The organism is Streptomyces sp. NPDC006551, from assembly GCF_040611675.1.
Classification (GTDB): domain Bacteria; phylum Actinomycetota; class Actinomycetes; order Streptomycetales; family Streptomycetaceae; genus Streptomyces.
Genome location: NZ_JBEXOT010000002.1, coordinates 55,521 through 111,704 on the forward strand (window position 1 = coordinate 55,521; position 56,184 = coordinate 111,704).

The following is a 56,184-nucleotide window of genomic DNA, read 5'->3' on the forward strand; positions in this document are numbered from 1 at the left end:
GTCGGGGCATCGGTTACGGCGTGGCCGAGGCGCTGGTCGCCCGCGGCGACCGGGTCGTCATCACCGGACGCGGCGAGGAGGCCCTCAAGGAGGCCGTGGAGCGCCTCGGCGCCGACCGGGTGGTAGGCGTGCCGGGCAAGGCCCATGACGAGGCCCACCAGGCCGCCGCGGTCGCGGCGGCGATGGACGCCTTCGGCCGGGTCGACTTCCTGGTCAACAACGCCGGCACGAATCCGGTCTTCGGGCCGATCGCCGAGCTCGATCTGAATGTGGCCCGCAAGGTCTACGAGACCAATGTGATCTCCGCGCTCGGATTCGCCCAGCAGACCTGGCGCGCCTGGCAGAAGGACCACGGCGGGGCGATCGTGAACATCGCCTCCGTCGCCGCCATCTCCGCCTCGCCGTTCATCGGCGCGTACGGAATGAGCAAGGCGGCCATGGTCAATCTGACCCTCCAGCTGGCACACGAATTCGCGCCGGTCGTGCGGGTCAACGCGATCGCCCCGGCCGTCGTGAAGACCAAGTTCGCCCAGGCCCTCTACGAGGGCAGGGAGGCGGAGGCGGCGGCGGCGTACCCGCTCGGCCGGCTCGGCGTCCCCGAGGACATCGGCGGGGCTGCCGCCTTCCTCACCTCCGGCCAGTCGGACTGGATCACTGGCCAGACCCTCGTGGTCGACGGCGGGATTTTCCTGAACGCCGGAGTCGGGTGACCGATATCCGGACACTTTCCGGAATGACTGTCCGGATTGGCCCCGGTTGCACGTCGAATGCCTCAAGTGCCCCGCCCGGGTCGAACATTGACCTGGCGGGGTGCTGCGGTAAGGTCGGCCGACCCATGGCTGAACGAGGAGCGTGCACGTGTTCAACCGGACCAGTCTGCAGGCCGCTGCAGCCCTTGCGTCCATATCCCTGGTATCCGGATGCAGCCTGTTTTCGGACGGTGAATCCGCCGGGGAGCAGAGAATCGTCGTCGGTACGACGAGTTCTCCCACCACGCTTGATCCAGCCGCTGCCTGGGACAATTCCTGGGAGTTGTTCCGGAATGTCTTCCAGACGCTGGTGAGCTTCCCGACCGGCAGCACGACTCCGCAGCCCGACGCCGCCAACTGCGAATTCAAGGACACGGCCAGCCGTATCTTCGAGTGCAAGCTCGTCGAAGGCCTCACATTCTCGAACGGGCACAAACTGGACGCCAAGGCCGTCCAGTACTCCATCGAACGCATCCGGAAGATCGACGTCGACGGCGGCCCCAGCGGCATGCTCGGCTCCCTCGACAAGATCGAGGTCGCGGACGACCGCACGGTGGTCTTCCGGCTGAACAAGCCCGACGCGACCTTCCCCTTCATCCTCGCCACGCCCGCCATGTCGCTCGTGGACCCGGCCGAGTACCCCGCCGACAAGCTCCGCGAGGACGGCAAGCTGGTGGGCTCCGGCCCCTACGTCCTCGACGAGTACGAGGAGGGCGAGAAGGCGGAGCTGACGAAGAACCCCACCTACAAGGGCTTCGCCGACTCCAAGAACGGCGGCGTGACCATCCGGTACTTCAAGGAGTCCGAGCCGATGGTCGCCGCGCTGAAGGCGAAGGAGATCGACGCCACCTACCGCGGTCTGACCGCGGCGGAGGTCGTCGACCTGCAGGCCAACAAGGACGAGAACAAGGGCCTCCAGCTGATCGAGTCGACCGGCGCCGACATCCGCTACCTCGTCTTCAACGCCCAGGACCCGTCGGTCGCCAAGGCCCCCGTCCGCAAGGCGATCGCCCAGCTCGTGGACCGCGACGAACTCGTCGCGAAGGTGTACCAGGGCACGGCCGAGCCGCTGTACTCCATGGTCCCCAAGGGCATCGCCGGCCACACCACCGAGTTCTTCGACCGCTTCGGCGAGCCCAGCGTCAGCAAGGCCCGCGCCATCCTGAAGGACGCCGGGATCACCGAGCCCGTGGCCCTGGACTTCTGGTTCACCACCGACCGGTACGGCTCCTCCACGGCGCCGGAGTTCGCCGAGCTCAAGCGGCAGCTGGAGGCGTCCGGCCTCTTCAAGGTCACCCTGCACAGCAAGCCCTGGAAGGAGTTCCAGACGGGCTACCAGAAGGGCCAGTACCCGGTCTTCGGTCGCGGCTGGTTCCCCGACTTCCCGGACCCGGACAACTTCGTCGCCCCGTTCGTGGGCAAGCAGAACGTGCTGGGAACGCCGTACGTGCGTCCCGAGATCACCGACCAGCTGCTCCCGAAGTCCCGTCGCGAGAGCGACCGCGGGGCGGCCACGGACGAGTTCAAGAAGGCCCAGGAACTCATGGTGGAGGACGTCCGGCTGCTGCCCCTGTGGCAGGGCAAGCTCTACATCGCGGCCAGCGAGGACATCGGCGGCGCGGAGCGCGCGCTCGACCCGCAGACCGTCATGCAGATGTGGGAGCTCAGCCGCAGGGCGAGCTGGTAGGAGGCCGTCCCGCCGGGAGCCGGCGGGGCGCCCGCCCGTGGGCGTTGTCAGTGGCCCCCGGTAGGTTCTGTGATCGTAGAGATACCGGCCTACCGGAGGTTGTTGAACGTGACCGACACCGACATGCTGCCCGAGTCCTGGCGCGACGTCCTCGGTGAGGAGCTGCAGAAGCCCTACTTCAAGCAGCTCACCGAGTTCGTCGAGGAGGAGCGGGCCAAGGGGCCGGTCTATCCGCCGCGCGAGGAGGTCTTCGCCGCCCTGGCGGCGACGCCGTACGACAAGGTCAAGGTCCTGATCCTCGGCCAGGACCCGTACCACGGCGAGGGGCAGGGGCACGGCCTCTGCTTCTCCGTACGGCCGGGTGTGAAGACCCCGCCCTCGCTGCGCAACATCTACAAGGAGATGAAGGAGGAGCTCGGACACCCCGTGCCGGACAACGGCTATCTGATGCCGTGGGCCGAGCAGGGCGTCCTGCTGCTCAACGCGGTCCTCACCGTCCGGGCCGGCGAGGCCAACTCGCACAAGGGCCAGGGCTGGGAGAAGTTCACGGACGCGGTGATCAGCGCGGTGGCCTCGCGGAAGGACCCGGCGGTCTTCGTCCTGTGGGGGAACTACGCGCAGAAGAAGCTCCCGCTGATCGACGACGAGCGTCATGTGGTGGTGAAGGGCGCGCACCCCTCGCCGCTGTCGGCGAAGAAGTTCTTCGGTTCCCGCCCCTTCACCCAGATCGACGCGGCGATCGCGGCCCAGGGCCACGAGCCGATCGACTGGCGGATCCCGGACCTGGGCTGAGCCCGCCCGGCTGACAGGCTCGGGGCCCCGCCCGAGCCTGTGCCGGATCGGTGGCGGCTGCGGCTAGCGTCGGGTTCTCGGGACCGAGAGTGCGCGGAGGCCGCAGTGACGGAGCAGCAGCAGGTGTCGGACGACGGCGTCATGACCAGGATCGGGCAGACGATGATGCTGCTCCACGGCGGGGACCGCGAGGAGGCGCGGAACCGTTTCGGGCAGCTGTGGGAACAGATCGGCCCGGACGGCGACCCCCTGCACCGCTGCACCCTCGCGCACTACATGGCCGATGCGCAGGACGACCCCGACGCCGAACTGGCCTGGGATCTGCGGGCCCTGCTGGCGGCCGAGGGGCTGGGGGAGGAACGGCCGGCGCATGACTCGGCGGCCGCGCTGCGAGCCCTGTACCCCTCGCTCCATCTCAATCTCGCCGCCGACTATGTGAAGCTGCGGCGGCCCGACGCGGCGCGGGTCCATCTGGACCGGGCCCGCGCGGCATCGGCCGCCCTCGACGACGACGGTTACGGCAACGGGGTGCGCGCCGCGATCGCACGCCTGGAGACGCGGCTCGGTTCGGGATGAGGGCAGCGTGCGGCCGGCGGAGGGTCGGAGGCCGCACGTCGGGGGCGGGGTGAGGGAGCGACCGTACGTTCGCGGGGTCAGTGACCGTGCGTACCCCTGCAGATCTTCGCCTCGTGGCTGTCGGGCCGCCAGCCGCCGTACCGCTCGCCCAGGTCGCAGACGTCACCGCGGGAGTGGGGCGGCTCCGGCCGCTTGGGCGGCTTCGGCGGCTTGGGCGGTTTGATGCCCTTGTCTCTCTTCTGCTTCGGTACGGACGAGGGACGTTCGCCGTCCTTCCGCGCGTCGGACCCCGTCTCCTGCCTCCGCTCCCCGGAACCGGCGCGCGGCGCCGGCGGTTGGGGGGCGGGGAGCGCCGCTTCGAGGGCCTCACGGGCCGGCCCCTGGACGATCTGCGGCGCCACGTCCTGGGTGGGGCGGCTGATCTCCGGGGGTCGTTCGGGGGCCGGTGGCGGCGACTCCACCGAGACACAGCCGGAGAGGGCGGCGACCGCCATCCCGACCAGGACCTTCGCTGTGGTTCTCGTTCCATGCACCCGCGCAACTCTGCTGGCCGGGCGGTGATCTTCGCGCCCCTACTCGCCAGGAATGCCCCGCACGGGTGACGCGTGACCCGGGGCGAACGTCCGAGGGCGGTCGAACGCCCGCCGACCTGGGTCAGTCGCCGGTAGACCTCCTGCCGGGCTCAGTCGCCGGTCAGCCGCCCGCCGCCCGGGCTCAGTCGCCGGTCGCTCCGTCGATCCGCTCGCGCAGCAGATCGGCGTGGCCGTTGTGACGGGCGTACTCCTCGATCATGTGGGTGTAGATCCAGCGCAGGTTGAACCGCTCGCCGCCGCGGGACTTCCGGGCGCTCAGGTCGTCGAGGCCGTGGGCCGCCGCGATCGCGCGGGCACGCTCGATCTCCTCCCGCCAGGTGGTGTGCGCCTCCTGCCAGGTGTCGGCCTCGGTGACGTGGATGTCACCGTCCGGGTCCTCCTTCGTGCTGTAGATCCGGGTGGTCTCCTCCCCGGCCAGCGTCCGGCGGAACCAGCCGCGTTCGACCTCGGCCATGTGACGGACGAGGCCGAGCAGACTGAGGTCCGAGGGAGGTGCCGAGGCCGTGCGCAGCCGGGCGTCGTCGAGTCCCTCGCACTTCATGGCGAGCGTCCCGCGGTGGTACTCCAGCCAGCCCTCCAGCATCTCGCGTTCGCCCGCGGTGGTCGACGGCACGCTGCGTTCGGTGGTCCGGATGCGTTCGGTGGTCTCGGCGCTGTCGTCGCTCTCGGCGACTTCGGTGCTTCCGGTGCGGTCCACAGTGGTCATGCGGGCATCGTCGCCGACGATCGTGCGCGGTGTCAGGGACTTCGGCCCGGTTCACCCGCCGAGCATGCCGCGGAGCAACTCCTTGAATCCCCTCCGCAGTTCCTCGCGGCTCGGTACGGAGGAGTGGAACGACCCGGCGGCGCAGGAGAACATCAGCCCCTCGCACCAGGCGATCAGGGACAGCGCGTGCCGCTCGGGTTCGGGCGAGCCGGCGTTCCCCATCATCGCGATCAGCGGGCCGTGGAACACCGAGCCCGCCGAGTCGAAGAAGCGGCGCAGCTCAGGGCGGCGCGTGGCCTCCAGGGCGAGTTCGTAACGGGAGACGAGCAGCGCCCGGTGGTCGGTGAGATAGCGGTGCAGGGCCAGGGAGAGAGCGTCGACCAGGGCGTCCGCGTCGGCCCCGGCGGCCGGCATCTCGTGCGGGGTGAGGACTCCCGCCTCCAGCTGGACCTGGCGCCGTACGGCCGTTTCGAGCAACGCCTGACGGGTCCGGGCATGGTTCGAGGTGGACCCCTGGGGGAGTCCCGCCTTCTCGTCCACGGCGCGATGGGTGAGCCCGCGCATCCCCCGTTCGACGAGCAGCTCGAGCGCGGCGTCGCCGATCAGCGCCGCGCGGGAGGACGTCGGGGAGGTCGCTTCGGGAGTGCGTGCGGTCATGTGCACAACTTATCCACCACGCTCACTACAGCTGTAGTACGGTGAGAGGTGTCACTACAGATGTAGTAGCGAGGGGAGAAGCCATGGAACAGCACCGTGCCGTCGTCGTGGGAGCCGGCATCGGCGGACTCACCGCCGCCGTCGCCCTCCACCAGCGGGGCTGGGACGTCACCGTCCTGGAACGCGCCGCCGCCCTCACCCCCGTCGGGGCCGGCATCGGCCTCGCCCCCAACGCCCAGCGCGCCCTGGACGTCATCGGCCTGGGCGACCGGGTCCGCGAACTGTCCGCCTGGCAGGGCGACGGAGGCATGCGCGCCCCCGACGGCCGCTGGCTCGCCCGCACCAGCGCCAAGGCCGCCGCGGAACGCTTCGGCGGACCGCTCGTCCTGCTCCACCGCGCCACCCTCGTCGAGATCCTCACCTCCGCCCTCCCCGACGGCGTCGTACGCACCGGGGTCACCGCGTCCCTCGCCGACCCGGGGGACGACCGGCGGCCCGCCGTCGTCCGCACCCCCGAGGGGGACGTCGAGGCCGAACTGGTCCTCGGCGCCGACGGCATCCACTCCGGCGTCCGCCGCGCCCTCTTCCCCGATCACCGCGGCCTCACGTACTCCGGCTTCACCACCTGGCGGGTCGTCGTACCCGCCCCAGGCCGCCCGTTCGCCCCGCACGAGACCTGGGGAGCCGGCCGACTCTGGGGCACCCAGCCCCTCAAGGACGGCCGGATCTACGCGTACGCCATGGCCGCCGCGCCCGCCGGCGCCCACGCCCCCGACGACGAGAAGGCCGAACTCCTCCGGCTCTTCGGCGACTGGCACCACCCGGTCCCCGACATCCTCGCCGCCACCGAACCCGACGGTGTCCTGCGCCACGACGTGCACCACATGGCACAGCCGCTGCCCGCGTTCCACCACGGCCGGGTCGCGCTCCTCGGCGACGCCGCCCACGCCATGCAGCCCACCCTCGGCCAGGGTGGCAACCAGGCCATCGAGGACGCCGTCGTCCTCGCCCACCACGCCGGACGGACACTCCCGCCGAGCCGCGCCCTCGCCGCGTACACCGCCGACCGGCTGCCCCGCACCACGGCGATCGTCCGCAAGGCCGCGCGCACCGGCCGGCTCACCCTGCTCTCCGCCCGGCCCGCCGTCGCCGTGCGCGACGCGCTCATCAGCGCCGTCTCCCACTTCGGACCCGGTCTCGTCCTGCGCGGTTTCGACGGCATCGCCGACTGGAGGCCGCCGGATCACTTGGACGGGCCCCGCGTATGCTGACCTGCGCGAACGGCACATCCCTCACCGTCAGCGGCACGACGACAACGGCCAACGGAACACCGGGGCCCGTCGGACCGCGCCTCACCCAGCGCTAGGAGATCCCGTGAAGGTCGGCTGCATCGGACTCGGCGACATCGCGCAGAAGGCCTATCTCCCCGTCCTCGCCGCCCTTCCCGGGGTCGAGCTCCATCTGCAGACGCGTACCTCTGCGACCCTGGCGCGGGTCGCCGACGCCCACCACGTGCCCGCCGCCCGCCGTCACGGCGACCTCGACTCGCTGCTCGCCGCGGGCATCGACGCCGCCTTCGTCCACGCCCCGACCGCCGTCCACGCCGAGATCGCCACCCGGCTCCTCGAAGCCGGCGTGGCGACCTATGTCGACAAGCCGCTGGCCTACGAGTACGCGGACTCCGAAGCGATCGTGGAGCTGGCCGAGAAGCGGGGCGTCAGCCTGGCCGTCGGCTTCAACCGCCGTCTGGCACCGGCGTACGCGCAGTGCCTCGATCACCCGCGGGACCTGATCCTCATGCAGAAGAACCGGATCGGGCTGCCCGAGGACCCGCGCACCCTCGTCCTCGACGACTTCATCCACGTCGTCGACACCCTGCGCTTCCTGCTGCCCGGAGAGGTGGAGCACACGGACGTACGGGCTCGCGTCCGCGACGGACTGATGCACCACGTCGTGCTCCAGCTCTCCGGCGACGGTTTCACCGCCATCGGCATGATGAACCGGATGAACGGTTCCACCGAGGAGATCCTGGAGGTCTCCGGGCAGGACACCAAGCGCCAGGTCCTCAACATCTCCGACGTCGTGGACCACAAGGGGCAGCCGACGATCCGCCGACGCGGGGACTGGGTCCCGGTCGCCCGCCAGCGCGGCATCGAACAGGCCGTGGTCGCCTTCCTCGACGCCGTACGGGCGGGCAGGCGGCTCAGCGCACGGGACGCGCTGCTGACCCACGCGCTGTGCGAGCGCGTGGTACGAGAGTCCCTGACGCAGGCTTCCTGAGCGAGCCCATGCCCTCGGCGGCACAGAGCACGGCGAGGACCGCGAGCGCGCCCCACAACGGCCAGTCGCCGTGGCGCGCGTACCCGGTGGTGGTCCGGGACAGCGGCAACTCGTGGACGACGGCGGCGCTCCGGTCGGTCGACAGGGGCGCGCCGATGCGCCGGCCGTCGGGGCCGTAGACCGCGCTGACGCCGGTCAGTGTCGCGTGCACCACCGGACGGCCGGTCTCCGCCGCCCGCAGCGCCGCCAGCGACGCGTGCTGGGCGGGCGCCCAGCTGTCCTGGAAGGTCGAGGTCGCCGACTGCGCGATCAGCAGCTCGGATCCCTCGCGGGTCAGCCGACGGCTCATGTCGGGGAACGCCGACTCGAAGCAGACGAGGGGGCCGATCCGCAGAGCCGGACGGCCGTCGTCGGCCGGCAGGGTCATCACCACCGGGGCGGTGCCCCGTCGGCGGTCCTCGCCCGCCGCCTTGCCGACCGACGTCACCCAGCCGAGCACCGACCGGGCCGGGATGTACTCACCGAACGGCACGAGCCGCATCTTGTCGTAGCGGTCTCCGGTCGGACCGTTCTCCCCGATCAGGACACCGCTCTTGAAGATGCCCGGCCGGTCCGAGCGGCGGGCGTCCACATTGACCAGGATCGGTGCGTCCACCGCGCGGGCGAGCGCGGTCAGCCGGGCGGCGAGGTCGGGGCGGGCGGTCAGATCGGCGCCTACACTGCTCTCGCCCCAGACGACCAGGTCGAGGCCCCGGCCCGCGAGCCCTCGCGTGAGCTCCTCACCACGGGCGAATCTCCGCTCGGCGCCACCGGAGCCGTCGAACACCCCGGGCTGGACGACGGCGACCCGCACCGTCCCCTGCTCGTGTGGTGGGCCGACGCCCCACCACACCACACCCAGGGTGAGGGCACACACGACGAGCCCGACGAGGGCGGTCAGACGTGTGGACGCGGCCGACACCAGAAGGACCACCGCTGTGTTCACCGCCACCACCAGCAGGGTCACCAGCCAGACACCGCCGACGGAGGCGAGCCGCAGGGCGGGTGCCACCTGCCACTGGCTGGCGCCGAGCAGCCCCCAGGGCCCGCCCAACCCCTCCCAGGACCGGACGAGTTCGATCAGCAGCCAGCCGGAGGGCAGGACGAGGAGAGCGGCGGCGCGCGGACCCGGGGGGCCGTCCCCGAGCATCGCACGCGCCAGCCACCCCCAGGGCACCCACAACAGCCCGAGCAGAGCGGCCAGTACGAGAATGAAGACGTGCAGGCTCGGCATCAGCCAGTGGTGCACGGCCAGCGTGAAGCCGATGCCGCCCAGCCAGCCCTCCAGGCCGGCCCGGCGCGCGGTCGGAGCCGTACGGAGCAGCAGCAGCCACGGGACGAGTGCGACGTAGGCGAGCCACCAGAGGGCGGGCGCGGGGAAGGCGAGCGCGGGCACGGCCCCGAAGACGACGGCGAGCGCGGCGCGTGCGGCGGAACGGCGGGACGCCCGCGGGGGGCGGGGCGGGGCACCGGAGGCGGTCCCCCACCCGTTGGGGTCGGGTTCCCCCATCCCGGGTTCCCGGGCCGCGCCGTCGGCGCCGTATGGGCCGGGTTCCCGCCGGCCGGAGTCGCGGACCTGCGGACGGGGGCCGGGTCCTGACCCGGCCCCGGCCCCTTCGGGGCGGCGCCGGCCGAACGGAATCCGCATCCCACGCCTCCAGGTCCCGCGCCTTCGGGTGTCGCCTCCAGTGTGCGCGTGCGGCGCTACGGCCGGCGCCATTTCTCGCGTACGACCACCGAACGGAGTCGCCAGCCCGCGTCCGTACGCAGCAGGCCGAAGGTGTACCGGCCGCCGCACACGAAGTCCTCGCCGGACTCGAACCGCATCGGGTTCACATAGTCGGCGCGCACGTCCGCGCTGTCGCCCGGATACCCGCCGAGGTCCTGGATGCGGACGCGCCGGTTCACGATGAGGTGCTGGCGTACGGGAAAGAGCCGCATCGTCTCGGCGAGCCAGTCGGCGACCTCGGCGGCGGGGCCCTCGACGCCGCCCGACCCGCGGTAGTCGGCGCGGCCGTCACGGGTGAACAACGCCCGGTAGCCCGCCCAGTCGGAGTCGTCCACGGCCACCGCGTACCCGGTGACGAGGTCGTCGATGGCCAGCCGGTCCATCACGGTCGCGAGATCCACGCGCTGTGTCATCGGCTCAGTGTCGGGCAGGGAGTGCCGCGGGGCCAGGGGCCGTGCGGCGGGGCATGGCCGGATCGCGGTCATACTTTCGGGATGCGCATCGACATCGACCCCGGCCTCAGCGACCGGAACACCTTCTACCGGCTCCTCACCGCCACCGTCGTGCCCCGGCCGATCGCCTGGGTCTCGACGACCTCCGCGGACGGCGTCGACAACCTCGCCCCGCACTCCTTCTTCACCATCTCGTCGGTGACGCCGCCGGTCGTCCAGTTCACCTCGGTGGGGCGCAAGGACTCGCTGCGCAATGTCGAGGACACCGGCGCGTTCGTGGTGAACCTGGCGCCCGAACCGCTCTTCGAGCGGATCAACGCCACGGCGACCGACTTTCCACGTGGAACGAGCGAGTTCGACGTGTGCGGGGTGGAGCGCGAGCCGAGCCTGCGGGTGAAGCCTCCCCGGGTGGCGCAGGCGCCGGTGGCCCTGGAGTGCGAGCTGCACAGCACGCTGCGGATCGGCGACTCGACGGTCGTCTTCGGCCGGGTGGTGCACGCGGCGGTGGACGAGGCGGTGATGGTCGACGGCCACCCCGAGATCACCCTGATGCGGCCGCTGACCCGGCTCGGCAAGAACGAATGGGGGACGCTGGGCGGCATCCGCGAGATCGCCCGCGTGCCGTACACCCCGTAGATCCGCCGTGGGCCCGCCGTCGAAGGGACAGGCTTCAGGCGGCTTCCCAGCGGTGCGGGCGGCCGCCGCGCCACTCCACCAGGTGCGGGTCGTCCAGGATCATGTCGGCGTCCTCGAGCCCCGCGCGGCGCAGGAACTCGACGAGGTCGGTGTCGTTGTCCGCGAGGCCCACGATCTGCCCGCGCACGGTGACGCGCCGGCCGCCGCCGGGGGAGGGGCGGTGCACGACGATGGGTGGTTGCCAGGCCATGGTTCCAGGGTGCGACGGGCGCCCGGAGACCGCCTGGTGGCGCGGTGCGTTCCGTTCGCACCGGGTGTGAAAGGAACGCGTCGAACGGTGTCGCGCACACCCTCGCCGCCACGGGTGCCCGGCGGGAGGATCGTCAGGTCCGTTCGGGCGGGGCGCGCGCACCTGAAACAGAGCCGCCGGGAAGTCCCCCGAGTCCGGCGACCCGTCCCGATCCGGCGCGCGGCCCGGCTCCCGCCCGAACGGACCCCGACCGCTCTTCGTAGGGGCGGAAGGGGCTGAGCACGCGGCGCGGTCGGAGTGGCCGGAGCGGGTGTCAGCCCGCCGACTCGCCCGCGTGGGGGCTGAGGACGTCCGTGCCCACGAGGATGAAGAGCAGGATGCCGAGCAGGATCCGGTAGACCACGAACGGCATGAAGCTCTTGGTCGTGATGAACTTCATGAACCACGCGATGACGGCGTAGCCGACGACGAACGCGATGACCGTCGCGAAGATCGTCGGGCCCCAGGAGACGTGGCCCTCGCCCGCGTCCTTCAGCTCGAAGACGCCGGAGGCGAGTACGGCGGGGATGGCGAGCAGGAACGAGTACCGGGCCGCCGCCTCGCGGGTGTAGCCCATGAGCAGACCGCCGGAGATCGTCGCGCCCGAGCGGGAGACGCCCGGGATCAGCGCCATCGCCTGGCAGAGGCCGTAGATCAGGCCGTCCCGCACGCCGAGGTCCTGGAGCGTCTTGCGCTCGCGGATCGCGCGGTGGCGTCCGCCGATCTCGTCGCGGGCCGCCAGCCGGTCCGCCACGCCGAGGACGATGCCCATCACGATGAGGGTCGTGGCGATCAGCCGCAGATCACGGAACGGGCCCTCGATCTGGTCCTTGAACGTGACGCCCAGAACGCCGATGGGGATGGAGCCGACGATGACGAGCCAGCCCATCTGGGCGTCGTGGTCGCGGCGCATCGACTTGTCGCGCAGCGAGCGGAACCAGGCCGAGACGATCCGCGCGATGTCCTTGCGGAAGTAGATCAGGACGGCGGTCTCCGTGCCGATCTGGGTGATCGCGGTGAAGGCCGCGCCCGGGTCGTGCCAGCCCGCGAACGCCGCGGTGAGGCGGAGATGCGCGCTGGAGGAGATGGGAAGGAACTCCGTCAGCCCCTGGACGAGTCCGAGGATGAATGATTCGAACCAACTCATGGGGCTAGGGCCGTCCCGAATGTGCTCGTGCGGTCAGAAGAGATCGGGCCGAGGCCGCCACGCGGGTGACGCCACGAGCCCGCGGCGGTCGGATCGGAGATCCACCGCCGGTCGCTGCGCAGCGTACCGCCCTCAGGTGACGGGGCCGATCTCAGGTCTCCGAGGCGCTGTGCGGGGCCCTGTCCGCGGAGGTCCGCGCGGGGTCGTCCGACGGGCCCGTCGTCGTCCAGCCCGGAGCCCGCACGTGTGGGGTCAGACTCGCGGTGTCCGCCTCGCCGCCGCAGCAGGCGCAGACGACCCGGGGGCTGAGAACCTCACCGCAGCTGTGCTCCAGGAGCACCGGCCGGTGCTCCTTGTTCAGGTGCCGGTCGCCCCAGGCCATCAGAGTCAGCAGCACGGGCTGCAGCTCCTCACCGGCCGGTGTGGCCCGGTACTCGAAGCGTCGAGGGCGGTCGCTGTACGGCACCCTCTCCAGGATTCCGGCCTCCACCAGGCGCTTCAGACGGCTGGTCAGGATGTCGCGCGGGGCCCCGGTGTTGCGGGCGATCCGGTCGAAGCGGCGCACGCCGAGCGAGATCTCGCGCAGCACCAGCAGGGAGTACTTCTCGCCGACGAGGGCGAGGGCGTCGGCGATCGAGCAGGGGCGGGGGGCGGCCTTCATGCGCCCCAGCCTAAGGCAGGAAAGAGAGAGGGTTTGATATTCCAACCCACTGGGCTATGTTACTGACAAGTGTTGGTTCGGTTTTCCAACTCATCTGGTGATCGAGGAGCCGTCATCATGCGCGACGCCGTCATCGTCGAAGCAGTCCGCACGCCCATAGGGAAGGGAAAGGCCACCGGCGCGCTGTCCCAGGTCCATCCCGTCGCCCTGCTCTCCCACACCCTCACGGCGCTGATCGAGCGCGCGGGCATCGACCCGGGCCTCGTCGACGACGTCATCGGCGGCACCGTCGACCAGGTCGGCGAGCAGGCCATGAACACCACCCGGTACGCCTGGCTGGGCGCCGGCTTCCCCGACTCGGTGCCCGCCACCACCGTCGACCGGCAGTGCGGCTCGTCCCAGCAGGCCGTGCACTTCGCCGCCCAGGGCGTGATCTCGGGCGCGTACGACATCGCGATCGCCTGCGGGGTCGAGTCGATGAGCCGGGTCCCGATGTGGTCGAACGTGCCGGCGGGCGCGGACCCGTTCGGCCCGGGGGTCGCCGAGCGCTACCCGGAGGGGCTGGTCCCGCAGGGGATCAGCGCCGAGCTGATCGCCGCGAAGTGGTCCATCGGACGCGAGGCCATGGACGAGTTCGCCGCCGCCTCGCACGCCAAGGCGGCGCGAAGCTGGGAGGGCGGGCTCTTCGACGCGGAGGTCGCCCCGTACGGCGACGTCCACCGCGACGAGTCCGTGCGGCCCTCGACCACGACCGAGGTCCTGGCCGGACTGCGGCCCGCCTTCCAGGACCCGGTCTTCGCCGAGCGCTTCCCGCAGATCGACTGGTCGGTGACGGCGGGGAACAGCAGCCCCACGAACGACGGCGCCTCGGCGGTGCTCGTCATGGCGGCGGAGACCGCGCGGCGGCTCGGGCTGCGCCCGCTCGCCCGGCTGCACAGCTTCGCCGTGACCGGCTCCGACCCGCTGCTCATGCTGACCGGAGTCGTCCCCGCGACGGAGAAGGTGCTGAGGCGGGCGGGCCTCGGCCTGGACGACATCGATCTCTTCGAGGTCAACGAGGCCTTCGCGAGCGTGGTGCTCGCGTGGCAGCAGGAGACCGGCGCGGACCCGGCCAAGGTCAACGTCCACGGCGGCGCGATCGCGCTCGGCCATCCGCTCGGCGCCAGCGGCACCCGCCTGACCACCACACTCGTCCACGCCCTGCGCGCCCGCGGTGCGCGCTACGGCCTCCAGACGATGTGCGAGGCGGGGGGCCTGGCCAACGCGATGATCGTCGAGGCGCTCTGAGCCCACGGGCCCGGCGGGTGGTGGTGGGCGACTCCCGGCAGCCCAGGGGCGATTACCGGTGCTCCGCCGCGCCCGCCCCCGCGAGAGCGCGCTCCGGCGCGGGTCCGGAAGGAGCTTCGCCCGTCGCGCGCAGGCCATGGCGCTTGCGCCAGGCGACGACCGCCGCTACCAGGCCGGAGACGACGATGAACCCCATCGAGATCAGGAAGGCGGGCGAGGTCGGGGAGCCGGCCTCGCTGCCCGCCACCACGTACGCCGCCGTGTTCGGGATCGACCCGAGCCCGGTGGCGAGGAGGAACGGCGCGTAGCCCATACGGGAGACCGCCGCGCAGTAGTTGGCGGCGGCGAACGGCACTCCGGGGAAGAGGCGGATCGCCAGCATCGAGCGGAACCCGTGCCGGCTCAACTGCCCGTCCGCCGCCTTCAGCCAGCGGCCCCGCACCAACGGCCGCAACGCGTCCTGCCCCAGCACCCGCCCGAGCGTGAACGAGATCCCGGCCCCCAGGACCGTCCCCGCCACCGCCGCCATCAGCCCCGCCTGGGTGCCGAAGAGCGCGCCCGCCGCCAGGTTCAGGATCGGCCGGGGTACGAACGCGGCCGTGCACAGCCCGTACGCGAGACCGAACAGCACCACCGCCCCCGCGCCGCTCACCTGCGGCGGCCAGCCCGTGGCGAGCAGGCGCTGTGGCTCGTACAGCACCACCGTCGTGGCCGCGCTCAGCAGCAGAACGGCGAGCAGGGAGAGCCGCGACCAGGGCGAGAGCAGGGCCCGGGAGCAGCGAAGAGCGAGAGAGCCCGGCGGCCGGGTGACGGGGTCGAGCATCCGGGGAGACTAACCGACAAGCACATGTGATCGCCGTAATGCGCGTCATCCGCCGTAGTGTGAAACGCATGACGTCCGCCGTCCCCGACAGCGCTCTCGCCGACACCCTGCTGGCCCGCCTCACGGAGACCTACCCGACCGCCGGCGATCCCGTCCGGGCGCGGCAGGCGAGCGCGTACATGAAGGGCGTCGCGCCGTTCCTCGGCATCCCCACCCCGGAACGGCGCGCGCTGTCCCGTACGGTCCTGGACGGCACCCCACGCCCCGACGAGGACGACTGCGCGGCCGTCGCGCTGCGCTGCTTCGCCCTCCCCGAGCGCGAGTACCATTACTTCGCCGTCGACTATCTGCGGCGGTACGTGAGGCGCTGCTCCTCCGGATTCCTGCCCGTCGCCCGGCGGCTCGTCACCACCACCTCCTGGTGGGACACGGTCGACCACCTCGCCGCACACGTCGTCGGCGGACTCGTCGCGGCCGATCCGGCGCTCGCGGCCCGCATGGACGCGTGGATCGAGGACGACGACCTGTGGGTGGCGCGCACCGCGCTCCTGCACCAACTCAGGTTCAAGGACGCGACCGACACCGAGCGGCTCTTCGCCCACTGCCTGCGCCAGGCCGGCCACCCCGACTTCTTCATCCGCAAGGCGATCGGCTGGTCCCTGCGGGAGTACGCCAAGACCGACCCCGACGGGGTGCGCGCCTTCGTGACACAGCACCGGACCCGCCTCTCACCCCTCTCCGTCCGCGAGGCCCTCAAGAACCTCTGACACCCTCCGACGCCACGAAAATCGTTCGACGCCGGCGGCCCGCCACGACATGATCGTGTGCATGTTCCGGTACGCCTTCCTCGCAGCACGGCCCGCAGACGCGGCCGCGCCGAAGGCTGCCGTCGGCTACTGCGCGGCTTCTGTCGCGGCTTCCCTCGCGGCCCTTGACGGCGCCCGAAGCTGACCCTCCCCGGATCGTCCGGCGGACCCCGTAGGGGGAGGGTCGGTCAGGCCCCGGGGTCCCCTCACGCTTCGAGATCGAGGAACGAGCGAACCATGCCCAAGACGGCATACGTGCGCACCAAGCCGCACCTGAACATCGGCACCATGGGCCATGTCGACCACGGCAAGACCACATTGACCGCCGCCATCACCAAGGTCCTCAGCGAGCGCGGGACCGGCACGTTCGTGCCGTTCGACCGCATCGACCGCGCGCCCGAGGAGGCCCAGCGCGGCATCACCATCAACATCGCGCACGTCGAGTACGAGACCGACACCCGGCACTACGCCCATGTCGACATGCCCGGCCACGCCGACTACGTCAAGAACATGGTCACGGGCGCGGCCCAGCTCGACGGGGCGATCCTCGTCGTCTCCGCGCTCGACGGGATCATGCCGCAGACCGCCGAGCACGTCCTGCTGGCCCGTCAGGTCGGCGTCGACCACATCGTCGTCGCCCTCAACAAGGCCGACGCCGGGGACGACGAGCTGACCGACCTGGTCGAGCTGGAGGTGCGGGAGCTGCTGACCGCGCACGGCTACGGCGGCGACTCCGTCCCCGTCGTACGCGTCTCCGGCCTGCGCGCCCTGGAGGGCGACCCGCGCTGGACCGGCGCGATCGAGGCGCTGCTCGACGCGGTGGACACCTATGTGCCCATGCCCGTGCGGTATGTCGAGGCGCCGTTCCTGATGTCCGTCGAGAACGTCCTCACGATCACCGGCCGCGGCACGGTCGTCACGGGCGCGATCGAGCGGGGCACGGTGCGCGTCGGCGACCGCGTGGAGGTGCTCGGCGCGGACACCGAGACGGTCGTCACCGGCGTCGAGACCTTCGGCAAGCCCATGGAGTCGGCCGAGGCGGGGGACAACGTGGCGCTGCTGCTGCGCGGTGTCCCACGGGACGCGGTCCGTCGCGGGCATGTGGTGGCGGCGCCCGGCAGCGTCGTGCCGAACCGGCGGTTCACCGCCCAGGTGTACGTCCTGTCGGGCAAGGAGGGCGGTCGTACCACCCCGGTCTCCACCGGCTACCGGCCGCAGTTCTACATCCGGACCGCGGACGTCGTGGGCGACGTCGACCTCGGTGAGACGGCGGTGGCGCGTCCCGGCGACACGGTCACCATGACCGTCGAACTCGGCCGTGACGTACCGCTGGAGCCCGGTCTCGGCTTCGCGATCCGCGAGGGCGGCCGCACGGTCGGCGCCGGCACGGTCACCTCCGTCGGCTGAGCCGGCACCGCCCGACGACGGGAGGCCCGTATTCCGTAGCACGCGGGATACGGGCCTCGCCGGCCGCGCCGGATTCTGATCAGGCCGCGGACAGCGGAGTGGCCCGAGCGGCGGCTCCTCGTCACCGCGGTCGACGCCCTGACCGGCGAGCGCGGGCACAATGGGAGCGTGAACGAGCAGATTCCCGTCATCCGGGACGTCGACCAGGGCACCGCCCGGCTCATGCCCGATGTCGACCGGGAGCGGGCCTGGCTGCTCACCGTCGACGACGCGCCCCAGTCGTACATCGACCTGGACGAGCCGACGCATCTCGAGTTCGAGTACGCGCGCCGGCTCGCCCATGTGCTCGACAGCGCCGCCGACGAAGGAGTGCCCCTCGACGTCCTGCACCTCGGCGGCGGGGCGCTCACCCTGCCCCGCTACGTCGCCGCGACCCGTCCCGGCTCCCGCCAGGACGTGGTCGAGGCGGACCGGGGACTGCTCGACCTGGTCACCGAGCACCTTCCGCTGCCGGCCGGCTCGGGTGTCACCGTGCACGGGGCGGACGCCCGCGCCTGGTTGGAGAACGCCCCGGCAGCGTCGGCCGACGTGCTGATCGCCGACGTCTTCGGCGGCTCCCGGGTGCCCGCGCATCTGACCTCCGCCGAGTACGCGCGCGCTGCCCGGCGGGTGCTGAGGCCGGGCGGAACCTACGTCGCCAACCTGGCCGACGGCGCGCCCTTCGCCTTCCTCCGCTCCCAACTGGCCACCTTCGCCGCCGTCTTCGGCGAACTGGCGTTGATCGCCGAACCCGCCGTGCTGCGCGGGCGCCGCTTCGGCAACGCCGTCCTCGTCGCCTCCGACGCGGAGATCGACACCGCCCGTCTGGCCCGCCGCGCGGCCGCGGACGCGTTTCCGGCCCGGGTGGAGTACGGCGCCTCGCTCGCCCGCTTCACCGGCGACGCCCGGCCGGTGCACGACGAGGACGCCGTGCCCTCTCCCGTACCGCCGGACGGCGCTTTCAGCGTCGGCTGAGGCCCGGCGGCAGCGGCTCGCAGCTCGCGGGGAGGGACCCGGAGGTCCGGCCGTCCGTCGGGGCCGGCGCCCTCAGGTGCCGGAGCGGTCCGGTCGGCCGTCGGTGACCGCCGTGGGACGCATCGCGGCGGCGGTGTCCGGGAGGGCGGCGCCGCCGTCGACCGGGCCGGCGACCCGCTTCGTACGACGCGTCAGGTTCCGTACGTCCGGCACAAGCAGCACCAGCGCCGTCACGATCACGATCAGCGTCGCCGAGCCCCACAACGCCTCCCGGCGGCCGAACAGGCTCTCCGCCGGACCCGCGAGCGCCGTGGACAGCGGCAGCATGGCCGTCGAGCCGAACCAGTCGTAGGCGGAGACCCGCGACAGCTTGTCCTCCGGGATCTCCTGGTGCAGCGTCGTCATCCAGGCCACGCCGAACACCTCGATGGCCACACCGCTGACGAACATCGCCGCCGACAGCCCCACCACGTCCAGCGGCACCGCGAGCGCCGCCGAAGGCAGTGCGATCGGGAAGACGCCCAAGGTGCCGACCAGCAGCATCCGCCGCGGCTTCCAGCGCATCATCAGGAAGGCCCCCGCGAGCGTGCCGACACCGAACGCGGCCAGGGCGAGTCCCCAGGGCCGCGCCCCGCCCAGATGGTCCTGGGCGACCAGCGGTCCGTACACCGACTCGGCCGCGCCGACCAGCGCCACCACGATGGAGAACTGGGCCACGATCGACCAGAGCCACGGGCGGCCGATGAACTCCTGCCAGCCCTCCCGCAGATCGGAGAGCAGACCGCCGCCCCCCGCGCGTTCGGCGATATGACTGACGTCGAGGAACGCGCGCAGCGCGCCCGCGAGGGCGAAGGCGGCGGCGTCGATGGCGAGGACCCAGCCGGGGCCGACGGCGGCGATCATCGCGCCGCCGAGGGCGGCACCGCCGATCCCGGCGCCGTGCATGGCCATCCGGAAGAGGGCGAAGGCACGGCTGGCCTGCTCGCCGCTGACGCTGGACAGCAGCATGCCCTCGGCGGCCGGGCTGAAGAAGGCCTGGCCGGTGCCGCACAGCGCGGTGAGGACCATCATCTGCCAGAGCTGAGGGTCGCCCGCCAGGACGAGGAGGGCGAACGCGCCTTGCGAGACGCAGTTGAGGGCGTTGGCGGCGACCATCACGCGGTGCCGGGGTATGCGGTCGGCCACCGCGCCGCCGATGAGCAGGAAGAGGACGAGCGGGAGGGTGCGGGCCGCCGCCACCAGGCCCACGTCGCCACCGTCCCCGCCGGACTGGAGAACGGCGAACGCCGCCGCGATCAGGGCCCCGTGGGTACCGAGGTTGGTGATGATCGCGGCGGCGGTCAGGAGCAGATAGTTGCGGCCCGCCCACTCGGGACGGCGGGAGCGCAGCGGCGTGCGGGCGGAGGCGGCGGGAGTTCTCACTCCGGGACTATCCCTGGCGCCGCCGCCTCCTGCCAAACCGTTAAGCGGACGCCGCCGCCCGGGCGGCGGCGTCCGTGCGGCGGCGTGCGGTCAGGAGGAGGGCGCCAGGCGCACGGTGGAGAGGATCTGCTGGATCGTGGCGTCCGGCAGCTCCTCCTTCACCCCGTCCGCCGCGTAGAGCACCCAGGAGGAGAAGTCGCCCTGGGCGTTCTTGAAGGAGAACGCGATGGACTTGCCGTCCGACTCGCACTTGTTCCGCTTCTTGATGCCGGGGGCGGTCGCCGTCGAGACACTGCCCACGAGTCCGGACTTCGTGGTGTACGGCACGGCCTTGCTGATCTTGATGGTGCCCTTGGGCATGTGCTGGGCGTAGCCGGCCCACACCCAGTTGCCGGCCTCGTTGAACGCCGCTTCCTCGGTGTTCTTGGCGCCCTGGCCGCCCTTGGTGCCCACGCTGCTCAGGCCCCAGGTCTCCTCGGTGCCGTTCTTGTCGGAGTCGAAGGTGCACCACTTGCTCTTGTAGCGGGCGGGCGCGGACATCGTGACGACGGGGGTGCCGTCGTTCTTCTTCTCGTCCTCGAAGAACGTGATCGAGCCGGGCTTCAGCAGCTCCCACTCGGGCGGTACGTCGAACAGCGTCCCGTACTTCGGGTTGTGCACGACCTTCCAGCCCGGGATCGTCGGCTGCTGCCCGGCGTCGTCGCGCGGGTTGTCGAGCGGGGGCGCGGACGGCGGGGTGGACGGGGTGGCCGAACCGGACTGCTTGGGGTCGGTGGCGGTGGTGTTCTTGTCGTCGTCGTTGCCGAGGACGAGGTAGCCGGTGACGCCCGCGGCGACGATCACGGCGGTCGCGGCGATGATCGCGATGAGCGTCGTCTGCTTGTTCCTGCCGCCGCCGGAGCCGTCACCGGGCTGGACGGGGCCGGGGACCGCGTACTGGGGCACGGTCGGCTGCTGGTACGGGTTGGGCTGCGGGTATCCGGGCTGGGCCGGCTGCTGGGGATAGCCCTGCGGCGGCTGCTGCGGATACCCGGGCTGTCCCTGCGGCTGCGTGGGCGGCAGCTGAGGCTGCCCCTGCGGCTGCGTCGGCGGCTGCCCCTGCGGCGGCTGCTGGTACGGGTTCGGCTGCTGGTAACCCGGCTGCTGGTACGGGTTCTGGTTCTGGTCCTGCGGGTTCTGCTCGCCCCCGGGCGGCTGCTGTCCTGGCCACATGGCCAGTAACCATAGAGGTGCGGCGGGAACCCGGCTACGCCCGCCCCCGCGCCGACCGGGGCGCGAGGGGATGGCCATCCCTGCTACTCGCGGGTAACCTCGGCGCATGAGCGCAGACCAGATGTCCGTCGGCGAGATGCTCGCCGCCACGGTTCCCATGGCCAGGACCCTCAACCTGGAGTTCCTGGAGACCAGTTCCGAGCGTGCCGTCGTCCGCATGCCGGACCAGGCCGACTACCACAACCACGTCGGCGGACCGCACGCCGGAGCCATGTTCACGCTGGCCGAGTCCGCCAGCGGGGCGATCGTCCTCGCCGCCTTCGGCGAGCAGCTGAACCGCGCCGTGCCGCTCGCCGTCAAGGCGGAGATCGGCTACAAGAAGCTCGCCATGGGTGTCGTCACCGCCACGGCCACGCTGGGCCGCCCCGCCGCCGAGGTCGTCGCCGAACTCGACGCCGGTGAACGCCCCGAGTTCCCCGTCCACATCGCGATCACCCGTGAGGACGGGGCCGTGACGGGCGAGATGACCGTCGTCTGGACCCTGCGCCCGAACTCCTGACCGCTCGGCCTCGAGGCCCACCGCCTCCCGGCCTCCGTACGGTCGTCACGTCCGCCCCCGCACTCGAAGAGACGCGGGGGCGGACGCGTCCGGTCCGCTCCGCGGACACCGCCGGCACCCGGTGCGCGGAGCGGCCGGGAAGCGGCGCCCGACGGTCCGTCCGGCTGCCCGTCCGGCCGCCTCCCACCGGGACGAGGGGCCCACCGTCGATGTCGAGGTCCGTACCCCCTGAGCAGGTAGGCTGCCCCGGCGTGCGCGACGCCGCGCACGCCGCGACCCCGGGCCGACAAGACGGGCCCGGCGTCGACGGTCGATACGGGAGGAACTCGCGTTGCACGTCCAGGAGTGGCTGGAGACGATCCCCGCGGTCGCCATCTACGCGCTGGTGGGAGTGGTGATCGGGCTGGAGAGCCTGGGCATCCCCCTGCCCGGCGAGATCGTCCTCGTCAGCTCGGCCCTGCTGGCCTCGCAGCACGGCGACATCAATCCGTACGTCCTCGGCGCCTGCGCCACGGCCGGCGCGATCATCGGCGACTCCATCGGTTACGCGATCGGCCGCAAGGGCGGGCGACCGCTGCTCGCCTGGCTGGGCAAGAAGTTCCCCAAGCACTTCAGCGAGGCCAACATCGCACTGGCCGAGCGGTCCTTCGAGAAGTGGGGCGTGTGGGCGGTCTTCTTCGGCCGCTTCGTCGCCCTGCTGCGGATCTTCGCCGGACCGCTCGCGGGCGTGCTGCGCATGCCGTACTGGAAGTTCCTCCTCGCCAACGTCTTCGGCGGCATCCTCTGGGCCGGCGGGACCACGGCCGTCGTCTACTCGGTCGGTGTGGTCGCCGAGGCGTGGCTGAAGCGTTTCTCGTGGCTGGGACTGGTGCTCGCGGTGGCGATCGGACTCACCTCGATGCTCGTCCTGAAGAACCGAGCGAAGAAGGCGGCGGCCCGGGCGGAGACGCAGGCTCCGGCGTCCGCCGTGCCGGTGGCGAAGGAGCCCGTGCCGGTCGCCGACTGAGCGACGGTGGTACGGCGAAGGGCGCGGTGCCGGTGAGGCACCGCGCCCTCGGTCGTCGCGGTCGCGCCGGTGGTCGCGTCGCTTCAGCCGCTTCAGCCGATCCGGTCCTCGGGTCCGTCGTCGAAGACCTCCGCGTGCGCCTTCGCCAGGTGCAGGTACATCTCCGCGTTGAGGCGGATGCCCGCCCGCTCCTCCTCGGTCAGCTCGCGCCGTACCTTCGCCGGGACCCCGGCGACGAGCGAACCCGGCGGGATCTCCATCCCCTGGGGCACGAGCGCCTGCGCGGCGACGAGCGAACCGGCGCCGATGCGAGCGCCGTTGAGGACCGTGGCGCCCATTCCGACCAGGACGTCGTCCTCGACCGTACAGCCGTGGATCGTCGCGTTGTGGCCGACCGTGACCCGGTCGCCGATCGTCACCGGGAAACCCGGGTCGACGTGCACGGTGCAGTTGTCCTGGATGTTCGAGTCCTCGCCGATCGCGATCGGGCCGCAGTCGGCCCGTAGCACGGCGTGGTACCAGACACTGGCGCGGGCGCCGAGCGTGACGTCGCCGAGCACCACGGAGGTGGGGGCCGTGAAGGCCGTGGGATCGACCCGCGGCTCCTTGCCGCCCACGGCCTTGATCAACGCCTGCTCGGTCATCGTCCGCTCCTGCTCGCTCGCTCTTGGGCCGCGCCTGGGGGAACCCTACGAGATGCCCTGCGCCCGCCCGCCGTCGACCGCCCGAGTCACGATCGCCGCCGAGATCGACACCCGTGACGGACACTCGTAACGGACATCACAGCGCACCGCGCGGATCAGGTGTGACGGCGGCGACTACCGTGGGCGGGTGCCCAGGAACAGAAACACGTTCTCGTCTCTCGCCGGCTTGCGGCGCCGCGTCGTCGCCCGCGCCGTGCAGGCCGGCTGGCGCTGGGTGCAGGAGGCCGGTGCGGTGACCGCCGGGTCCCCCGGGCGGCTGCGTTTCCGCCGTCTCGGCGCGGGCACCCGGCTCGCCTTCCCGCAGGGCACCGTCTTCGGTGAGCCCTGGATCGAGATCGGCGAGCACTGCATCATCGCCGAACAGGTCACGCTCACCGCCGGAATGATGCCCGGCCTCGACCTCGGCCCGGAGACGGTCCTGACGCTCGGCGACGGGGTGGTCCTGGGGCGCGGCAGCCACGTCATCGCGGACACGACGGTGACCATCGGCTCCGACACGTACTGCGGGCCGTACGTCTACATCACCTCGACGAACCACAGTTACGACGATCCGCACGAGCCCGTCGGCCGGCAGTGGCCGCGCTCGGAACCGGTGGCGATCGGGCCCGGCTGCTGGCTGGGCACCGGCGCGGTGATCCTGCCGGGGGCGCGGCTGGGCCGCAATGTGGTGGTCGCGGCGGGCGCGATCGTACGGGGAGAGGTGCCGGACCACTCGGTGGTGGCCGGCGCCCCGGCGCGGGTGGTGCGCAGCTGGGACCCGGAGAAGGGCTGGCAGCCGCCGCTGCGGACCCCGGCGCCGGTGCCGATACCGGACAGTGTGACGCCCGAACAGCTCGCCGCGCTCGCGGAACTCGTGCTCGCCGACGAGATCGAAGGCGACGTGAAGGACGTCCTGAAGGACGCCTGAGCCGATGGCCGCCCGCGCCTTGGGCGGCCGCCCCCGGGTGGACGGGCGGTCAGCCCGTGGCGAGCAGGACCGTGCCGACCAGGGCGAGACCCGCGCCCGCAGCCTGGACGGCGCGCAGGCGTTCCTTGAGGACCCCGCGTGCCGCGAGTGCCGTCACGACGGGGTAGAGGTTGGCGAGGACGGCGGCGACGGTGACGGGACCGTTCTGCGCCGCGATCGAGTACGTGCCGTTGGCGGCGACGTCCGCCAGGCCGACGAAGGCGAGGGCCGGGGCCGCGGCCCAGACGACCCGCATCCCGCCGCCGCCCTCGGGCAGCGCCCGCCCGCCCCGCTTCACGGAGACGTAGAGCGCGCCGCCGCCCACCAGGACGTTGGTGACCCGCTGGACGAACAGTGCCAGGAAGAGCCCGGTGAGCGTCGACGACGCCTCCGCGATCAACGCCATCACCGAGCCGAAGCCGAAGGCGGCGACGAGGGTGAGCAGCACCGCCTGGCGCTGGACGGGCGCACCGCGCAGCTCGGGCCCGCCGGCGAGGACGATGCCGACGACGGCCACGCCGATCCCGGCGAACTGGAGCAGCCCGGGGCGGTCGCCGATCAGCAGGCCCACCGAGACGGGGACCACGACACCGAGCGAGCCGAGCGGGGAGACCACGCCCATGGGGCCGAGGGCGAGTGCCTTGTAGAAGCAGAGCATCGCCACGGGGCCGACGACGCCGGCCGCGACCGCGTACCAGAGGTCCGGGCCGATCTCGCTCCAGCCGCCGGTGGCGATCACGATCGCGCCGAGGACGACGACCGCGATCGCCTGGGAGGCGACGACGACGGTCAGAGCCGGTATGCGCCGGGTGAGCAGTCCGCCGCCGAAGTCGGCCAGCCCCCAGAGCAGGGCGGTGGCCAGGGCGAACAGGGCAGTCATGGGATCCTCGCAGGGGGTGGTCTCGCAGTACAGTGCGGTGGACAGCTGGGTACAGCGTGGTACACCACACCGTAGTTCAGTCTGTTGAACTCTGTCATCCAGAATATTGGACGGAATGTGTCGGACCTCGATCAGCTCACGCAGTCGCTCGCGCGGAACCTGAAGCGGTGGCGCCATGAACGCGGGTTCACGCTGGACGCGCTGGCCGCGCGCGCGGGGGTCAGCCGCGGCATGATCATCCAGATCGAGCAGGCCCGTACCAACCCCAGCGTCGGCACCACGGTGAAACTCGCCGACGCCCTCGGGGTCTCGATCACCACCCTCCTCGACTACGACCAGGGACCCCAGGTCCGCCTCGTGCCGCCCGACCAGGCGGTGCGCATGTGGTCCACCTCCACCGGCAGCCACACCACGCTCCTCGCCGGCACCGAGGCCCGCGGTCCGCTGGAGCTCTGGTCCTGGACGCTGATGCCCGGTGACGGCAGCGCCTCCGACCCGCACCCCGAGGGGACGACCGAGCTGCTGCACGTCACCCAGGGCGTGCTCACCCTCGTGGTCGAGGGCGCGGAGCACACCCTTCCGGCCGGCACCTCGGCCGTCTTCGAGGGCAATGTGCCGCATGCCTACCGCAACGACGGCGACGAGCGGGTGGAGATGACGATGGCCGTCTCCATCCCGCCCGTACGCTGAGACGCCCAACCTCCGCCCGGGACCGGCTTGTTAGCCTGACCGGCATGCGCGCCCCCATCGGAGACTTCGACAACGCCCGCCCCGCCCCCGACTGCCTGGAGCTGCTGACCGAGCCGGTCGCCGCCGCCGTCCGCGCCTGGCAGGGAGCCGTACCGGCCGACCAGCTGCTGTACGTCGACACCGACCCGGAGATCGCCGACACGGCCGTCTTCGTGGCGCACCACGGCTCCCGGCTGCTCGACGAATCGGCGAACTGCGTGATCGTCGCCGGGAAGCGCGGCGAGGCGACGACGCTCGCCGCCTGTGTGGTGCGCTCGGCGACCCGCGTGGACGTCAACGGGGTCGTCCGCAGGCATCTGGGCTCGCGCAAGGTGCGGTTCGCGCCGATGGACACGGCGATCGGCGCGACCGGCATGGAGTACGGCGGCGTCACACCGATCGGCCTCCCGGGCGACTGGCCGGTCCTCGTCGACGCCACCGTCGTCGACACCCCGTGGGTCCTGATCGGCAGCGGCCGGCGCCGCGGCAAGCTCATCGTGCCGGGCAAGGCCTTCGCCGAGCTGCCCGGCGCCGTCGTCCTGGAGGGCCTGGGCGTCCCCGTCAGCTGAGGAGCGGGATCTCGATCGCGGGGCAGCGGTCCATGACCATGTCGAGGCCCGCCTCGCGGGTCCGGGCGTACGCCGCCTCGTCGATCACGCCGAGCTGGAACCAGACCGCCTTCGCACCCACGGCCACCGCCTCGTCCGCGACCTGCCCGGCGTGCTCACTGTTGACGAAGACATCGACCACGTCCACCGGGAACGGGATGTCGGAGAGCGTGGCATAGCCCCGCTCCCCGTGCACCGTCTCCGCCTTCGGGTGGACGGGCACGATCCGCTTGCCGTAGCGCTGCAGCACGGCCGCCACGCCGTACGCCGCGCGCGCCTGGTTCGACGACAGACCCACGACGGCCCAGGTGTCGCCCGTGTCCGTCAGGATCTTCCGTACGGTGTCCGGCTCGGTGGTCGCCGTCTCGCCGCTCATGCGCTGCCTCCCATGGATCGCTGGTCCCTCGGCTGAACGAGCCCGGCCCCCGGAGGATTCCCGGACGCCGCACCGGGACGTCACGCCCAGGACATGCGTCGGAGGTCCCGGGGGTGGAGCCGTCCGGCGGACGCATAGGGTGGCGGGATGCACGAGCAGTACCGCACGCTCGCCCGAGAGGGCGTGCACGAGACCGAGATCAACCGCTCGCGCTTCATCTGCGCGCTGGCGCCCGTCGCGACCGAGCAGGAGGCGCAGGACTTCGTCGCCCGCGTCCGCAAGGAGCACCCGACCGCCACGCACAACTGCTTCGCGTACGTCATCGGCGCCGACGCGTCCGTCCAGAAGGCGAGTGACGACGGTGAGCCCGGCGGCACCGCCGGCACCCCCATGCTCCAGATGCTGATGCGACGCGAGATGCGGTACGTCGCGGCCGTCGTCACCCGTTACTACGGCGGCGTCAAGCTCGGCGCGGGCGGGCTGATCAGGGCGTACGGCGGTGTGGTCGGGGAGGCCCTGGACGCCCTCGGCACCCTCACCCGCCAGCGTTTCCGTCTCGCCACCGTCACCGTGGACCACCAGCGGGCGGGCAAGCTGGAGAACGATCTGCGGGCGACCGGGCGTGGGGTGCGCGAGGTGCGGTACGGCGAGGCGGTCACCATCGAGATCGGTCTGCCGGACGCCGACGTGGAGGCGTTCCGGGCGTGGCTCGCCGATGTGACGGCAGGCGCGGCGACCCTGGAGCTCGGCGGCGAGGCGTACGGCGACGCGTGAGGGGTGCGTCACGGCGTCTCGGCCGCGCCGGGCCCCAGCGCGCGGGGTGAAGGGCCCGAGATGAAGGACACGAGGCGATGGGCCCGGGGCGTCGGACGCGCCGGAAGCGAGGGGTGCGACCGGCCGTGATCCGGCGTCCGTGCCGGATCAGGTCCTCAGGCGCGCTAGCGTGGTCGCTGCTGTCCGCGAGGCCCGTGCGCCCGCCGTGACGGCCGGGGCGGAAGAACGGAACACGTGCGGGGCGGACAGGCAGGGGCCGGAGACATGCGGGGCGGCGGAGACATGCGGCGCGGAGCGGCACGTTGAGACTTCTGCACACGTCGGACTGGCACCTGGGCCGTTCCTTCCACCGGGTCGGCCTCCTCGATGCTCAGGCCGCCTTCCTCGACCACCTGGTGAGGACGGTGCGCGAGCGCGAGGTGGACGCGGTCCTCGTGGCCGGTGACGTCTACGACCGGGCCGTCCCCCCGCTGCCCGCCGTGGAGCTCTTCGACACCGCCCTGCACCGGCTCGCCGACGCCGGGGTGCCGACCGTGATGATCTCCGGCAACCACGACTCGGCCCGCCGCCTCGGCGTCGGCGCCGGGCTCATCGAGCGCGCCGGAATCCACCTCCGTACCGACCCGGCGGGGATCGGCACCCCCGTCGTCCTCGCCGACGACCATGGCGACGTCGCCCTCTACGGCCTGCCGTACCTCGAACCCGCCCTCGTCCGTGAGCGGTTCGGCGCCCCGAAGGCGGGACACGAGGCGGTTCTCGGTGCCGCCATGGAACGGGTCCGGGCCGACCTCGCCGAACGGCCCGCCGGAACACGTTCCGTGGTCCTCGCACACGCCTTCGTCGCGGGAGGCGAGCCCAGCGACAGCGAACGCGACATCACCGTCGGCGGGGTCGCGGCCGTGCCCGCCGGAGTCTTCGACGGCGTCGACTACGTCGCCCTCGGCCATCTGCACGGCAGCCAGACCGTCACCCCGCGCGTGCGCTACTCCGGCTCCCCGCTCGCGTACTCCTTCTCCGAGGCCGAGCACCGCAAGACGATGTGGCTGATCGACCTCGGACCGCAAGGCGAGATCGCGGCCGCCGAACGGATCGACTGCCCCGTGCCCAGAGCGCTCGCCCGCATCAGGGGCCGCCTCGACGACCTGCTGGCCGACCCCGCTCTCGTACGCCACGAGGACTCCTGGATCGAGGCGACGCTCACCGACTCCGTACGGCCGGCCGAGCCGATGGCCCGGCTCTCCGAGCGCTTCCCGCACACCCTCAACCTCGTCTTCGAGCCGGAACGCACCGAGGGCGATCCGCTCGCCTCGTACGCCCAGCGGCTCCGGGACCGCACCGACCAGCAGATCGCGGAGGACTTCGTGGCCCATGTGCGCGGCGGCGCCGGACCGGACGGATCGGAGCGAGCGGTCCTGTACGGCGCCCTCGACGACGTACGCGTCGACGCGGAGCGCCGCGAGGTGGGCCGGTGAGACTCCACCGCCTCGCGATCACCGCCTTCGGGCCCTTCGGCACCACCCAGGAGATCGACTTCGACGCCCTGTCGTCCGCCGGGCTCTTCCTCCTCCACGGGCCGACCGGCGCCGGCAAGACATCCGTACTCGACGCCGTCTGCTACGCCCTGTACGGCTCCGTCCCCGGCGCCCGGCAGACCCCCGGCGCCTCGCTGCGCAGCGACCACGCGCCGGCCGGGACGTTCACCGAGGTCACCCTCGATCTGACCGTGGGCGACCGACGACTCGAGATCACCCGCCGCCCGGCCCAGGCGCGCCCCAAGAAGCGGGGCGGCGGGTTCACGACCGAGAAGGCTCAGAGCCGGCTGCGCGAGTACGACCCCGAGACGGGTGAATGGGCCGGGCTCAGCCGCTCCCACCAGGAGATCGGCGAGGAGATCGTCCAGCTCGTCGGTATGAGCCGGGAGCAGTTCTGCCAGGTCGTGCTGCTGCCGCAGGGCGACTTCGCGCGCTTCCTGCGCGCCGACGCGGAGTCCCGGGGCAAGCTCCTCGGGAGGCTCTTCGACACCCGGCGGTTCGCCGCCGTCGAGGAGCGGCTCGCGGATCTGCGGCGCGCGGCCGAACAACAGGTACGGGAGGGTGACGAGCGGCTCCTCGCGCTCGCCCACCGGATGGCGCAGGAGGCGGGCGGCACCGTCGTCGACGAGCGGCCCGGCGAGCCGGGGCTCGCCGAAGCCGTCCAGACGCGGGCGGCCGAGGCGCGCTCGGAGGCGCGCGAACACCTCGACATCGCGCGCGTGGCGGTCTCCGCCGCGGAGGAGCGGCAGGCCGCCGCCCGCCGAGCGCTCGACGCCGAGCGGGAACTGGCGACCCGTCAGGCGCGGTACGCCGAGGCCCGGCGCCGGCACGAGGAACTGGAGGCGAGCAGGCCCGAGCGGGACCGCTGGGAGACCACGCTCGATCGCGCGCGCAAGGCCGGCCTGGTGGCGCCGGCGCTGAACCTGCGTGCCGACGCCGAGCGCGAGCACGGCTCGGCGAGCGCGGCACGCGAGCGGTCGCGCGGACTGCTGCCGGACGACCTGGCCGACGCCGGCGCGGAACAGCTCTCCGCGCTGGAGCGGCGGTTGCGCGAGGAGCTCGGCGGCCTCGAATCCGCGCGGCGCGCCGAGCGGCGCGGCGCCGAGATCGCGAGGGAACGCGAGGTACTGGAACGGCAGGCCCGCGCGGACGAGGAGATCTTGCAGGACTCGGCCGGCTGGCTGGCCGGATGGGGGGCCCGCCGCGCGGAGCTCACGGCCCGCATCGAGTCCGCGCAGGAGGCGGCCGCCCGGGCCGAGCACCTCGCCGGCCGCCTGGAGCCCGCCCGCCGCCGTCTGGCGGCGGCCCGCCGCCGGGACGACCTGGCGCTGCGGGCGGCCGATGCGGAGGCCCGGCTGACGTCCGCCCGCGAGCGCCGCAACGAAGCCCACGAGACCTGGCTGGACGTCAAGTCCCGCCGCCTGCGGGGCATCGCCGCCGAACTGGCCGCCGCCCTCACCCCCGGCGACCCCTGCCAGGTCTGCGGCTCGGCCGACCACCCGGCCCCCGCCCGCACCGGCGCCGACCACGTCGACCGTACGACGGAGGACGCGGCCTACGCCGCCTTCACCCACGCGGAGGAGACCCGCACCGCCGCGGAACGCGACCTCGCGGTCACCCGAGAAGCCTGGGCCTCCGCCCGCGCCGAGGTCCTGACGAGCCCGGCGACGACGGTTGCCGCCCGGACGGAGGGAGTCGGCGCCGACGCCAGGGTCGCGGCCGTGGCGGGCGTCTCCGGCGGGCCGGTGTCCGGCCCGGCCGGGCGGGCATGGCCGGGCGGGCGGGCCACGGCGCCCGATTCCGGGGACGCGGCCGACGCCGACACCAGCGCGGAGGAGGGCGTTCCGGCCCGGGCTCTGCCCAGTGCCAGGGGCGAGGAGCTCCCCGCCGACGCTGCGGCCGACCGCCACCCGAAGCGCTGTACGGTCCCGGGACAGGGCACGGGCGCCCCGTCGCGTGCCGACTCCCGCGCACGAACCGTCGGTGCGGACTCGGACGTACGTGCCGGGTTCGGCGCGGACGGCGAGGGTGCCGAGTCCGGCGTGCGTGCCGGCCGTACCGAATCCGCCATGCCCGCCGACGGCCCCGACTCCGGCGTACGTGAGCCCACCGTCGACGAGCTCGCCCGCGAGGTCGAGGAGCTGGCCCGGCAGCACGCCGAGGCGCACGCGCTCGCCGGGCAGACCCACGCCGCGCGGGAGGGTCTCGCGCGGGCCGAGCGGGAGTACGAGGACAGGGCCGCCGCGCAGCGGGAGGCCGAGCGGCGGGTCGCCGCGCGGACCTCGCAGCGGGAGGCGCTCGACCGGGAGCAGACCGCCCTGGAGGCCGAGGTGGCCCGGGGCAGGGGCGAGTCCGGCTCCGTCGCCGAGCACGCCTCACGCCTGGAGCGCCGGATCGCCATCCTGCTCGACGCCGCCGAGACCGTACGCACCGTCGAACTCACCGCCCAGCGCCTGAAGGAGGCCGACGACCGTCTCGCCGACGCCGCCTTCCGCGCCGGCTTCGACACCCCTGCCGCGGCCGCCGCCGCGCTCCTCGACGACGGCGAGCACCGGGCCCTCCAGCACCGCCTGGACACGTGGCACGCGGAGGCCGCCGCCGTCGCCGACCGGCTCGCGGAGCCCGAGACCGAGGCCGCCGCCCACCGGCCGCCCGCCGACGTGGCCGCAGCCGAGTCGGCGCACGCCGCCGCCGAACGGGCCCTGCGCGACGCGGCGTCGGCCCTCGACGCCGTACGGGACCGGTGCGCCGAACTCGCCCGGCTCTCCCGCGAGGCCGACGCCGAGGTCCGCCGGCTCGGTCCGCTCCGCGAGGAGTACGAACGGGTCGCCCGGCTCGCCGGGCTCACCGCCGGCACCTCCGCCGAGAACGAGCGCAAGATGCGCCTGGAGTCGTACGTCCTGGCCGCACGCCTCGAACAGGTCGCGGCCGCCGCCACGGCCCGTCTCCAGCGGATGTCCTCCGGCCGCTACACCCTCGTCCATTCCGACGCGCGCTCCGGCGGCAAGCGCGCCGGGCTCGGTCTCCATGTGGTCGACGCCTGGACCGGCAACGAACGCGACACCGCGACCCTCTCCGGAGGAGAGACCTTCTTCGCCTCCCTGGCGCTCGCGCTCGGTCTCGCCGACGTCGTCACCGACGAGGCGGGCGGCGTCCGGCTCGACACCCTCTTCATCGACGAGGGCTTCGGCAGCCTCGACGACCAGACCCTCGACGAGGTCCTCGACGTCCTGGACTCCCTGCGGGAACGGGACCGCAGCGTCGGCATCGTGAGCCACGTCGCCGACCTGCGCCGCCGGATTCCGGTCCAGCTGGAGGTGGTCAAGGAGCGGCACGGCTCGGCCGTGCGGCTCCGCACGCACGGGTAGCGCGGGGAGCGGGGGCGGTCATTCGATGACCGTGAGCGGTGGCGCCCGGGACGTCCCGGTGTCAGCGGCTGATCGCGCGCCGGGGGAGTGGCGAGGAGTAGACGACGCTGGTCGTCACCGAGCCCAGCGTCATGACCTTCCCGGAGATCTCCTCCAGGTGCCGCATGGACCGCGCGGCCACCTTCATGACGAAACAGTCGTCGCCGGTCACGTGGTGCGCCTCCAGGATCTCCGGCATCGCGTCGATCAGGTCGTGGAACGGCTTGTAGTTGCCGTGCGGATAGCGCAACCTGACGAAGGCCAGTATCGGCAGCCCGAGCCGCTCCTGATCGACCACGGCCGTGTACCCGGCGATCACCCCGGTCTCCTCCAGTCGGCGCACCCGCTCCGTCACGGCGGACGCGGACATGGAGACGGTCCGCGCCAGCTCGGCGAAGCTGGCGCGGCCCTGGCTCTGCAGGGCTTCGATGATCCGCCAGTCGGTGGCGTCCGGTGCGTATCCGCTCATGCGGGAGAGATAGCAGGGCGATCCCCGGCCGATCAAGCGATGACCGGGGAGTTCTCGCGGTCCGGACACGCCGGGGCGGTGGAATCCCTGTTCGGGGGCGGCCCGCCGCCCGGCGCCGCCGCTCCTGTCCGTCTCCAGCGTCAGAGACGCGAGATCTCGTCCACCAGGTCGTCCAGACCCAGCGGCCCCTGCGACAGCGCCGCCATGTGCCACGCCTTCGCGTCGAACGCGTCGCCGTGTGCGGCCATCGCGTTGGCCCGGCCCAGCAGCCACGCCCGCTCGCCCAGCTTGTAGCCGATCGCCTGGCCCGGCATCGACAGATAGCGCGTCATCTCGCTCTCGACGAACGACGGCGGGCGGCTGCTGTGCTGCTGGAAGAACTCCTGCGCGAGCTCCGGCGTCCACCGCTCGCCCGGGTGGAACGGCGAGTCCGCCGGGATCTCCAGCCGCAGGTGCATGCCGATGTCGACGATCACCCGGCAGGCCCGCATCATCTGGGCGTCCAGGTAGCCCAGCCGACGCTCGGCGTCCGGCAGGAAGCCCAGCTCGTCCATGAGCCGCTCCGCGTAGAGCGCCCAGCCCTCCGCGTTGGCGCTGACCCCGCCGATCGTCGCCTGGTAGCGGGAGAGCTGGTCGGCGACGTGCACCCACTGGGCGATCTGCAGATGATGGCCGGGGACGCCCTCGTGGTACCAGGTCGACACCAGGTCGTAGACGGGGAAGCGGGTCTCGCCGTCGACCGGCAGCCAGGTGCGGCCGGGGCGCGAGAAGTCCTCCGAGGGGCCGGTGTAGTACGGGGCGGCGGCGCTGCCCGGCGGGGCGATCCGGGACTCCACCTTCCGTACTCTCTCCGCGAGTTCGAAATGGGTGCCGTCGAGCGCCTCGATCGCCTCGTCCATCAGGTTCTGCAGCCAGACGCGGACCTCCTCGACGCCCTCGATGTGGGTGCCGTGGACATCCAGGTGCGCGAGCGCCTCCCACGGGCCGGAGCCGGGAAGGATGCGCTCCGCCTCGGACCTCATCTCGGCCAGGAGACGGTGGTATTCGGACCAGCCGTACGCGTACGCCTGATCCAGGTCCAGGTCGGTGCCGTTGAAATACCGCGACCAGCGCTGGTAGCGCTCGCGGCCCACCGTGTCGGGAGCGCCGGCGACCGCGGGGGCGTAGACGTCGCGCATCCAGTCCCGCAGGGACACGACGGCCTCGTTGGCGATCCGGCCGGCGGCGGCGAGTTCGGTACGCAGCTCCGGATCGAGGGAATCGGGCCTGGAGGCGGCGAACTCCTCGAACCAGCCGGGGCTCGCGGAGTCCGCCCCCGACCACTCGGTCAACTGGTCGACGAAGGTGGCGGTCGGCCGCGGGCCGCCCAGGAGCTTGCGCTCCAGGCCCAGTTGGAGCGAGGCGCGGTAGCCCTCCAGCGCCGCCGGCACCGCGCGCAGTCGCTGGGCGACGGCCTTCCAGTCCTCCGCGGTCTCCGTCGGCATCACGGTGAAGACCATGCGCACACTGTGCGCGGGCGAGCGCATGTTGCTGACCGTGCACAGACCCTCGTCGGCGTCGTGGACGGCGAGTTCGGCCGTCAGACGCTCCCGCAGCAGCCGTCCGCAGCGGCGCTCGGCATCGGTGTCCGCGCCCGGCCGCCGCTCGGCCTCGTCGAGCAGTTCCAGGGTGCGGCGGGCGAGTCGGGCCACCGCCTCCTGTCCCGCGGGCGAGAAGTCGGGCAGGAGGCCGGCACTCTCTTTGACTCCCAGGTATGTACCGGTGATCGGGTCGAGTGCGATGAGTGCGTCGACGTAGGTGTCGGCGACCTGGCGGGGCAGCGCGGTGCTGGAAGTCTCTGGCATGAGGCTCATCCTCGTCTCTCCACGGGCCTCGCGTCATCCTCAATCGATCTCAGTCGGCTGACAAATGAGCGCTCGGGGACGGCGGCAGGAGCGGTCCGCACTCCCACTGCTGGAAGATCAGCCGGGTCTCGACACGGGCCACCTCGCGGCGCGACGTGAACTCGTCCAGGACGAGTCGTTGCAGGTCGGCGGGGTCGGCGACGGCCACGTGCACCAGATAGTCGTCGGGTCCGGTGAGATGGAACAGCGCCCGGGACTCCGGTAGCGCGCGAATCCGGTCGACGAACGGACCGATCAGTTCCCGCCGGTGCGGACGTACCTGGACGAGGAGAAGCGCTTCGAGGCCGCGGCCGAGTTTGGCCGGATCCAATCGGAGCTGGTGCCCCAGGATCACTCCGGTGCGGCGCAGCCTGGCGACCCGGTCCAGGCAGGTGGAGGGTGCCACCCCGACCTCGGCGGCGAGCTCGCGGTAGGTGGTCCGTGCGTCGTTCTGCAGGAGGCGAAGAATGTGCAGATCGACCGCGTCCAGTACGACAGAATCGGCCATGCGGCGAACGTAACACGGTGTTTCTCCCCTACCCTCCGGTATCCGTTCACAGTTCCGCCCATGGACTACGACGCCTCGACCACCCCCAGGGCTCTGGCCACCGAAGCCGTGCACGCCGGCCGCGAGGACCTCGCCGGGCTCGGCCTGCATGCCCCGCCGCTCGATCTGTCGACCACCTACCCGTCGTACGACACCCGGGCCGAGGCCGCGCGGATCGACGACTTCGCGACCACCGGGGCCCGGCTGGACGGCCCGCCCGTCTACGCGCGCCTCGACAACCCCACCACCGCGCGCTTCGAGGAGGCCCTCGCCCGCCTGGAGGGGACCGACTCCGCGGTGGCCTTCGCCAGTGGCATGGCGGCCCTCACCGCCGTCCTGCTGGTCCGGGCGAGCCTCGGTCTGCGCCATGTGGTCGCCGTCCGGCCGTTGTACGGCTGCAGCGACCATCTGCTGAACGCGGGCCTGCTCGGCACGGAGGTGACCTGGACCGACCCGGCGGGCATCGCGGAGGCGATCCGTCCGGACACCGGTCTGGTGATGGTGGAGACGCCGGCCAATCCGACGCTGGCCGAGGTGGACATCCGGGCCGTCGCCCACGCCTGCGGCTCGGTGCCGCTGCTGGTGGACAACACCTTCGCCACCCCGGTGCTCCAGCGGCCGGCCGAGCACGGGGCGCGGATCGTGCTGCACAGCGCGACCAAGTACCTGGGCGGACACGGCGACGTCATGGGCGGCGTCGTGGCCTGCGACGAGGAGTTCGCCCGCGCGCTGCGCCAGGTGCGATTCGCGACCGGCGGTGTGCTCCACCCGCTGGCCGGCTATCTGCTGCTGCGCGGGCTCTCCACCCTTCCGGTACGGGTGCGGGCGGCATCGGCGACGGCCGCGGAGCTGGTCCGGCGGCTCGCCGCCGACCCGCGCGTCGCCCGTGTCCACTATCCGAAGGTGGGCGGCGCGATGGTCTCCTTCGAGGTGTACGGAGACCCGCACGACGTGATCGCCGGGGTACGGCTGATCACGCCGGCCGTCAGTCTCGGCAGCGTCGACACCCTGATCCAGCACCCGGCCTCCATCAGCCACCGGATCGTGGCCGAGGGAGACCGGCGCTCGGCGGGCGTCAGCGACCGGCTGCTGCGGATGTCGGTCGGTCTGGAGGACGTCGAGGACCTGTGGCGGGACCTGACCCAGGCCCTCAGCGCTCCGCCTGCCGATACGTCCCGCCCTGGAGCTCCTCGTGCGGCGGGCGGCTCCGTTCCGGAGTCGCGGCCAGCCGGGCGGTGATGACGAGCGTCCCCTCCTCGATCTGATAGTCGAGGGGCAGGTTCAGCGCCCGCATGGCGGCGACCATCCCGGTGTTGGAGGACTGCGTGACGGCGTAGACGCTCTCGCAGCCCGCCTCGACGGCCATCGCGACCAGTCGGCCGAGCAGTTCGGAGCCGATACCGCGACGCTGCCAGTCGTCCTCGACCATCAGGGCGACCTCCGTCTCGTCGCCGTCCCAGAGCAGATGGCCGAGGGCGACGAGACGGCCCGAGGCCGTCTGCACGGCGAGCGTACGGCCGAAGCGGGGGCTGAGGAGATGGGTGAGATAGCGGTCGGCGTCGCTCACCGGACCGTGGTAGCGCAGGCTCAGGGTGCGCTCGGAGCAGCGGTCGTGCATCGCGCGCGCCGCGACCAGGTCGCGCTGGTCGGCGCGGCGGACGGTGATCTCGTTGCCCTCGGGCAGGGTGAGCACGTCCTGGCTGCGCGGCACGCGCGGGCCGAGCCGGGCGTCGAGCTCCACGAGCGCGCGGGCGCGGGCGAACTCGGTCGGGGTGAACGGCAGATACGGCCGCTCGATGGTGATCGCCCCGCCGCCCGGGTCGCGCAGCCGCATCACCGTCTCTTCGAGGACGCCCTCGACAGGGGCGCTCTCACCGGTGGGGCGGCCGGTCAGGGAGACGGCCGGCAGTGAGTGGATGGTGCAGCGGCCGAGGAGCTGTCGGAGCGCCAGGGGCAGTTCGGCCGCGTCCAGGGCGGTACGGGTCGCGAGGCCGAGCAGCCGGGTGGGGGTGTCCACCAGGTCGTGGGCGTCGGCTCGTTCGATCCAGGTGCCGCTGCCACCCGCCGCGGCGATCTCGCGCGTGAGGTGGCCGGCCTGGAGCGTGGCCGGTGCGCGCAGCAGGAACTCGTCGACCGTGCCCTCGGCGAGCGGGTGGGTCTGCAGGGTCAGGATGTCCACTCCGTGCCGGGCCAGCGCCGTGCACAGCGCGGCGAGGCTGCCGGGGGTGTCGCGGACCGTGGTCCGCATCCGCCACAGCACGGTCGCGACGGGCTCGGCGGCCTCGTCGCGTTCCGGAGTTCCACCGTCGGCCCGTGACGGCGGCGCGGACCCGCCGCCGGGATCGGTGGCGGGCGGCGCATGGCTGTGACGCCGTGCCCACCATGTGTGGAACGTGGCGGTGGCGATCAGCGCGATCGCCGAGAACACCAGCATGTACGGACCCTCGGCGCCGCGGACGACGGTCTTGGCGACGGTGTCCGCCACCACCACGGCCGTGAAGAGGGCGGCCAGTTCGATGAGGTCCCGCCGCCAGTGGTGCGGACGGCGGGCGCTCTTCGCGGAAGTCACATCAGTCATGACCTCACTGTGACCCAGCGGTGTTGCGTGATCACGAACGCTTTGTGACTGACGGGTTAAGCGCTGATCTGGGGGTTTAGTGACTGTTTTCAACCACTTGTGGGCGGAACTGATCGGCCCGTGGTGAGGTCCTGTCACCGAGTCACCGAGTCACCGAGTCACCGAGTCACTGGAGCGCCTTCCGCAGACGCTTCGCCTGGACGACGAGCTGCGAGGAACCGCGCCGCGCCGCCACGGTGTCGAGCCCCGGTATCTCCGCCTTCGCGCCGCAGCGTTCCGCACACTCGGCGGCCACGTCCAGGAGCTCGCCGAGACCGCGCACCGGCTTCTCCGCCGCGAGCAGCGTCGGCAGCGCGCCCGCGAGGACACTCCACGTCGTGGCGTACGCGCCCGTGGCGGCGGCCGTACGGCACGCGTCCGCGAGCCGGTTGGGCTTGAGCGTCCCCTCGGCGACGAGCCCGGCCAGGGTGGCGCCCAGGCGCGGCTGGTCCAGATCACCCCGCGCGGCGAGCACGAGGAACGTGTCCACGGCGGTCAGCCGGTCCTCCGCGTGCCGCGCCCCCAGGGCGATGGCGAGCGCGAGATGAACGGCCGGACCCACCGGGCCCTCGCACTCGGCGAGCGCGGTCAGCCCCCAGTTCGCCCCGCGCTGGTCCCACTGGGCACCGCCCGCCAGCGACGGCAGCAGCCAGGCCGCCAGGGTCTCTCGGTCGTCGGGAAGGACGCTCGTCCAGTTCTGACGTTCCCCGGTCCAGTAGTGACATCGCTCCGAGGTCTCGGTGAGCGGAGCACCCAGCCACTGGAAGGCGGGCGGAAAGTCCTGCCGCAGGGCCCGCCGCTCGCGGATCTCGAGCACGATGCGGTCGGCCATCCACCACCTCCCGCTCGTCGCGCCGGACCTCCGGGTGAGGAAGCGGACGCCGGGGGCCAGCGACTCGTCCGTCGCCAGCCAGTCCTTCAGCCGCGCACCGGCGCGGGTGCCGAGGGCCGCCGCCTCGGCGGCCGCCCGCGGAGCCGAAGGGTCGCCCTTCCGGACGCGAAGCAGCGCCTGCGCGAGGTCAACGGGCGCCGGTTCGACACCCGAGTCCCGGTAGCCACGCAGCCGCTCGACCAGGACCACCGGGTCGATCGCGCCGGTGTGCCAGGTGGGCGCGGCGAGCAGGAACGGCAGCCGGGAGCTGCCGATCCGATGGGCCGTCTCCCACAGCCGGGCGTCGACGACCCCGGCGAGCGTGTGGTGCACACAGGACGTGGAGCCATGCCGGCGCACCAGGCCGTCGCGGATGAACGACTGCCGCACCCTGCCCAGCAGGGCGGCGAGCACCACCTCGATGCCGTGCGTGGTGTGCGCGAAGTGGTTCGTCCGGAGGCCTTTGTCGTGCCTGCCCATCCAGTGGGCGTCGGCGAAGGCCGTCGCCACCGCCTCCACCAGAGCCGCCCGGTCCCGGTGTGCGTGCCGGACCAGGCCGTCCAACGCCCGTTCGAACTCCTCCGGCGCGCTCGTGCGCCCCTTGGACAGGGCCACCAGATCCTCGACCAGCTCGGCCACCGTCTCCGCCGGGGGCGCCACCGGGCGCAGTGCGGGGACGGGCGGCAGGATCTCCTCGTACGGAGTGTCGTCGACGCCGCCGACCAGAAAGCCACCGAACAGCTCCTCGGCCACCTGCCGGTGCCCGGGGCCCAACAGCTCGGCCGCCCCCGCCAGTTCCAGCCGCACCCGCTCGTCGACCGAGTGGAGGTGGCGGCCCACCAGCTTCAGCGCCCGCTCCTGGACGGTGTTGTCCGCGTGCCCGAACGCGTCCGCCACGACCGGCAGGAGGGCGGCCGCCGCGCCCGGGTCCCGCTTCAGGACCTTGCCGAGGAGCGTCAACTGCGCCCGCACCAGCTTCTTCTCGGTACGGAAGAGCACCGGGCCCGACATCTCGGCCAGACCCTCGACGGACAGCACGCCCTCCGTCGCGAGCTCCGCGAGGATCTCCTGTGCATAGCCCGCGACCGGTGACGGCGCGTCGGCCGCCATCCCGGTCCAATCGGCGATCCGGCCGATCCGCTCCTTCCTCGTCGGCCCGAGGGTCTGGAGCAGGGCGAGCGGAAAGCGGAGATCGCGGAGCCGGCCACCGCGCAGGAGCCGCGCGACGCAGCCCTCGATCATGGCGTCCCGATCCAGCAGCCCCTCACGGGTGAGTGTGGCGAGCGCCGTGGGCCAGTGGCCGGAACTCTTCGGCTCGGTCCACCAGGTGAGCGGATCCGGAGTCTCGGCGATCTCGAAGAAGCGGGGGACCAGCACCGGTGTCCGCGGGTCCGTGCGCAGCCGGTCGAGGAGGCCCGAGCCGACCACCTGCCGCGTCCAGCCGACGACATAGGAGTCCGTCCTGGGCACCGGACAGCCGGAGAGCACGACGAGATCGTGGACGAGGCCGTAATCGCTCTCCACCACGGCGGGCCGCTCGGCCAGCCGCTGCGCCACATCGGCGAGCCAGGCCGGATCCCGGTCGCCGAGCACCCCGATGACCAGGGAACCGTCGCGCGACCCCCAGTCCATCAGGTCGCGGCCCCCGATCCAGGCGGCGGCCGCCGCCGCTCCCGTGTGACACCCGGCGCCCGCGACCCGCAACGTCCGCTGGATCCGGCCCGCCTCGGACCAGCGGTCCCATCCCCAGCCGCGCACCTCGGTCCGCAGGGCCTTCAGCTCCACCAGCGCGGCCTTGCGCGCGGCCGCGTCCAGGGGATTCAGCAGTCCGGGAACGTCCTCGGCCCGCCCCTCGCGGACCGCGTCCAACAGCCGCGTGATCTCCACGCCCACTCCCGTGATCCCCGTCATCGCACGCCTCCGGCGACGCCGCCGCCCCGCCTGACCATCCGCACCGCCAGCGCGTGTTTGCACGGCCCGCGCCGGCCCCGGTAGTCCGCCCACCACTGGCAGGTGCAGCTCAGCGCGCCACCCGACTCGCGCACCTGATACCGCCGCTCGCCCGAGGTGACCGTCGCGAGCGCGCCGTCGAGCACCACCGCGTCCTCGGCGACCAGGGCGCGGGCGGTCACCAGCCGGGGATTGTGCCGCTCGGCGCGGTCGGCGTCGTACGGCAGCTCCCGGTGGAAGTAGGCCGCGTCCGCCACGTCGTACCCCACGCGCCCCGCCGTGCCGAGGCGGGTCAGGGCGGCGCGCACCCGGTCCACCGTGAGTCCCGACTCCGCGGCCAGCTCGGCCGGATCGATGCGCGGCTCCCAGGCCAGCAGGACCGACACCAGCTCCGCGTCCCGCTCCGCCTCCGGTGTGGCGAGCGCCTCCAGGACGCCGCCCTCGCCGGAGAAGCCCCGCGCGGCGTCCGGCGAGAGGGTGAGCGTCAGCCGCATCCCCGGGAGCGTGAGCTCCCAGGCGCTCGCCGTCGCGGCCCCGTCCGGCACCGGCCCGTACACCCGCAGCGCCGTCGCGTGCCGCAGCACCCGCTCCAGGGCCACCAGCCGGTCGGGCCCGGGCAGACAGACCGCGCCCGCGACCGGCCGGGTCGTCGGCCGCAGCGTCCTGCCGGACTGGACGACCCACAAGGGGCCCCGGCCCCGCCCCTGCGAACGGGGCAGCGAGCGGAGGAACCGGACGGCCTCCGCGCCGGTGAGCTCGGCCCGCAGGTCGAACCCGGCGGAGGCGACCTGCGCCTCGGCGAAACCCCGCAGCCAGCGGTCCGGCAGCGGCACCTTCTTCTCCACGACCGCGCCCTCGAGCGTGGTCACCGCCAGCTCCTCGGGACCCACACGGAGATGGAGCGGATCGTCCCCCGTCATCCGGGACAGCGCCTCGCGCAGCGGGTTGTTGACGTCGACGTTGGTGGTGCCGTGACCGGTCTCGGCGCCGTCGAGACCCTCGCTCAGCACGTCCAGCCGGGCGTACACCCCGCCGCACCCGGAGAACGACTCGAACCGCAGCCGGTCGCCGTTCCCCGTCACGACCGGGTCGAGCGAGCCCGGCCGTATCCGCTGGTGATAGCGGGCCGCCGCCACGTCCGCGACCGCGAGCAGACCGCGCGCCGCGACCTGAGGAAACGTCAGGAAACCGGAGAAGAAGCGGGGATGGGCCTCGGCACCGGCGGGCGTCAGCCCTCCGGAGGTCTCGAGACCGAGCCGCCGGCCGGCTCCCGAGGAACCCAGGGCGGAGGGGCGTGCGTAGGCGAGCGCCTGTACGGATCGCGTCATGCGAAAGACGTTAGGACCCACCACTGACAATCGGCCTCGACGCCGTCGTCCCCGCCCGCCCGCCGCACCTCCTCGGCCGTCACCCGGGCGTCACTGCCCCACGCGGCCCGGCTGCAGCACCTTGCTGAACAGCACCGTCCCGCCCTCCGCACGGAGCCTGACCGTCAGTTCACCGCTGCCACCGTCGATGTCGACCTCGCCGAAGTACTGCGGGCTCTCCATCGGCGAGACGTTCGCCCGCTCCGGCGCCCGGACGAAGACCCGTTCCGGGCCGAAGGTGGCGTCCAGCTTGTTGGCCGGGAAGCCGCCCGCCGCCAGCGGCCCGGAGACGAACTCCCAGAACGGCGCGAAGTCCTGGAAGGCCGCCCGCTCCGGCGCGTAGTGCTGCGCCGAGGTGTAGTGCACATCGGCGGTCAGCCACAGCGTGCCGGTGATCCTCCGGTGCTTGACGAACCGCAGCAACTCCGCGATCTGCAGCTCCCGGCCGAGCGGGGCGCCCGGGTCCCCCTGGGCGATCGCCTCGATGTTCGCCGCGCCGTCCGGGACGACCAGGCCGAGCGGCATGTCCGCCGCGAGGACCTTCCACACGGCCCGCGAACGGCTCAGCTCCCGCTTGAGCCAGGCGAGCTGGGCCTCGCCCAGGATGCCGGTCGTGTCGTCCGCCTGCCGGCCGGGCGAGTTGGCGTTGCGGTACGAGCGCATGTCGAGCACGAACACGTCGAGCAGCGGCCCGTACCGCACCACGCGGTGCATCCGGCCGTCCGCGTCGCCACCGCGCGCGTGGAGCGTGGAGACCGGGAAGTACTCGCCGAACGCGCGCGAGGCACGGGCCGCGAGCACGTCCACGTCCTTCTCCGTGTAGCGCGGGTCGTCCAGGATCTGGCCGGGATACCAGTTGTTGCGGACCTCGTGGTCGTCCCACTGCACGATCGACGGCACCTGCGCGTTGAAGGCGCGCACGTTGTGGTCGAGGAGGTTGTAGCGGAAGTTGCCGCGGTACTCGTCCAGCGTCTCGGCGACCTTCGACTTCTCCGGTGTGGTGACGTTCCGCCAGATCCGGCCGTCCGGCAGCGTCACGCTCGGCTGGAGGGGCCCGTCGGCGTAGATGGTGTCCCCGCTGCACAGGAAGAAGTCCGGGTCCAGCCGGCGCATCTCCTCGTACGCCCGGAAGCCGCCGATCTCGGGGTTGATCCCCCATCCCTGCCCGGCGATGTCCCCCGACCACACGAAGCGCACGCCGTCGCGTCGGCGGGCCGGAGCCGTACGGAAGGTGCCGACGACCGGCTCGCCCGTACGCCGCGGGTCGTCCGGGTCCTCGAGGGTGACGCGGTAGTGGATCTGCTCACCGGCGGGCAGGCCGCGCAGCGCGGTCGTCCCGGTGAAGTCGCTGCCCGCACCCAGGAGGGGCCCGTAGTGGCGGTGGCCGCGGCGGAACGATTCGCTCGCCGCGGTCTCCACGATCACGCGGGCGGGCCGGTCCGACCGGACCCACACCAGACCGGAGGAGGCGGTGACGTCCCCGGTCTGCACGCCCCACGCGGCCCGGGGCCGCCCCGACAGGGCCAGTGCCGGGGCCGACGCGGCCCCGCCCAGGGTGAGCGCCGCGGAGGCGGCCAGCGAGCCGCGCAGCACACTGCGGCGGGCGGGGGACGGACCGGGGGTGCGGTGTGACATCGAGGGGCCTCCAAAGCCTGGGCCGGGTGGGTGCGTTGTGCCGCCCCATGCCTAAGCGACGGGTGCGGCGCGGACACGAACCCCGCGTGAACAAACCGAAGCCGGCCCTCTCCCCGGCCGGCCCCCCGGCTCAGCCGGCGCCCGCCGCTCCCGTCGCCCCCACCGCCTCACGGGCCCGCGCGGCCAGGCCGACCCCGCGCGCGATCTCGGACGGCGCCAGATGGGCGTATCCGATGACGAGCCGGACGGCGCCGTCAGCCGGGCGGGCCGTTCCGTACTCCTCCAGCGGCCGCAGGACCACCCCGGCGGACGCCGCACGCTCCAGGAAGAGCGAGGTCGGCCCGTAACGCCCCGGCACGCGCGCGATGATGTGCAGTCCGGCGGCGATCCCGCTCACCCGGGTGCCGGGGAAGTGCTCCTCAAGGGCCGCCACCAGGGCGTCCCGCCGCTCCCGGTACGCCCGCTGGCAGCGGCGCAGCTGCCGGTCGTAGGCGCCGCTCGTCACGAACTCGGCCAGCAGCGCCTGGTCCAGGGCGGGGTTGCCGAGGTCCATCGTCCGCTTGCGCTCCACGATGTCCGCCACCATGCCCTCCGGCACCAGCATCCAGCCGAGCCGCAGCCCCGGAGCGAGGGACTTGCTCACCGAGCCGGTGTACACGACGCGTTCCGGGTCGAGGCCCTGGAGCGCGCCGACCGGCGCCCGGTCGTAGCGGAAGTCCCCGTCGTAGTCGTCCTCCAGGATCCAGCCGTCCACGGTCCGCGCCCAGTCGAGCAGTTCCGCCCTGCGGGCCGGCGAGTACGCGATCCCGGAGGGGAACTGGTGCGAGGGCGTCGTCACCACCGCACGCAGCCCCGACGCGGCGAGCGGACCGGGCATCAGCCCCTCCTCGTCCATCGGCAGCCACACCGTGTCCATACCGGTGGAGGCGAACAGCCGCCCGTGCTCCGGGCTGCCCGGGTCCTCGATGCCGACCGTCCGCTGTCCGCGCGCCCGCAGGACGAAGCCGAGCAGCGTCGACGCCTGCGCCACCCCCGAGCAGACGACCAGACGCTCCGGATCGGCCACCACCCCGCGCCGCCGCGCCAGCATCCCGGCCAGCGCGGTCCGCAACTCCGGCAGCCCTCGCGGGTCGGGATACCCGAGCGACCGGTGGGGCAGCCGGGACAGTACGGAGCGGTGCGCCGCCGCCCACGCGGACCGGGGGAAGAGCGAGAGGTCCGGCGTTCCCGGGCGGAAGTCGACCGTGCCGGCCCCGACGCCCGGCGCGCGCGGCGCGAGGTCCCGCGCTCCCTGCGCGGCGGCCGCCCGCACCGCCTCGCCCACCCATGTGCCCGAGCCCCGGTCGCTGCGGAGGTAGCCCTCGGCGGTGAGCTGTTCGTACGCCTCGGTCACCAGGCCCCGCGAGACACCGAGGTCGGCCGCCAGGTCACGGCTGGACGGCAGCCGGGTCCCCGGCGTCAGCCGGCCGGCGCGCACCGCCTCGCGCAGGGCCTCCCGCAGCGCCCGGCCGCGCCGCCGGGCCGGGGCGGCCACCGCGGGAAGCAGCAGCTCCCAGGCGGGATGCGCGCCCTCCGTGGGGGAGCCGGGGTCCGGCGCGGTACGGGAAGTGGTCCCCGATGTCGTCATGGAAGTGGACCTTAAACCGGACCGCGCCGCTTCCTAACGTCGGGACCATGAACGCGAACTCCCTGCGCGGGGCGCTCCTCGTGACCCTCGCCTACGCCCTCGTCGGCGCCTCCTTCACCGCCAACAGCCTCCTCGGCGACTATCCGTACGCGGGTGGCCAGGCCCTGCGCTACGGCGCCGCCTGTCTGCTCCTGCTGCCCCTCCTCGGCTCCGGCGGTCTCGCCCCGCTCCGTGGGCTGACCGGCCGCCACTGGGTCCGTCTCGCCCTGCTCGCGGCCGTCGGCATGGTCGGCTTCAACCTCGCGGTCCTCGCGGCGGAACGCACCGCCGAACCGGCCGTCCCCGGTGTCCTGGTGGGCTGCGCCCCGGTCGTGGTGGCCGTGCTCGTCCCGCTCCTCGACGGGCGCAGGCCCACCCGCCCGGTTCTCCTCGGGGCGCTGCTCGTGGCCGCCGGGGCCTTCACCGTGCAGGGCTGGGGCCGTACCGACCTGGCCGGCCTCCTCTACTCCGTGGGAGCCCTGGCGGGCGAGGTCGGCTTCACCGTCCTCGCCGTGCCGGTGCTGCGGCCGCTCGGCCCGAAGCTGCTCACGGCCGTCGTCTGCGCGATCGCGGCCGCGGAATCGGCCCTGCTCGGTCTCGTCGTGGACGGCGGCGCGTTCCTGCGGATGCCGACGGCCGTGGAGACGGGGGCCCTGGTGTGGCAGGCCGTCCTGGCCACGGTCGTCGGTTTCGTCCTGTTCTACATGGGGGCCCAGCGGATCGGTATGGAGCGGGCCACCCTCTACACCGGTGCCATTCCGGTGGCCGCCGCCCTGACCGCCGTCCTGGTCTCGACCGGTGGCTTCGGCCTTCCGCAGGCCGTCGGCAGCGTGCTGGTGGGCGCCGGAGCGGTCCTCGGGACGGGGCTGTTCACGCGCGCGGGGCGGTCAGCGGCTGCCGTCCAGGATCACCCGCGCGACAAGAGCCGGGTCGTCGTTCATGGGCACATGACCGCAGCCCGGAAGCCGGACGAGCCGGGCGCCGGGCACGGTGCGCTTGGCCCGGACGCCCTGCCGGCGCAGCAGCAGCCGGTCGCGGGTTCCCCACGCGATGGTGACGGGCACGGCGGGCACGTCGTCGTCGAACACCACGGCCCGGCCGGCCTCCAGTGTGCGGCGGAATCCGGTGGCCTCGCGCAGGGCGAGCGTCTCGGCGACCACCGCCTGCGGTGAACGGCGCCCGGGTCGTGCGTAGATGGTGCTGGTGAGGGCGGTCCGCCCGGCCGCGGTGCGGGAGAGGCGCTCGATCACCGGCACCGGCATCGCCAGCGCGGCGACCCGCATCGCGCGCAGTGTCCCGAACGCGTACAGCCGCTCGCGCTCCGACCAGAAACCGGCCGGGGAGAGGGCGGTCACCGAACGCACCAGCTTCTCCCGGCCGAGCCGCAGCGACAGGAGCCCGCCCAGCGAGTTCCCCGCGACGTGCGGCCGATCGATGCCGAGAGCCTCACAGAACGCGCCGAGGACCGGCACGACGGTCGACAGGTCGTACGCGCATCCCTCCGGAAGCGCGGGGGAGGCGCCGAAACCCGGCAGGTCGACGGCGACGACATCGCGCTCGGCCGCGAGGACGTCGAGGACCGGCTCCCACGCCTGCCAGTGGTGACCGATGCCGTGGAGCAGCAGCAACGGCTCGCCCGCACCCCTGCGTTCGTACGTCATAGAGACCGTGCGGGGACCCCCGGGAGACGGAATCGTGAACGAGATCTGTGCGGACATGCGCCTGCTCCCTGTCGTCGGCACCTTTTAGACGCCCTGTCAGCAAGAATTACCGACGGGTAGCGCGGAGTTCAAGGGCGCGGACGGAACTGGACAGGACCGGCCCGGTCGGCTGGGATGGGGGAGTGGCGACCGAGACGACGACCGACGTTTTCCAAGAGCACCGGCCGATGCTCACCGGCGTGGCCTACCGCATGCTCGGCCGCGTCGCCGACGCCGAGGACGTGGTCCAGGAGGCGTGGCTGCGCTGGTCGGCCGCGGACCGCTCGGACGTCCGCGAACCGCGCGCCTATCTCGTACGCGTCACCACCCGGCTCGCCCTCGACCGGCTCCGCCAGGTGCGGGCGCGCCGCGAGTCCTACGTAGGACCCTGGCTGCCCGAACCCGTGGTCACCGACTTCGGCCCGGCCGTTCCCGACACCGCCGAGCGCGCCATGCTCGCCGACTCCGTCTCCCTCGCCGTGCTCGTCGTCCTGGAATCCCTCTCGCCCCTGGAGCGCGCGGTCTTCGTGCTGCGCGAGGCCTTCGGCTTCCCCTTCGCGGAGATCGCGACCACGCTCGACCGTTCCGAGGCCGCCGTCCGACAGCTCGCGGCGCGGGCCCGCCGCCATGTCGACGAGCGCAGGCCGCGGTACGACGTCGATCCGGCCGAGCGGCGCGACCTCACCGAACGCTTCCTCGCGGCCGCGGCCGGCGGCGACCTCGAACAGCTCCTCACGCTCCTCGCCCCGGACGTACGCCTGGTCGGCGACAGCGGCGGCAAGGCCAAGGCGCCGCTGCGGATCATGGAGAGCGCCGACAAGGTCGGCCGCTTCCTCTCCGCCGTGGCGCAGGGCACCGAGGAGCTCTACGAGTTCCGCTTCGTGGAGGTCAACGGTGCGCCCGCCCTGCTCAGCCTGGCCGACGGCACGCCGGACTCTCTCTTCCAGATCGAGGTACGTGACGGACGCGTCCAGTGCGTCTACATCGTCCGCAACCCCGACAAGCTGGGCGGCCTGACCGTCGACTGACCGGCCGCCGACATCCAGTGCCCCGCCTCGGCGCCCCGAGGCGGGGCACTGTGCTGTGCGCGGCTCCCCGAGACAGTGGCTTCCCGAGGCGGCGGCTCACGGAGGCGGCGGCTCACGGGGGCGCGAACGTCGTGTGAACGATCCATGCCGGAGGCTCCGATTCCTGAGCATCCGACGCAGGATTGGTCTTGACCAAGGGGGTGTGCCGCTTTATGGTCGCAGAGTTAGTGCAGGAACCTTTAATAAACAAGGGCGCGGAAAACCGCCGCGGGACACGGCGAATGTGCGGAGGATCAGGGTGGGGACCACGCAGCTGGAATCGGTGCCGGAGCCCAAGTACTGGCACCTGAAGACCGTGATCAGCGAAGCGCTCGACTCCGACTTCGCGGTCGGGGAGATCCTGCCCAACGAGCGGGATCTGGCCGCGCGCTTCGGCGTCGCCCGTGCCACGCTCCGGCAGGCCCTGGAACAGCTGGAGCTGGAGGGCCGCCTGCAGCGCCGCCGCGGTGTCGGTACGACCGTCGCCCCGCCCCGCGTGGGCGTGGACGTCTCCACCACCCAGCACACCTGGCCCGGCGTCACCGAGGAGACCTGGCAGTCCGTCGACTGCGCCGTCGCCGCGGCGCCCCCGGCCGTGGCACGACTCCTGGACATCGAGCCCGACGAGCAGGTGCACGTCGTGCGCCGGCTGCGCGCCACGCACGGGCAGCCCGTCGCGGCCGAGTTGTTGTACGTGCCGTCCGGCTCGGTCCCCGGACTCGGCGCGACCGGTGCCGCCGCGACCGGTCCCGCCCGCGCCCGCGGTGTGCTGCGCGAACTCCAGCGCCTCGCCCTGGACGGCCAGGACCGCGCCGTGGAGCTGGGCTCCGCCCGCGCCGACGACGCCAAGGAGCTGGACCGCCTGCCCGGCGCCCCCGTCCTCGTCGTGACGACCCGCTATCTCTCCGAGGGCCGCACCGCCGCCGTCTCCGTCGCCACCTACCGCGCCGACACCTGCCGGCTCACCTTCGGCGATTCGGGCGACCTGGTGATGGCCTCCTGACGGGCCCCGCCCCTTCGACGATCCGAGCCCGTGAGGAACGCCGCACCGACGGCGCGTCTCACGGGCTCGCCGCCGTTCAGGCCCGGCGCGGTCCCTTCCGCTCAGCCCCGGCCTCGACCGCGCACGGTCGTCCGGCCGCTCAGCGGCGGGCCGTCACCGTCCGCTCCACCGCGAACAGCTGTTCCTCCACGTGGTCGAGGGCCAGCCGCAGCGCCCCGGTGCCGACCGCCGAGTCGCCCAGCATCGACAGGACCACCCGTGGCGGCCGCAGACAGAAACGCGCGAGTTCGTCCCGCAGCGGCTGCAGGACACCGTCCAGGCCCGCCGCCCAGCCGCCGATCACCACCAGCTCCGGATCGAGGGCCAGGACCAGCGCCGCCACGTCGTGGACCAGGCGCTGCGTGAAGCGTTCCACCGCGGCCCGCGCGCGGGCGTCGCCGCCGCGCGCCAGGGTGAAGACCTCGGCGACCGCCTGCTCGTCCAGGGGATGCAGCGGCTCGTCCGTGGTCGAGAGCAGATGCTCGGGCGTGACCCCCCGGCCCAGCAGATGCAGCGCCCCGATCTCCCCGGCCGCCCCGCCGTACCCGCGGTGCAGCCGCCCGCCGATCAGCGAACCCGCCCCCGGGCTCAGCCCCGCCAGGACGAAGACGATGTCGTCGGAGTCGGTCGCCGCGCCCTTCCAGTGCTCCGCCACCGCGGCCGCGTTCGCGTCGTTCTCCACCAGCACCGGGCAGCGGAAGGAACGCCGCAGCCGCTCGCCGAGCGCGAGACCGGTCCAGCCCGGCAGCGCGGTGCCGAGCCGCACCGTGCCGTCCGCCTCCACGATCCCGGGCGTCCCGACACCGACAGCCCGCAGACTGGACCGGGGAACCCCGGCCCTGCGCAGGACGTCGGCGACGACCGTACGGACCCGCTCCAGGCGCTCGTCCTCCGGTGCCGTCTCCGAGACCTCCCGGGCCCCGGCGCCGATGATCCGGCCGTCCAGGCCGGAGAGCAGCGCCGCCACCCGGTGCGGGCCGATCTCGATGCCGAGCAGATGCCCCGCCTCCGCACGGAAGCGGAACCTCCGGGCCGGCCGCCCCTGGCGCCTCGCCTCACCCTCCTCGGGCGCCACCTCGACGACGAGCCCGCCCACGATGAGCCCTTCGACCACACCCTCGACCGTCGGCCGCGACAGGCCCGTGACCCGGGTGAGATCGGTCAGCGTGAGCGCGTCGGCGCCCCGCAGAGCATGGAGTACCACCGCGGAATTGATCCGCCGCAGCAGCGACGGATCCCCGCCGGTCAGCCGCCCCACCGTGTGTCCTTCCAGCTCGTGCGCATGTCTGCCGGATGTTACTCAATGGACCGGAGGGCGGCGAGCGCCGCCCGCGCCCGCCGGGGCGGCCACGGAAGCCTGACGGAGTACCAGCTGTCAGACCCCGGAACTTTACTGGACCCATGACGCTCGCACAGCACCTCGCCGTCCTCGACCTGCTGCGCGCCCGCGCGTTCCCCCAGGAGGGTTACCACCTCGCGGAGTTAGCCGTCGGCGGCCCGTCCGAGGAGCAGGCGGAGGCCGAACGTGAGGCGCTCGCCCTGGCCCTCGCCGGCCGCTGGGGACCGCCGGCGCTCGTCGGCCTCTCCTCGATGCTCGCCCGGCACGGCGAGGGAGAGGCGATACCCCGCCCCTGGGACCTGCTCTGCACCTCCGTGGCCGACATCCAGCTCTGGCGGGTCGGGGACCGATGGGTCGCGCTGGGGCTCGCGCGGTGGGGCGAGGCCGAGTTCCGGCTCGTCGCCTGCCACACCGAGGTGGACCCGCCCTGAGCCGGAGACCTGCACCCGGGCACGGTCCTGCGCATCCTCCGTGCGCCGACCCCGGGCATGGTCCCTACGCATCCTCCGTACGCCGGTCGGGCACCCCCGCGGCCACCCGCAGCCGGGCGAACTCCTCCGCCATCGACTCCGCCGTCCAGTGGGCGTTGAGTCCGCTCGGATTGGGCAGCGCCCAGACCCGGGTGTCACCGATCATCCGCTCCTGCGGCCCGATGAGCGCCTTGCGCTCCCCGAAAGCCGTCCGGTACGCGGTGATGCCGACGACCGCCAGCCAGCGCGGACGCAGCCGCTCCACCCGCTCGGTCAGCAGTCGGCCGCCCTCCCGGAACTCCTCCTCGGTCAGCTCGTCGGCCCGCGCGCTCGCCCGTGCCACCACGTTCGTGATCCCGAGGCCGTACGACAGCAGTTCCTCCTGCTCCGACGGCTTCAACTGGCGCGGGGTGAAGCCCGACCGATGGAGCACCGGCCAGAACCGGTTGCCCGGGCGCGCGAAGTGATGGCCCGCCGCCGCGGACATCAGACCCGGGTTGATCCCGCAGAAGAGTACGGAAAGGCCGCTCGCGGCCACGTCGGGGACGACGCGGTCGCGAGCGGCCTCGAGCTCCCGCGGGGTGAACCCGGTCAGAGGATCGACCCGGGGGTGTACCCGGCGGCCTCCGGGTGCTGCTTGACGATCTCCTCGATACGGGAGACCACGGCGCCCACCTGGTCGGCGGCGGCACCGGTGAAGGACAGCTTGTCGGCCATCAGCGCGTCGAGCCGCGCCCGGTCGAGCGGGATCCGCTCGTCGGCGGCCAGCTTGTCCAGGAGCTCGTTGCGTTCGGCGCCCTGCTCACGCATGGCGAGCGCGGAGGCGACGGCGTTCTCCTTGATGGCCTCGTGGGCGACCTCGCGGCCCACTCCGGCGCGCACGGCGCCCATGAGGACCTTGGTCGTGGCCAGGAAGGGGAGGTAGCGGTCCAGTTCGCGGGCGACGACGGCCGGGAAGGCGCCGAACTCGTCGAGCACGGTCAGGAAGGTCTCGAGCAGACCGTCGAAGGCGAAGAACGCGTCCGGCAGCGCCACCCGGCGGACCACCGAGCAGGAGACGTCGCCCTCGTTCCACTGGTCGCCCGCCAGCTCGCCGGTCATCGACGCGTAGCCGCGCAGGATGACCATCAGACCGTTGACGCGCTCGCAGGAGCGGGTGTTCATCTTGTGCGGCATCGCGGAGGAGCCGACCTGGCCGGGCTTGAAGCCCTCGGTGACCAGCTCGTGGCCCGCCATCAGACGGATCGTCTTGGCGACCGACGAGGGCGCGGCGGCCAGCTGCACGAGCGCGGTGACCACGTCGTAGTCGAGCGAGCGCGGGTAGACCTGGCCGACCGAGGTGAAGGCGTGCGCGAAGCCGAGGTGTCCGGCGATGCGCTGCTCCAGCTCCGCCAGCTTGGCCGCGTCGCCGCCGAGCAGGTCGAGCATGTCCTGGGCGGTGCCGACCGGGCCCTTGATGCCGCGCAGCGGGTAGCGGCCGAGGAGGTCCTCGAGACGGCCGTAGGCGACGAGCAGCTCGTCGGCGGCGGTCGCGAAACGCTTGCCGAGGGTGGTGGCCTGGGCGGCGACGTTGTGGGAGCGGCCGGCCATGACCAGCTCGGCGTATTCGCCGGCGAGCTTGCCGAGGCGGGCCAGGACGGCGACGGTGCGGTCGCGCATCAGCTCCAGCGAGAGCCGGATCTGCAGCTGCTCGACGTTCTCGGTGAGGTCACGGGAGGTCATGCCCTTGTGGACGTGCTCGTGACCGGCGAGGGCGTTGAACTCCTCGATCCGGGCCTTCACGTCGTGCCGGGTGACCTTCTCGCGCTCGGCGATGGAGGCGAGGTCGACCTGGTCGAGCACGCGCTCGTAGTCGGCGAGGGCCGCGTCCGGAACCTCGATCCCGAGGTCCTTCTGGGCACGCAGTACGGCGAGCCACAGCTGACGCTCCAGCTTCACCTTCTGCTCGGGGGACCAGAGGACGGCGAGCTCCGCGGAGGCGTAGCGGCCGGCCAGGACATTGGGGATGCGGGGCTTCGCAGTCACAGCAGTCACGTGACCAGATTCTACTGGCGGTTTCTGCAGGCCAGCGCCATGCCCGGGTTTGTCTCTTGCTACGAGACCCCGGTCACGTCGGCCGCCCGCACGCCGCACCGGCGTCGTCGCGACGAGGCCCGGGGCCGGCTCACGCCACCGGCGGCTCGTACGGCAGGAGTTCGGGCCGCTTGGCCGGCCGGCCGTCGCCGGAGGAGCGGCCGGTCAGGCGGCGGCCGATCCAGGGGCCGAGGTGTTCCCTGGCGAAGCGGGCGTCCACGACGCGCCGGGTCATCCACCCCGGGCGCACGGCCACCGGCAGCGGTGCCCGCCAGTCGTCCTCGGGGTCCATGCCGAGTGCCTGCCACACGGCCTCGGCCACCCGCCGGTGCCCCTCCCCGGTCAGATGGAGCCGGTCCACGTCCCACAGGCGCGGGTCGCCGAGCGCGGGCGCCCCGTACAGGTCGACCACCAGGGCGCCGTGCCGGGCGGCGAGCTCGTCGACGTACCCGAAGAGCTCCTCCATGCGCGGCCGGAACCGCTCCATGACCGGGCCCTGGCGACCGGGGCTGCGCATCAGGACCAGCTGCCCGCAGGAGGGTGCCAGCCGCTCGACCGCCTCGGTCAGCAGCCCGCGCACCCGCCCCATGTCGCACTTGGGCCGCAGGGTGTCGTTCAGGCCGCCGACCAGGGTCACCACGTCCGCCTTCATCGCGGCGGCCAGGTCCACCTGCTCCTCGACGATCTGGCCGATGAGCTTTCCGCGTACGGCGAGATTCGCGTACCGGAAATCGGGCGTACGCGCGGCCAGCCGGGCCGCGAGGAGGTCCGCCCAGCCCCGGTACGTGCCGTCGGGCAGCCGGTCCGACATGCCCTCGGTGAAGCTGTCCCCGACGGTGACAAGACTGGTGTAGGTGGCATTCATCTCCATGGCGGAGCGATCATACCGTGCGGTATGGGAGCGGGAATCCGCCGGAGGCCGGGAGTGGAGTCCCGCGCCACACCCACTCCGGCGACCGCCCGCGCCCCGACGCCCTGCGCGCGGCGACCCTCCCTGTGACACGGCGGAGCCCCGGGGCGCGTGGAACGCGCCCCGGGGCTCCCGGCGGGTTGGAGTCACTGCGCCGTCGGCCGGCCCACCAGCTCCCGCAGCACGTCCTCCATCGTGACGAGGCCGGCCAGCTTGCCGTCCTCGTCCAGGACAGCCGCCAGATGCGTGCGACTGCGGCGCATCGCCGTCAGGACATCGTCCATCGGCGTCGCCGCCCGCACCCGGGCGATCGGCCGCATCGACGCGACCGGGAACGGCAGGTCGCGCGGCGCCGCGTCCAAGGCGTCCTTCACATGGAGGTAGCCGAGGATCCGGCGGCCCGAGTCGACCACCGGGAAGCGGGAGAAGCCCGACTCCGCCGAGAGCGCCTCCAGCGCCTCGGGTGTCGTGCCCACCGCCGCGTACACGACCTTCTCCAGCGGCATGACGACATCCCGCACCGGACGGCGCCCCAGCTCCAGGGCGTCGTGCAGCCGCTCGGCCGCACGGTCGTCCAGCAGGCCGGCGACGCCCGAGTCCGTCACCATCCGGGCCAGCTCGTCGTCCGAGAACGTCGCCGAGACCTCGTCCCTCGTCTCCACCCGCAACAGCTTGAGCAGGGCGTTGGCGAAGGCGTTGATCGTGAAGATCACCGGGCGCAGCGCCCGGGCGAGGGCGACCAGCGGCGGGCCGAGGAGCAGCGCGGAACGCGTCGGTTCCGCCAGCGCGATGTTCTTCGGGACCATCTCGCCGAGCAGCATGTGCAGATAGGTCGCCACGGACAGCGCGATCACGAACGAGATCGGGTGCACGAGGCCGTGCGGCACACCGGCCGCGTCGAAGACCGGCTCGAGCAGATGCGCGATGGCCGGCTCGGCGACGATGCCGAGCACCAGGGTGCACAGCGTGATGCCGAGCTGCGCCGCGGCGAGCAGCGCCGAGACGTGCTCCAGACCCCAGATGACGCTGCGGGCCCGCCGGTTCCCGGCCTCCGCCTCCGGCTCGATCTGACTGCGGCGTACGGAGATCAGGGCGAACTCCGCGCCGACGAAGAAGGCGTTCACGACCAGGGTCAGAAGGCCGATCAGCAGCTGGATGGCGGTCATCGGCCCGCCTCCCCGGTCTCGTCGGAGCCGTCGTCGCGCGGTGCGTGCATCAGCACGCGCGCCGCCCGGCGCCCGGAGGCGTCCACCACGTCGAGCCTCCAGTCGGCCAGCTCCACCTGGTCACCGACCGCCGGGATCCGGCCCAGCTCGGTGGCGAGGACTCCCGCCAGCGTCTCGTAGGGGCCGTCCGGGACACGCAGGCCGATCGCCTCCAGCTGGTCCGTACGGGCCGCGCCGTCGGCGGACCAGAGGTCGCGTCCGTCCGCGTCCACGCCCGCCGGCGCCAGATCCGGGGTCTCGTGCGGGTCGTGCTCGTCGCGCACCTCGCCGACGACCTCCTCCATGATGTCCTCGAGCGTGGCGACGCCGGCCGTACCGCCGTACTCGTCGATGACGACGGCCATCGTCTGCCGGCCCGAGAGCTGGTCGAGCAGCCGGTCCACGGTCAGGGTCTCCGGGACGAGCAGCGGCTCGCGCAACATGTCCCCGATCCGGCGCAGGCGCCGCTCGCCGGCCGGTATCGCCAGGACGTCCTTGATGTGGGCGATCCCGACCACGGAGTCGAGGTTCCCCCGGTACACGGGGAAGCGGGACAGACCGGTCGCGCGCGTCGCGTTGGCGACGTCCTCGGCGGTGGCCTGCACCTCCAGGGCGGTGACCTGGACCCGCGGCGTCATCACGTTCTCCGCCGTCAGCTCGGCCAGGTTGAGGGTCCGTACGAACAGCTCGGCGGTGTCCGGCTCCAGCGCGCCCTCGCGGGCGGAGTGGCGGGCCAGCGCCACCAGCTCCTGCGGGGAACGCGCGGAGGCCAGCTCCTCGGCCGGCTCCATCCCGATCCGGCGCAGGATCCGGTTCGCGGTGTTGTTGAGATGGCTGATCAGCGGCTTGAACGCGGCGGTGAAGACCCGCTGCGGGGTGGCCACCCGC

Annotated in this window: 52 protein-coding genes and 1 pseudogene (2 of these 53 running past the window's edge); 24 read left to right on the forward strand and 29 right to left on the reverse strand. The window is 72.8% G+C overall.

Features of this window, described 5'->3' with window-relative positions:
* The 4 genes from ABZY12_RS02840 to ABZY12_RS02855 all read left to right on the forward strand — a co-directional run.
* On the forward strand, positions 1–710 hold the 3' portion of the coding sequence (locus ABZY12_RS02840) for an SDR family oxidoreductase (protein WP_356886405.1). 58 nt of this gene lie to the left of the window's left edge; 710 of the gene's 768 nt are visible here — the last part of the coding sequence; its start codon lies beyond the left edge, outside the window; the stop codon is at positions 708–710.
* Positions 711–858: 148 nt separating this feature from the next.
* Positions 859–2,436 (forward strand): ABC transporter substrate-binding protein, encoded by a 1,578-nt coding sequence (locus ABZY12_RS02845; protein ID WP_356886407.1) that lies wholly within the window; start codon positions 859–861, stop codon positions 2,434–2,436.
* Positions 2,437–2,544: 108 nt separating this feature from the next.
* Entirely contained in the window at positions 2,545–3,228 is a 684-nt protein-coding gene (ung, locus tag ABZY12_RS02850; RefSeq protein ID WP_356886409.1) for a uracil-DNA glycosylase, read from the forward strand.
* Positions 3,229–3,333: 105 nt separating this feature from the next.
* Entirely contained in the window at positions 3,334–3,804 is a 471-nt protein-coding gene (locus tag ABZY12_RS02855) for a hypothetical protein (protein WP_356886411.1), read from the forward strand.
* 77 nt (positions 3,805–3,881) lie between these two features.
* Here ABZY12_RS02855 and ABZY12_RS02860 read toward each other — a convergent pair whose 3' ends face one another.
* From ABZY12_RS02860 to ABZY12_RS02870, 3 genes are all read right to left on the reverse strand, one after another.
* Positions 3,882–4,337: a hypothetical protein gene (locus tag ABZY12_RS02860; protein ID WP_356886413.1), complete on the reverse strand. Its 456-nt coding sequence runs from the start codon at positions 4,335–4,337 to the stop codon at positions 3,882–3,884.
* Between the two features lie 181 nt (positions 4,338–4,518).
* On the reverse strand, positions 4,519–4,980 hold the full coding sequence (locus tag ABZY12_RS02865; RefSeq protein ID WP_356886970.1) for a DinB family protein: 462 nt from the start codon (positions 4,978–4,980) through the stop codon (positions 4,519–4,521).
* A 174-nt stretch (positions 4,981–5,154) separates the two neighbouring features.
* Positions 5,155–5,760 carry a TetR family transcriptional regulator gene (locus ABZY12_RS02870; protein ID WP_356886415.1) on the reverse strand — a complete coding sequence of 202 codons (606 nt, stop codon included), beginning with the start codon at positions 5,758–5,760 and terminating at the stop codon, positions 5,155–5,157.
* An 83-nt stretch (positions 5,761–5,843) separates the two neighbouring features.
* Here ABZY12_RS02870 and ABZY12_RS02875 point away from each other — a divergent pair, with 83 nt between their 5' ends.
* On the forward strand, positions 5,844–7,031 hold the full coding sequence (locus ABZY12_RS02875; RefSeq protein WP_356886417.1) for an FAD-dependent monooxygenase: 1,188 nt from the start codon (positions 5,844–5,846) through the stop codon (positions 7,029–7,031).
* A gap of 103 nt (positions 7,032–7,134) precedes the next feature.
* Positions 7,135–8,040: a Gfo/Idh/MocA family oxidoreductase gene (locus ABZY12_RS02880; protein WP_356886419.1), complete on the forward strand. Its 906-nt coding sequence runs from the start codon at positions 7,135–7,137 to the stop codon at positions 8,038–8,040.
* Here the strand turns inward: ABZY12_RS02880 and lnt are convergent.
* Together lnt and ABZY12_RS02890 are read right to left on the reverse strand one after the other, a co-directional pair.
* A complete protein-coding gene (lnt, locus tag ABZY12_RS02885; RefSeq protein WP_356886421.1) occupies positions 7,964–9,589 on the reverse strand; it encodes an apolipoprotein N-acyltransferase in 1,626 nt (541 codons plus the stop codon). The genes ABZY12_RS02880 and lnt overlap by 77 nt on opposite strands.
* A 194-nt stretch (positions 9,590–9,783) precedes the next feature.
* Entirely contained in the window at positions 9,784–10,221 is a 438-nt protein-coding gene (locus ABZY12_RS02890; RefSeq protein WP_356886422.1) for a nuclear transport factor 2 family protein, read from the reverse strand.
* An 81-nt stretch (positions 10,222–10,302) separates the two neighbouring features.
* Between ABZY12_RS02890 and ABZY12_RS02895 the strand changes: the two genes are divergently transcribed.
* Positions 10,303–10,896: a flavin reductase family protein gene (locus ABZY12_RS02895; protein WP_356886424.1), complete on the forward strand. Its 594-nt coding sequence runs from the start codon at positions 10,303–10,305 to the stop codon at positions 10,894–10,896.
* A gap of 34 nt (positions 10,897–10,930) precedes the next feature.
* Here ABZY12_RS02895 and ABZY12_RS02900 read toward each other — a convergent pair whose 3' ends face one another.
* From ABZY12_RS02900 to ABZY12_RS02910, 3 genes are all read right to left on the reverse strand, one after another.
* On the reverse strand, positions 10,931–11,146 hold the full coding sequence (locus ABZY12_RS02900; RefSeq protein WP_356886426.1) for a hypothetical protein: 216 nt from the start codon (positions 11,144–11,146) through the stop codon (positions 10,931–10,933).
* 313 nt (positions 11,147–11,459) lie between these two features.
* Positions 11,460–12,332: an undecaprenyl-diphosphate phosphatase gene (locus ABZY12_RS02905; protein WP_356886428.1), complete on the reverse strand. Its 873-nt coding sequence runs from the start codon at positions 12,330–12,332 to the stop codon at positions 11,460–11,462.
* A 151-nt stretch (positions 12,333–12,483) separates the two neighbouring features.
* Positions 12,484–12,993: a helix-turn-helix domain-containing protein gene (locus ABZY12_RS02910; protein WP_356886430.1), complete on the reverse strand. Its 510-nt coding sequence runs from the start codon at positions 12,991–12,993 to the stop codon at positions 12,484–12,486.
* Between the two features lie 117 nt (positions 12,994–13,110).
* On the opposite strand from ABZY12_RS02910, the gene ABZY12_RS02915 reads away from it, so the two are divergent.
* Positions 13,111–14,280: a thiolase family protein gene (locus ABZY12_RS02915; protein WP_356886432.1), complete on the forward strand. Its 1,170-nt coding sequence runs from the start codon at positions 13,111–13,113 to the stop codon at positions 14,278–14,280.
* 52 nt (positions 14,281–14,332) lie between these two features.
* Here the strand turns inward: ABZY12_RS02915 and ABZY12_RS02920 are convergent, their stop codons facing one another.
* Positions 14,333–15,103, reverse strand: coding sequence for a TVP38/TMEM64 family protein (locus tag ABZY12_RS02920; protein WP_356886434.1), 771 nt, complete (start codon positions 15,101–15,103; stop codon positions 14,333–14,335).
* A 68-nt stretch (positions 15,104–15,171) separates the two neighbouring features.
* Here ABZY12_RS02920 and ABZY12_RS02925 point away from each other — a divergent pair, with 68 nt between their 5' ends.
* From ABZY12_RS02925 to ABZY12_RS02935, 3 genes are all read left to right on the forward strand, one after another.
* Positions 15,172–15,870 (forward strand): DNA alkylation repair protein, encoded by a 699-nt coding sequence (locus ABZY12_RS02925; RefSeq protein ID WP_356886436.1) that lies wholly within the window; start codon positions 15,172–15,174, stop codon positions 15,868–15,870.
* Between the two features lie 276 nt (positions 15,871–16,146).
* Complete coding sequence (gene tuf, locus ABZY12_RS02930) at positions 16,147–17,316, forward strand: elongation factor Tu (protein WP_356886438.1); 1,170 nt, start codon at positions 16,147–16,149, stop codon at positions 17,314–17,316.
* A gap of 168 nt (positions 17,317–17,484) precedes the next feature.
* Positions 17,485–18,330, forward strand: coding sequence for a fused MFS/spermidine synthase (locus ABZY12_RS02935; RefSeq protein WP_356886440.1), 846 nt, complete (start codon positions 17,485–17,487; stop codon positions 18,328–18,330).
* Positions 18,331–18,402: 72 nt separating this feature from the next.
* Here ABZY12_RS02935 and ABZY12_RS02940 read toward each other — a convergent pair whose 3' ends face one another.
* Both ABZY12_RS02940 and ABZY12_RS02945 read right to left on the reverse strand, forming a co-directional pair.
* Positions 18,403–19,752 (reverse strand): MFS transporter, encoded by a 1,350-nt coding sequence (locus tag ABZY12_RS02940; protein WP_356886442.1) that lies wholly within the window; start codon positions 19,750–19,752, stop codon positions 18,403–18,405.
* Positions 19,753–19,842: 90 nt separating this feature from the next.
* Positions 19,843–20,964, reverse strand: coding sequence for a hypothetical protein (locus ABZY12_RS02945; RefSeq protein ID WP_356886444.1), 1,122 nt, complete (start codon positions 20,962–20,964; stop codon positions 19,843–19,845).
* A 121-nt stretch (positions 20,965–21,085) separates the two neighbouring features.
* Here ABZY12_RS02945 and ABZY12_RS02950 point away from each other — a divergent pair, with 121 nt between their 5' ends.
* Entirely contained in the window at positions 21,086–21,523 is a 438-nt protein-coding gene (locus tag ABZY12_RS02950; RefSeq protein ID WP_356886972.1) for a DUF4442 domain-containing protein, read from the forward strand.
* 331 nt (positions 21,524–21,854) lie between these two features.
* A complete protein-coding gene (locus ABZY12_RS02955) occupies positions 21,855–22,529 on the forward strand; it encodes a DedA family protein (RefSeq protein ID WP_356886446.1) in 675 nt (224 codons plus the stop codon).
* A 92-nt stretch (positions 22,530–22,621) separates the two neighbouring features.
* On the opposite strand, the gene ABZY12_RS02960 is transcribed toward ABZY12_RS02955, so the two are convergent.
* Complete coding sequence (locus ABZY12_RS02960; protein WP_356886448.1) at positions 22,622–23,173, reverse strand: gamma carbonic anhydrase family protein; 552 nt, start codon at positions 23,171–23,173, stop codon at positions 22,622–22,624.
* 187 nt (positions 23,174–23,360) lie between these two features.
* Between ABZY12_RS02960 and ABZY12_RS02965 the strand changes: the two genes are divergently transcribed.
* Positions 23,361–24,140 carry an acyltransferase gene (locus tag ABZY12_RS02965; RefSeq protein ID WP_356886450.1) on the forward strand — a complete coding sequence of 260 codons (780 nt, stop codon included), beginning with the start codon at positions 23,361–23,363 and terminating at the stop codon, positions 24,138–24,140.
* Positions 24,141–24,189: 49 nt separating this feature from the next.
* Here ABZY12_RS02965 and ABZY12_RS02970 read toward each other — a convergent pair whose 3' ends face one another.
* The gene (locus ABZY12_RS02970; protein ID WP_356886452.1) at positions 24,190–25,059 is read right to left on the reverse strand and encodes a DMT family transporter; all 870 of its coding nucleotides are present in this window, start codon (positions 25,057–25,059) and stop codon (positions 24,190–24,192) included.
* Between the two features lie 117 nt (positions 25,060–25,176).
* On the opposite strand from ABZY12_RS02970, the gene ABZY12_RS02975 reads away from it, so the two are divergent.
* Together ABZY12_RS02975 and ABZY12_RS02980 are read left to right on the forward strand one after the other, a co-directional pair.
* Complete coding sequence (locus ABZY12_RS02975) at positions 25,177–25,749, forward strand: XRE family transcriptional regulator (RefSeq protein ID WP_356886454.1); 573 nt, start codon at positions 25,177–25,179, stop codon at positions 25,747–25,749.
* A 44-nt stretch (positions 25,750–25,793) separates the two neighbouring features.
* Entirely contained in the window at positions 25,794–26,357 is a 564-nt protein-coding gene (locus ABZY12_RS02980; protein ID WP_356886456.1) for a YbaK/EbsC family protein, read from the forward strand.
* Here the strand turns inward: ABZY12_RS02980 and ABZY12_RS02985 are convergent.
* Positions 26,350–26,772, reverse strand: a complete 423-nt coding sequence (locus ABZY12_RS02985; protein ID WP_356886458.1) for a CoA-binding protein — start codon at positions 26,770–26,772, stop codon at positions 26,350–26,352. The two genes, ABZY12_RS02980 and ABZY12_RS02985, sit on opposite strands and share 8 nt — an antisense overlap.
* A 147-nt stretch (positions 26,773–26,919) precedes the next feature.
* On the opposite strand from ABZY12_RS02985, the gene ABZY12_RS02990 reads away from it, so the two are divergent.
* The 3 genes from ABZY12_RS02990 (at position 26,920) to ABZY12_RS03000 (ending at position 32,446) form a co-directional block, all read left to right on the forward strand.
* Positions 26,920–27,546 (forward strand): YigZ family protein, encoded by a 627-nt coding sequence (locus tag ABZY12_RS02990; protein ID WP_356886460.1) that lies wholly within the window; start codon positions 26,920–26,922, stop codon positions 27,544–27,546.
* A gap of 302 nt (positions 27,547–27,848) precedes the next feature.
* Complete coding sequence (locus ABZY12_RS02995; RefSeq protein WP_356886462.1) at positions 27,849–29,018, forward strand: exonuclease SbcCD subunit D; 1,170 nt, start codon at positions 27,849–27,851, stop codon at positions 29,016–29,018.
* A complete protein-coding gene (locus ABZY12_RS03000; RefSeq protein ID WP_356886464.1) occupies positions 29,015–32,446 on the forward strand; it encodes an AAA family ATPase in 3,432 nt (1,143 codons plus the stop codon). Before ABZY12_RS02995 ends, ABZY12_RS03000 begins: the two co-directional genes overlap by 4 nt.
* A gap of 61 nt (positions 32,447–32,507) precedes the next feature.
* On the opposite strand, the gene ABZY12_RS03005 is transcribed toward ABZY12_RS03000, so the two are convergent.
* From ABZY12_RS03005 to ABZY12_RS03015, 3 genes are all read right to left on the reverse strand, one after another.
* On the reverse strand, positions 32,508–32,954 hold the full coding sequence (locus ABZY12_RS03005) for an Lrp/AsnC family transcriptional regulator (protein ID WP_356886466.1): 447 nt from the start codon (positions 32,952–32,954) through the stop codon (positions 32,508–32,510).
* Between the two features lie 140 nt (positions 32,955–33,094).
* The gene (locus ABZY12_RS03010) at positions 33,095–34,798 is read right to left on the reverse strand and encodes a DUF885 domain-containing protein (RefSeq protein ID WP_356886468.1); all 1,704 of its coding nucleotides are present in this window, start codon (positions 34,796–34,798) and stop codon (positions 33,095–33,097) included.
* Positions 34,799–34,847: 49 nt separating this feature from the next.
* Complete coding sequence (locus tag ABZY12_RS03015) at positions 34,848–35,345, reverse strand: Lrp/AsnC family transcriptional regulator (RefSeq protein WP_356886470.1); 498 nt, start codon at positions 35,343–35,345, stop codon at positions 34,848–34,850.
* 60 nt (positions 35,346–35,405) lie between these two features.
* Between ABZY12_RS03015 and ABZY12_RS03020 the strand changes: the two genes are divergently transcribed.
* Positions 35,406–36,623: a PLP-dependent transferase gene (locus ABZY12_RS03020; RefSeq protein WP_356886472.1), complete on the forward strand. Its 1,218-nt coding sequence runs from the start codon at positions 35,406–35,408 to the stop codon at positions 36,621–36,623.
* Here ABZY12_RS03020 and ABZY12_RS03025 read toward each other — a convergent pair.
* The 5 genes from ABZY12_RS03025 to ABZY12_RS03045 all read right to left on the reverse strand — a co-directional run bounded on the left by ABZY12_RS03025 (position 36,535) and on the right by ABZY12_RS03045 (position 45,451).
* Positions 36,535–37,962, reverse strand: a complete 1,428-nt coding sequence (locus ABZY12_RS03025) for a GNAT family N-acetyltransferase (RefSeq protein ID WP_356886474.1) — start codon at positions 37,960–37,962, stop codon at positions 36,535–36,537. The genes ABZY12_RS03020 and ABZY12_RS03025 overlap by 89 nt on opposite strands.
* Positions 37,963–38,128: 166 nt before the next feature.
* A complete protein-coding gene (locus ABZY12_RS03030) occupies positions 38,129–40,783 on the reverse strand; it encodes a DUF6493 family protein (RefSeq protein WP_356886476.1) in 2,655 nt (884 codons plus the stop codon).
* Complete coding sequence (locus ABZY12_RS03035; RefSeq protein ID WP_356886478.1) at positions 40,780–42,150, reverse strand: SWIM zinc finger family protein; 1,371 nt, start codon at positions 42,148–42,150, stop codon at positions 40,780–40,782. The genes ABZY12_RS03030 and ABZY12_RS03035 overlap by 4 nt, the downstream gene beginning before the upstream one ends.
* A 90-nt stretch (positions 42,151–42,240) precedes the next feature.
* Positions 42,241–43,824 carry an alkaline phosphatase D family protein gene (locus ABZY12_RS03040; RefSeq protein ID WP_356886480.1) on the reverse strand — a complete coding sequence of 528 codons (1,584 nt, stop codon included), beginning with the start codon at positions 43,822–43,824 and terminating at the stop codon, positions 42,241–42,243.
* A gap of 130 nt (positions 43,825–43,954) precedes the next feature.
* Positions 43,955–45,451, reverse strand: a complete 1,497-nt coding sequence (locus ABZY12_RS03045) for a PLP-dependent aminotransferase family protein (protein WP_356886482.1) — start codon at positions 45,449–45,451, stop codon at positions 43,955–43,957.
* A gap of 47 nt (positions 45,452–45,498) precedes the next feature.
* Between ABZY12_RS03045 and ABZY12_RS03050 the strand changes: the two are divergent.
* Positions 45,499–46,335 (forward strand): annotated as a pseudogene (locus tag ABZY12_RS03050) (DMT family transporter); the annotation flags it as partial.
* Between the two features lie 42 nt (positions 46,336–46,377).
* Here ABZY12_RS03050 and ABZY12_RS03055 read toward each other — a convergent pair.
* Complete coding sequence (locus ABZY12_RS03055) at positions 46,378–47,208, reverse strand: alpha/beta fold hydrolase (RefSeq protein WP_356886484.1); 831 nt, start codon at positions 47,206–47,208, stop codon at positions 46,378–46,380.
* 125 nt (positions 47,209–47,333) lie between these two features.
* Between ABZY12_RS03055 and sigJ the strand changes: the two genes are divergently transcribed.
* Together sigJ and ABZY12_RS03065 are read left to right on the forward strand one after the other, a co-directional pair.
* Positions 47,334–48,218, forward strand: coding sequence for an RNA polymerase sigma factor SigJ (gene sigJ, locus ABZY12_RS03060; RefSeq protein ID WP_356886486.1), 885 nt, complete (start codon positions 47,334–47,336; stop codon positions 48,216–48,218).
* Between the two features lie 298 nt (positions 48,219–48,516).
* Positions 48,517–49,260, forward strand: a complete 744-nt coding sequence (locus tag ABZY12_RS03065; protein WP_356886488.1) for a GntR family transcriptional regulator — start codon at positions 48,517–48,519, stop codon at positions 49,258–49,260.
* Between the two features lie 139 nt (positions 49,261–49,399).
* Here ABZY12_RS03065 and ABZY12_RS03070 read toward each other — a convergent pair whose 3' ends face one another.
* Positions 49,400–50,557, reverse strand: a complete 1,158-nt coding sequence (locus tag ABZY12_RS03070) for an ROK family transcriptional regulator (protein WP_356886490.1) — start codon at positions 50,555–50,557, stop codon at positions 49,400–49,402.
* A gap of 143 nt (positions 50,558–50,700) precedes the next feature.
* Between ABZY12_RS03070 and ABZY12_RS03075 the strand changes: the two genes are divergently transcribed.
* Positions 50,701–51,069, forward strand: a complete 369-nt coding sequence (locus tag ABZY12_RS03075; protein ID WP_356886492.1) for a hypothetical protein — start codon at positions 50,701–50,703, stop codon at positions 51,067–51,069.
* Between the two features lie 64 nt (positions 51,070–51,133).
* Here the strand turns inward: ABZY12_RS03075 and mug are convergent, their stop codons facing one another.
* The 5 genes from mug to ABZY12_RS03100 all read right to left on the reverse strand — a co-directional run.
* Positions 51,134–51,703 carry a G/U mismatch-specific DNA glycosylase gene (gene mug / locus ABZY12_RS03080; protein WP_356886974.1) on the reverse strand — a complete coding sequence of 190 codons (570 nt, stop codon included), beginning with the start codon at positions 51,701–51,703 and terminating at the stop codon, positions 51,134–51,136.
* Positions 51,700–53,142 carry an adenylosuccinate lyase gene (purB, locus tag ABZY12_RS03085; protein WP_356886494.1) on the reverse strand — a complete coding sequence of 481 codons (1,443 nt, stop codon included), beginning with the start codon at positions 53,140–53,142 and terminating at the stop codon, positions 51,700–51,702. Before purB ends, mug begins: the two co-directional genes overlap by 4 nt.
* 130 nt (positions 53,143–53,272) lie before the next feature.
* Positions 53,273–54,052, reverse strand: coding sequence for an SGNH/GDSL hydrolase family protein (locus ABZY12_RS03090; protein WP_356886496.1), 780 nt, complete (start codon positions 54,050–54,052; stop codon positions 53,273–53,275).
* A gap of 185 nt (positions 54,053–54,237) precedes the next feature.
* Entirely contained in the window at positions 54,238–55,257 is a 1,020-nt protein-coding gene (locus tag ABZY12_RS03095) for a hemolysin family protein (RefSeq protein WP_356886498.1), read from the reverse strand.
* A protein-coding gene (locus tag ABZY12_RS03100) for a hemolysin family protein (protein WP_356886500.1) crosses the window boundary here: on the reverse strand, positions 55,254–56,184 show its 3' portion. The gene runs 410 nt beyond the window's last position; the window shows 931 of its 1,341 coding nt (coding positions 411–1,341); the start codon falls outside the window, past its right edge — the gene reads right to left on this strand; the stop codon is at positions 55,254–55,256. The genes ABZY12_RS03095 and ABZY12_RS03100 overlap by 4 nt, the downstream gene beginning before the upstream one ends.

Bases quoted from the DNA above. Each gene is read 5' to 3' on its own strand.
- ABZY12_RS02970 (WP_356886452.1), bottom strand. From the start codon at position 25,059: ATGACTGCCCTGTTCGCCCTGGCCACCGCCCTGCTCTGGGGGCTGGCC.
- ABZY12_RS02895 (WP_356886424.1), top strand. From the start codon at position 10,303: ATGCGCATCGACATCGACCCCGGCCTCAGCGACCGGAACACCTTCTAC.
- ABZY12_RS03095 (WP_356886498.1), bottom strand. From the start codon at position 55,257: ATGACCGCCATCCAGCTGCTGATCGGCCTTCTGACCCTGGTCGTGAAC.
- ABZY12_RS03010 (WP_356886468.1), bottom strand. From the start codon at position 34,798: ATGCCAGAGACTTCCAGCACCGCGCTGCCCCGCCAGGTCGCCGACACC.
- ABZY12_RS03035 (WP_356886478.1), bottom strand. From the start codon at position 42,150: ATGACGCGATCCGTACAGGCGCTCGCCTACGCACGCCCCTCCGCCCTG.
- ABZY12_RS02900 (WP_356886426.1), bottom strand. From the start codon at position 11,146: ATGGCCTGGCAACCACCCATCGTCGTGCACCGCCCCTCCCCCGGCGGC.
- ABZY12_RS02960 (WP_356886448.1), bottom strand. From the start codon at position 23,173: ATGACCGAGCAGGCGTTGATCAAGGCCGTGGGCGGCAAGGAGCCGCGG.
- ABZY12_RS02985 (WP_356886458.1), bottom strand. From the start codon at position 26,772: ATGAGCGGCGAGACGGCGACCACCGAGCCGGACACCGTACGGAAGATC.
- ABZY12_RS03090 (WP_356886496.1), bottom strand. From the start codon at position 54,052: ATGGAGATGAATGCCACCTACACCAGTCTTGTCACCGTCGGGGACAGC.
- ABZY12_RS02890 (WP_356886422.1), bottom strand. From the start codon at position 10,221: ATGACACAGCGCGTGGATCTCGCGACCGTGATGGACCGGCTGGCCATC.
- ABZY12_RS02925 (WP_356886436.1), top strand. From the start codon at position 15,172: ATGACGTCCGCCGTCCCCGACAGCGCTCTCGCCGACACCCTGCTGGCC.
- ABZY12_RS02875 (WP_356886417.1), top strand. From the start codon at position 5,844: ATGGAACAGCACCGTGCCGTCGTCGTGGGAGCCGGCATCGGCGGACTC.
- ABZY12_RS02980 (WP_356886456.1), top strand. From the start codon at position 25,794: ATGCGCGCCCCCATCGGAGACTTCGACAACGCCCGCCCCGCCCCCGAC.
- lnt (WP_356886421.1), bottom strand. From the start codon at position 9,589: ATGGGGGAACCCGACCCCAACGGGTGGGGGACCGCCTCCGGTGCCCCG.
- ABZY12_RS03040 (WP_356886480.1), bottom strand. From the start codon at position 43,824: ATGTCACACCGCACCCCCGGTCCGTCCCCCGCCCGCCGCAGTGTGCTG.
- ABZY12_RS02905 (WP_356886428.1), bottom strand. From the start codon at position 12,332: ATGAGTTGGTTCGAATCATTCATCCTCGGACTCGTCCAGGGGCTGACG.
- ABZY12_RS03005 (WP_356886466.1), bottom strand. From the start codon at position 32,954: ATGAGCGGATACGCACCGGACGCCACCGACTGGCGGATCATCGAAGCC.
- ABZY12_RS02945 (WP_356886444.1), bottom strand. From the start codon at position 20,964: ATGTGGCCAGGACAGCAGCCGCCCGGGGGCGAGCAGAACCCGCAGGAC.
- ABZY12_RS03075 (WP_356886492.1), top strand. From the start codon at position 50,701: ATGACGCTCGCACAGCACCTCGCCGTCCTCGACCTGCTGCGCGCCCGC.
- ABZY12_RS02990 (WP_356886460.1), top strand. From the start codon at position 26,920: ATGCACGAGCAGTACCGCACGCTCGCCCGAGAGGGCGTGCACGAGACC.
- ABZY12_RS02910 (WP_356886430.1), bottom strand. From the start codon at position 12,993: ATGAAGGCCGCCCCCCGCCCCTGCTCGATCGCCGACGCCCTCGCCCTC.
- ABZY12_RS03025 (WP_356886474.1), bottom strand. From the start codon at position 37,962: ATGACTGATGTGACTTCCGCGAAGAGCGCCCGCCGTCCGCACCACTGG.
- ABZY12_RS03055 (WP_356886484.1), bottom strand. From the start codon at position 47,208: ATGTCCGCACAGATCTCGTTCACGATTCCGTCTCCCGGGGGTCCCCGC.
- ABZY12_RS03045 (WP_356886482.1), bottom strand. From the start codon at position 45,451: ATGACGACATCGGGGACCACTTCCCGTACCGCGCCGGACCCCGGCTCC.
- ABZY12_RS02865 (WP_356886970.1), bottom strand. From the start codon at position 4,980: ATGCTGGAGGGCTGGCTGGAGTACCACCGCGGGACGCTCGCCATGAAG.
- ABZY12_RS03020 (WP_356886472.1), top strand. From the start codon at position 35,406: ATGGACTACGACGCCTCGACCACCCCCAGGGCTCTGGCCACCGAAGCC.
- ABZY12_RS02915 (WP_356886432.1), top strand. From the start codon at position 13,111: ATGCGCGACGCCGTCATCGTCGAAGCAGTCCGCACGCCCATAGGGAAG.
- ABZY12_RS03015 (WP_356886470.1), bottom strand. From the start codon at position 35,345: ATGGCCGATTCTGTCGTACTGGACGCGGTCGATCTGCACATTCTTCGC.
- ABZY12_RS03030 (WP_356886476.1), bottom strand. From the start codon at position 40,783: ATGACGGGGATCACGGGAGTGGGCGTGGAGATCACGCGGCTGTTGGAC.
- ABZY12_RS02920 (WP_356886434.1), bottom strand. From the start codon at position 15,103: ATGCTCGACCCCGTCACCCGGCCGCCGGGCTCTCTCGCTCTTCGCTGC.
- ABZY12_RS02870 (WP_356886415.1), bottom strand. From the start codon at position 5,760: ATGACCGCACGCACTCCCGAAGCGACCTCCCCGACGTCCTCCCGCGCG.
- tuf (WP_356886438.1), top strand. From the start codon at position 16,147: ATGCCCAAGACGGCATACGTGCGCACCAAGCCGCACCTGAACATCGGC.
- ABZY12_RS02950 (WP_356886972.1), top strand. From the start codon at position 21,086: ATGTCCGTCGGCGAGATGCTCGCCGCCACGGTTCCCATGGCCAGGACC.